The sequence below is a fragment of the Streptomyces sp. NPDC015346 genome (assembly GCF_043078785.1).
Classification (GTDB): domain Bacteria; phylum Actinomycetota; class Actinomycetes; order Streptomycetales; family Streptomycetaceae; genus Streptomyces.
On the sequence record NZ_JBIBTW010000012.1, the window covers coordinates 56,336 to 113,889 of the forward strand.

General features: G+C 71.2%; 49 protein-coding genes (1 of these 49 cut by a window edge). 29 read left to right on the plus strand and 20 right to left on the minus strand.

Annotated features, from left to right (window positions below):
- Positions 1–125 carry the end of an APC family permease gene (locus ACF06X_RS32195; protein ID WP_392290942.1) on the plus strand. 1,348 nt of this gene lie to the left of the window's left edge, so 125 of the gene's 1,473 nt are visible here — the last part of the coding sequence; its start codon lies beyond the left edge, outside the window; it ends in the stop codon at positions 123–125.
- Positions 126–179: 54 nt separating this feature from the next.
- Complete coding sequence (locus ACF06X_RS32200) at positions 180–1,169, plus strand: hypothetical protein (protein ID WP_392290846.1); 990 nt, start codon at positions 180–182, stop codon at positions 1,167–1,169.
- Between the two features lie 73 nt (positions 1,170–1,242).
- On the opposite strand, the gene ACF06X_RS32205 is transcribed toward ACF06X_RS32200, so the two are convergent.
- The gene (locus ACF06X_RS32205) at positions 1,243–3,306 is read right to left on the minus strand and encodes a PhoX family protein (protein ID WP_392290847.1); all 2,064 of its coding nucleotides are present in this window, start codon (positions 3,304–3,306) and stop codon (positions 1,243–1,245) included.
- Between the two features lie 419 nt (positions 3,307–3,725).
- Here ACF06X_RS32205 and ACF06X_RS32210 point away from each other — a divergent pair, with 419 nt between their 5' ends.
- Positions 3,726–5,111, plus strand: coding sequence for a VWA domain-containing protein (locus ACF06X_RS32210; RefSeq protein ID WP_392290848.1), 1,386 nt, complete (start codon positions 3,726–3,728; stop codon positions 5,109–5,111).
- Here the strand turns inward: ACF06X_RS32210 and ACF06X_RS32215 are convergent.
- Both ACF06X_RS32215 and ACF06X_RS32220 read right to left on the minus strand, forming a co-directional pair.
- Positions 5,108–6,223, minus strand: coding sequence for a sensor histidine kinase (locus tag ACF06X_RS32215; protein ID WP_392290849.1), 1,116 nt, complete (start codon positions 6,221–6,223; stop codon positions 5,108–5,110). The two genes, ACF06X_RS32210 and ACF06X_RS32215, sit on opposite strands and share 4 nt — an antisense overlap.
- Positions 6,220–6,873 (minus strand): response regulator transcription factor, encoded by a 654-nt coding sequence (locus ACF06X_RS32220; RefSeq protein WP_392290850.1) that lies wholly within the window; start codon positions 6,871–6,873, stop codon positions 6,220–6,222. The genes ACF06X_RS32215 and ACF06X_RS32220 overlap by 4 nt, the downstream gene beginning before the upstream one ends.
- A gap of 146 nt (positions 6,874–7,019) precedes the next feature.
- Here ACF06X_RS32220 and metG point away from each other — a divergent pair, with 146 nt between their 5' ends.
- The 6 genes from metG (at position 7,020) to ACF06X_RS32250 (ending at position 15,922) form a co-directional block, all read left to right on the plus strand.
- Complete coding sequence (gene metG, locus ACF06X_RS32225) at positions 7,020–8,627, plus strand: methionine--tRNA ligase (RefSeq protein WP_392290851.1); 1,608 nt, start codon at positions 7,020–7,022, stop codon at positions 8,625–8,627.
- A 169-nt stretch (positions 8,628–8,796) separates the two neighbouring features.
- A complete protein-coding gene (locus ACF06X_RS32230) occupies positions 8,797–9,678 on the plus strand; it encodes a hypothetical protein (RefSeq protein WP_392290852.1) in 882 nt (293 codons plus the stop codon).
- A 187-nt stretch (positions 9,679–9,865) separates the two neighbouring features.
- Positions 9,866–10,270, plus strand: a complete 405-nt coding sequence (locus ACF06X_RS32235; RefSeq protein WP_392290853.1) for an SseB family protein — start codon at positions 9,866–9,868, stop codon at positions 10,268–10,270.
- Entirely contained in the window at positions 10,267–10,911 is a 645-nt protein-coding gene (locus ACF06X_RS32240; protein ID WP_392290854.1) for a hypothetical protein, read from the plus strand. The genes ACF06X_RS32235 and ACF06X_RS32240 overlap by 4 nt, the downstream gene beginning before the upstream one ends.
- 2 nt (positions 10,912–10,913) lie before the next feature.
- Complete coding sequence (locus ACF06X_RS32245) at positions 10,914–15,485, plus strand: putative T7SS-secreted protein (RefSeq protein ID WP_392290855.1); 4,572 nt, start codon at positions 10,914–10,916, stop codon at positions 15,483–15,485.
- Positions 15,482–15,922, plus strand: a complete 441-nt coding sequence (locus ACF06X_RS32250; RefSeq protein ID WP_392290856.1) for a hypothetical protein — start codon at positions 15,482–15,484, stop codon at positions 15,920–15,922. The genes ACF06X_RS32245 and ACF06X_RS32250 overlap by 4 nt, the downstream gene beginning before the upstream one ends.
- A 71-nt stretch (positions 15,923–15,993) precedes the next feature.
- Here the strand turns inward: ACF06X_RS32250 and aspS are convergent, their stop codons facing one another.
- Positions 15,994–17,814 carry an aspartate--tRNA ligase gene (aspS, locus tag ACF06X_RS32255; protein ID WP_392290857.1) on the minus strand — a complete coding sequence of 607 codons (1,821 nt, stop codon included), beginning with the start codon at positions 17,812–17,814 and terminating at the stop codon, positions 15,994–15,996.
- 136 nt (positions 17,815–17,950) lie between these two features.
- On the opposite strand from aspS, the gene ACF06X_RS32260 reads away from it, so the two are divergent.
- Together ACF06X_RS32260 and ACF06X_RS32265 are read left to right on the plus strand one after the other, a co-directional pair.
- Complete coding sequence (locus ACF06X_RS32260) at positions 17,951–20,179, plus strand: SpoIIE family protein phosphatase (RefSeq protein WP_392290858.1); 2,229 nt, start codon at positions 17,951–17,953, stop codon at positions 20,177–20,179.
- A gap of 199 nt (positions 20,180–20,378) precedes the next feature.
- Positions 20,379–21,197, plus strand: coding sequence for an MBL fold metallo-hydrolase (locus tag ACF06X_RS32265; protein ID WP_392290859.1), 819 nt, complete (start codon positions 20,379–20,381; stop codon positions 21,195–21,197).
- Between the two features lie 37 nt (positions 21,198–21,234).
- Here the strand turns inward: ACF06X_RS32265 and ACF06X_RS32270 are convergent, their stop codons facing one another.
- From ACF06X_RS32270 to ACF06X_RS32280, 3 genes are all read right to left on the minus strand, one after another.
- A complete protein-coding gene (locus tag ACF06X_RS32270; protein WP_392290860.1) occupies positions 21,235–22,317 on the minus strand; it encodes an AI-2E family transporter in 1,083 nt (360 codons plus the stop codon).
- A gap of 175 nt (positions 22,318–22,492) precedes the next feature.
- On the minus strand, positions 22,493–23,455 hold the full coding sequence (locus tag ACF06X_RS32275) for a pirin family protein (RefSeq protein ID WP_392290861.1): 963 nt from the start codon (positions 23,453–23,455) through the stop codon (positions 22,493–22,495).
- 114 nt (positions 23,456–23,569) lie between these two features.
- The gene (locus ACF06X_RS32280) at positions 23,570–24,085 is read right to left on the minus strand and encodes an SseB family protein (protein ID WP_392290862.1); all 516 of its coding nucleotides are present in this window, start codon (positions 24,083–24,085) and stop codon (positions 23,570–23,572) included.
- Between the two features lie 162 nt (positions 24,086–24,247).
- Here ACF06X_RS32280 and ACF06X_RS32285 point away from each other — a divergent pair, with 162 nt between their 5' ends.
- The 7 genes from ACF06X_RS32285 to ACF06X_RS32315 all read left to right on the plus strand — a co-directional run bounded on the left by ACF06X_RS32285 (position 24,248) and on the right by ACF06X_RS32315 (position 31,387).
- Positions 24,248–24,715, plus strand: coding sequence for a hypothetical protein (locus ACF06X_RS32285; RefSeq protein WP_392290863.1), 468 nt, complete (start codon positions 24,248–24,250; stop codon positions 24,713–24,715).
- Between the two features lie 7 nt (positions 24,716–24,722).
- Complete coding sequence (locus ACF06X_RS32290; protein ID WP_392290864.1) at positions 24,723–26,627, plus strand: alpha/beta hydrolase; 1,905 nt, start codon at positions 24,723–24,725, stop codon at positions 26,625–26,627.
- The gene (locus ACF06X_RS32295; RefSeq protein ID WP_392290865.1) at positions 26,624–27,217 is read left to right on the plus strand and encodes a hypothetical protein; all 594 of its coding nucleotides are present in this window, start codon (positions 26,624–26,626) and stop codon (positions 27,215–27,217) included. Before ACF06X_RS32290 ends, ACF06X_RS32295 begins: the two co-directional genes overlap by 4 nt.
- A 193-nt stretch (positions 27,218–27,410) precedes the next feature.
- Complete coding sequence (locus ACF06X_RS32300) at positions 27,411–29,237, plus strand: acyl-CoA dehydrogenase (RefSeq protein WP_392290943.1); 1,827 nt, start codon at positions 27,411–27,413, stop codon at positions 29,235–29,237.
- Between the two features lie 127 nt (positions 29,238–29,364).
- The gene (locus ACF06X_RS32305; protein ID WP_392290866.1) at positions 29,365–30,669 is read left to right on the plus strand and encodes a M18 family aminopeptidase; all 1,305 of its coding nucleotides are present in this window, start codon (positions 29,365–29,367) and stop codon (positions 30,667–30,669) included.
- Positions 30,670–30,752: 83 nt separating this feature from the next.
- Positions 30,753–30,980: a DUF6458 family protein gene (locus ACF06X_RS32310; protein WP_392290867.1), complete on the plus strand. Its 228-nt coding sequence runs from the start codon at positions 30,753–30,755 to the stop codon at positions 30,978–30,980.
- A gap of 62 nt (positions 30,981–31,042) precedes the next feature.
- Complete coding sequence (locus ACF06X_RS32315) at positions 31,043–31,387, plus strand: hypothetical protein (RefSeq protein ID WP_392290868.1); 345 nt, start codon at positions 31,043–31,045, stop codon at positions 31,385–31,387.
- A gap of 46 nt (positions 31,388–31,433) precedes the next feature.
- Here the strand turns inward: ACF06X_RS32315 and ACF06X_RS32320 are convergent, their stop codons facing one another.
- A complete protein-coding gene (locus ACF06X_RS32320; protein ID WP_392290869.1) occupies positions 31,434–33,227 on the minus strand; it encodes an NHL domain-containing thioredoxin family protein in 1,794 nt (597 codons plus the stop codon).
- Positions 33,228–33,368: 141 nt separating this feature from the next.
- On the opposite strand from ACF06X_RS32320, the gene ACF06X_RS32325 reads away from it, so the two are divergent.
- Genes ACF06X_RS32325 through ACF06X_RS32335 form a run of 3 tightly spaced genes read left to right on the plus strand, consistent with a single transcriptional unit; the run spans position 33,369 to position 35,942 of the window.
- Positions 33,369–34,604: a hypothetical protein gene (locus ACF06X_RS32325; RefSeq protein ID WP_392290870.1), complete on the plus strand. Its 1,236-nt coding sequence runs from the start codon at positions 33,369–33,371 to the stop codon at positions 34,602–34,604.
- 22 nt (positions 34,605–34,626) lie between these two features.
- Positions 34,627–35,394: a hypothetical protein gene (locus ACF06X_RS32330; RefSeq protein ID WP_392290871.1), complete on the plus strand. Its 768-nt coding sequence runs from the start codon at positions 34,627–34,629 to the stop codon at positions 35,392–35,394.
- Between the two features lie 56 nt (positions 35,395–35,450).
- Positions 35,451–35,942 carry an LURP-one-related/scramblase family protein gene (locus tag ACF06X_RS32335; protein WP_392290872.1) on the plus strand — a complete coding sequence of 164 codons (492 nt, stop codon included), beginning with the start codon at positions 35,451–35,453 and terminating at the stop codon, positions 35,940–35,942.
- Between the two features lie 96 nt (positions 35,943–36,038).
- Here ACF06X_RS32335 and ACF06X_RS32340 read toward each other — a convergent pair whose 3' ends face one another.
- The gene (locus ACF06X_RS32340) at positions 36,039–37,283 is read right to left on the minus strand and encodes a trans-sulfuration enzyme family protein (RefSeq protein ID WP_392290873.1); all 1,245 of its coding nucleotides are present in this window, start codon (positions 37,281–37,283) and stop codon (positions 36,039–36,041) included.
- A gap of 64 nt (positions 37,284–37,347) precedes the next feature.
- On the opposite strand from ACF06X_RS32340, the gene ACF06X_RS32345 reads away from it, so the two are divergent.
- A complete protein-coding gene (locus ACF06X_RS32345; RefSeq protein WP_392290874.1) occupies positions 37,348–38,892 on the plus strand; it encodes a PLP-dependent aminotransferase family protein in 1,545 nt (514 codons plus the stop codon).
- A 110-nt stretch (positions 38,893–39,002) separates the two neighbouring features.
- On the opposite strand, the gene ACF06X_RS32350 is transcribed toward ACF06X_RS32345, so the two are convergent.
- Complete coding sequence (locus ACF06X_RS32350) at positions 39,003–39,800, minus strand: carbon-nitrogen family hydrolase (protein ID WP_392290875.1); 798 nt, start codon at positions 39,798–39,800, stop codon at positions 39,003–39,005.
- Between the two features lie 158 nt (positions 39,801–39,958).
- Here ACF06X_RS32350 and ACF06X_RS32355 point away from each other — a divergent pair, with 158 nt between their 5' ends.
- Positions 39,959–40,786 (plus strand): maleylpyruvate isomerase family mycothiol-dependent enzyme, encoded by an 828-nt coding sequence (locus ACF06X_RS32355; protein WP_392290876.1) that lies wholly within the window; start codon positions 39,959–39,961, stop codon positions 40,784–40,786.
- A gap of 13 nt (positions 40,787–40,799) precedes the next feature.
- Here ACF06X_RS32355 and ACF06X_RS32360 read toward each other — a convergent pair whose 3' ends face one another.
- From ACF06X_RS32360 to ACF06X_RS32380, 5 genes are all read right to left on the minus strand, one after another.
- Positions 40,800–42,113, minus strand: a complete 1,314-nt coding sequence (locus tag ACF06X_RS32360; protein ID WP_392290877.1) for a nitrate/nitrite transporter — start codon at positions 42,111–42,113, stop codon at positions 40,800–40,802.
- On the minus strand, positions 42,110–42,751 hold the full coding sequence (locus ACF06X_RS32365; RefSeq protein WP_392290878.1) for a GntR family transcriptional regulator: 642 nt from the start codon (positions 42,749–42,751) through the stop codon (positions 42,110–42,112). Before ACF06X_RS32365 ends, ACF06X_RS32360 begins: the two co-directional genes overlap by 4 nt.
- Before the next feature lie 356 nt (positions 42,752–43,107).
- Positions 43,108–43,419 (minus strand): hypothetical protein, encoded by a 312-nt coding sequence (locus ACF06X_RS32370; protein WP_392290879.1) that lies wholly within the window; start codon positions 43,417–43,419, stop codon positions 43,108–43,110.
- 1,079 nt (positions 43,420–44,498) lie between these two features.
- A complete protein-coding gene (locus tag ACF06X_RS32375) occupies positions 44,499–44,696 on the minus strand; it encodes a DUF397 domain-containing protein (RefSeq protein ID WP_392290880.1) in 198 nt (65 codons plus the stop codon).
- Between the two features lie 5 nt (positions 44,697–44,701).
- Entirely contained in the window at positions 44,702–45,583 is an 882-nt protein-coding gene (locus ACF06X_RS32380; protein WP_392290881.1) for a helix-turn-helix domain-containing protein, read from the minus strand.
- Positions 45,584–45,815: 232 nt separating this feature from the next.
- Here ACF06X_RS32380 and ACF06X_RS32385 point away from each other — a divergent pair, with 232 nt between their 5' ends.
- Complete coding sequence (locus ACF06X_RS32385) at positions 45,816–46,295, plus strand: ATP-binding protein (protein ID WP_392290882.1); 480 nt, start codon at positions 45,816–45,818, stop codon at positions 46,293–46,295.
- A gap of 126 nt (positions 46,296–46,421) precedes the next feature.
- Here the strand turns inward: ACF06X_RS32385 and ACF06X_RS32390 are convergent, their stop codons facing one another.
- From ACF06X_RS32390 to pdhA, 3 genes are read right to left on the minus strand one after another with little or no spacing between them, the layout of a single operon-like run.
- Positions 46,422–47,837: a dihydrolipoamide acetyltransferase family protein gene (locus ACF06X_RS32390; RefSeq protein ID WP_392290944.1), complete on the minus strand. Its 1,416-nt coding sequence runs from the start codon at positions 47,835–47,837 to the stop codon at positions 46,422–46,424.
- Between the two features lie 31 nt (positions 47,838–47,868).
- Positions 47,869–48,849 carry an alpha-ketoacid dehydrogenase subunit beta gene (locus tag ACF06X_RS32395; RefSeq protein WP_392290883.1) on the minus strand — a complete coding sequence of 327 codons (981 nt, stop codon included), beginning with the start codon at positions 48,847–48,849 and terminating at the stop codon, positions 47,869–47,871.
- 2 nt (positions 48,850–48,851) lie between these two features.
- Positions 48,852–50,027, minus strand: coding sequence for a pyruvate dehydrogenase (acetyl-transferring) E1 component subunit alpha (gene pdhA, locus ACF06X_RS32400; protein ID WP_392290884.1), 1,176 nt, complete (start codon positions 50,025–50,027; stop codon positions 48,852–48,854).
- A gap of 360 nt (positions 50,028–50,387) precedes the next feature.
- Between pdhA and ACF06X_RS32405 the strand changes: the two genes are divergently transcribed.
- The 3 genes from ACF06X_RS32405 to ACF06X_RS32415 all read left to right on the plus strand — a co-directional run bounded on the left by ACF06X_RS32405 (position 50,388) and on the right by ACF06X_RS32415 (position 52,715).
- Positions 50,388–51,047 carry a response regulator gene (locus ACF06X_RS32405; protein ID WP_392290885.1) on the plus strand — a complete coding sequence of 220 codons (660 nt, stop codon included), beginning with the start codon at positions 50,388–50,390 and terminating at the stop codon, positions 51,045–51,047.
- Positions 51,048–51,210: 163 nt separating this feature from the next.
- Positions 51,211–51,678 carry a pyridoxamine 5'-phosphate oxidase family protein gene (locus tag ACF06X_RS32410; protein ID WP_392290886.1) on the plus strand — a complete coding sequence of 156 codons (468 nt, stop codon included), beginning with the start codon at positions 51,211–51,213 and terminating at the stop codon, positions 51,676–51,678.
- A 20-nt stretch (positions 51,679–51,698) separates the two neighbouring features.
- Positions 51,699–52,715: a phosphotransferase gene (locus ACF06X_RS32415; RefSeq protein ID WP_392290887.1), complete on the plus strand. Its 1,017-nt coding sequence runs from the start codon at positions 51,699–51,701 to the stop codon at positions 52,713–52,715.
- Positions 52,716–52,784: 69 nt separating this feature from the next.
- Here ACF06X_RS32415 and ACF06X_RS32420 read toward each other — a convergent pair whose 3' ends face one another.
- The gene (locus tag ACF06X_RS32420; protein WP_392290888.1) at positions 52,785–54,449 is read right to left on the minus strand and encodes a protein kinase; all 1,665 of its coding nucleotides are present in this window, start codon (positions 54,447–54,449) and stop codon (positions 52,785–52,787) included.
- Between the two features lie 352 nt (positions 54,450–54,801).
- Here ACF06X_RS32420 and ACF06X_RS32425 point away from each other — a divergent pair, with 352 nt between their 5' ends.
- Positions 54,802–56,427 (plus strand): protein kinase, encoded by a 1,626-nt coding sequence (locus ACF06X_RS32425; RefSeq protein ID WP_392290889.1) that lies wholly within the window; start codon positions 54,802–54,804, stop codon positions 56,425–56,427.
- Positions 56,428–56,706: 279 nt separating this feature from the next.
- On the opposite strand, the gene ACF06X_RS32430 is transcribed toward ACF06X_RS32425, so the two are convergent.
- Positions 56,707–56,931 carry a hypothetical protein gene (locus ACF06X_RS32430; RefSeq protein ID WP_392290890.1) on the minus strand — a complete coding sequence of 75 codons (225 nt, stop codon included), beginning with the start codon at positions 56,929–56,931 and terminating at the stop codon, positions 56,707–56,709.
- Between the two features lie 346 nt (positions 56,932–57,277).
- Between ACF06X_RS32430 and ACF06X_RS32435 the strand changes: the two genes are divergently transcribed.
- The gene (locus tag ACF06X_RS32435; protein ID WP_392290891.1) at positions 57,278–57,490 is read left to right on the plus strand and encodes a hypothetical protein; all 213 of its coding nucleotides are present in this window, start codon (positions 57,278–57,280) and stop codon (positions 57,488–57,490) included.
- Positions 57,491–57,554 lie beyond the last annotated feature (64 nt).

A 57,554-nucleotide genomic window follows, 5' to 3' on the forward strand; every position in this document is an offset into this window, starting at 1 on the left:
AGGGCACCGCCTACTACCGTCCCGCCCGGCTCGACGCGGTCCGGGCCCTCGCCGCGGCCGAACCGTTCGGGCCGACCACGCCCCGCGCCCGCCGCGCGGACGAATCACTCGCCACCGACTTCTGACTTCTGACGTCTCACTTCTCGCTTCTCGCTTCTCGCTCCTGAGGGAGGACCCGGATGGCCGCTCTTCGCCGACCGTCCCGCTCGGCGCGCTCGGCACGCTTCACACCCGACCTCGACCCGGACTTCGGCGACCGCGCGCTCACCGAGGCCCGGCACGACATCGTCATCGGCCGCTGGCAGGGCGTACGGGACCTCCTTCGGGCCACCGGCGAGAACTGGCCACGCCGCACGCACCGGCTGCGGCTCCTCGCCCACGCCGCCGCCGGCAGCTCCACCGTCGAGGCATGGCGGGCGGCCGAACCCGACAACCCCGACGCGGCGGTCCTGCGCGCCGCCACCGAGGTCGTCCGCGTCTTCGACACGGCCATCGCGGCCGGCCGGGGCAGCACCGTGGACCGGGGGCGGCTCGACGCCACCGTCGACGCCTGCCTCGGCGCGGCCCAGGCGGCCCCCGCCGACCCGATGCCCTGGGTCGCGCTGCTCTCCGTGGCCCGCCTCTACGAAGGCGGGGTCCCGCGCCGCCAACTGCGCCAGTGGTTCGACGAGCTGCGCCACCGCGACCCGTACCACACCGAGGGCCACGCCCAGGTGATGCGCTACTGGTCGGCCCGATGGCACGGCACCCACGGGACGATGTACGACTTCGCCCGCGACGCGGCGGGCGTGGCGCCGCCCGGGTCGCCGCTGCCGGTCCTGGTGCAGGTCGCCCGGGTGGAGGAGTACCGCTACATCGCGGACGGGGCTCTCGGCCGCGGACCGGTGCGCGGCTTCGACCAGCACTGGAAGCACGAGCTGGCCGTCACCGAGCTGCGCCGGACGTACGCGCGGTGGATCGGCGGCCGGGACCCGGACCGCCCGGTGGCCCCCGAGGAGGTCGGCGACCTCAACTACCTCGCCCACGCCGCCTGTTACGCGGGTCAGGTGGAGCTGGCCCGGGAGCTGCTCGGGATGCTCGGCACCCGCGCGTCCTGGGTGCCCTGGTCGTACACCGGGGATCCGGAGGAGCAGTTCGTCCGCTTCAGGGAGACCCTGGGGGTGGAGTGAGGAGCGCCCCCCGCGCCCCTCACTCCCGGTTTCTCACCGGATCACCGGATCATCGGCTCACCGGCTCACCGGCTCAGACGCCGATGGCGCGGCCGTCCTTGCGCCAGACGGCGACCACGGACGGGCGGACGAGCTTGCCGGGCCCGTCCGGCCAGACCGAGGCGGGCTTCTCGACGGACGCGCCGTCGATCTCGCCCGGGTGCTGGACGGCGACGACGACCCGGCGGTCCTGGATGATCGGGCCGCAGGTCTCGGCGCCCTTCGGAACGGTCAGGAACTGCTTGAGCTCACCGCGCCGCTCGCCCTGCGTGGCGACACCGAACAGACCGTCGTGCGAACCGAGCTGGTTGCCGTCGGTGGAGATCCACAGATTGCCGTACGGGTCGAAGGCGACGTTGTCCGGGCAGGAGATCGGGGAGACCTTCTCCTTGGGGAAGCCGGCGTAGTACGTCGCCGGGTCGTTCGGGTCGCCGGCGACCAGGAAGAGGCGCCAGGCGAAACCGTCCGAGGCCGGGTCGTCCCAGTGCTCGGCGAGCTCCAGGATCTGCCCGTGCTTGTTGAGGTTGCGCGGGTTGGCCTCGTCGGCCCCCGGGTTGGTGCCCTTGCCGCGGTTGGAGTTGTTGGTGAGCGCGACGTAGACGCGGCCGGAGCGCGGGGAGGGCTCGACGTCCTCGGGACGGTCCATCTTGGTGGCGCCGACCTTGTCACCGGCGAGGCGGGTGAAGACGTACACCTCCTCGGCGGTCATGCCGGGGACGTGCGAGACGTCGCCGGTGGCGAGCGGGATCCACTGGCCGGAGCCGTCGAACTCGCCGTCGTTCGGAAGCTTGCCGCTGCCGTCGATGTCCTGCGGGCTGTCGCCGGTCAGCTTGGCGACGTACAGCGTGCCCTCGTCGAGCAGGGTGAGGTTGTGCTCGCGGGCGGCCCGGGAGTTCCCCTTCTTCATCCGCTTCGAGGAGACGAACTTGTAGAAGTAGTCGAACCGCTCGTCGTCGCCCATGTAGACGACCGGACGGCCGTCCTCGGTCAGGCGCGGCTGCGCGGCCTCGTGCTTGAACCGGCCGAGCGCGGTGCGCTTCTTGGGCGTGGAGTCCGGGTCGTACGGGTCGAGCTCGACGACCCAGCCCTGGCGGTGGGCCTCGTTCGGCTCCTGCTTGAGGTCGAAGCGCTTGTCGAACCGCTCCCACTTGCGCTCGGTGGCGCCGGAGCCGATGCCGTACCGCTTGTCGGTGGGGCTCGACCCGTTGGCGAAGTACTGGTTGAAGTTCTCCTCGCCGTGCAGGGTGGTGCCCCACGGGGTGGTACCGCCGGCGCAGTTGTTGAGCGTGCCGAGGACCTTGCGGCCGGACGGGTCGGCGGACGTCTTGAGCAGGTCGCCGCCGGCGGCGGGCCCGGTCAGTTCGAACTCGGACGTCGTGTGCAGACGGCGGTTGAGCGGGTGGCGGGTGACCGGGGTCAGCCTGCCGGAGCGGTGCTCCTCCTGGACCACGACGACGGAGAGACCATGGGCGGCCCAGGCGATCTCGACCTGCTCGCGGGTCGGGTTCTCGGAGTCGTACCCCTTGAACATCAGGATCTCGTCGGTGTACTCGTGGTTGGCGACGAGGAGCTGACGGCCGTGCTCGCCCCGGAGGGGGAGAAGGCTCAGGAAGTCGTTGTTGTAGCCGAACTGTCCGGCCTGCGCGGCGGGCGTCTGCCGGTCGGCGTCGAAGGCCGGGGCGCCGCGGAGGATCGGCTCGCCCCAGCGGATGACGACGCTCTGCTCGTAACCGGCGGGCACGGTCACCTGGTCGGCGGTGTTGGGCGCGACGGGGGAGAAGCGCAGGCCACGGGCGCCGTCGGTACGGCCGGGGGTGTGCGGACGGCCCTGCGAAGCGCCCTGCGAAGCGGCCTGCGCCGCCGGGGCGTTGCCGACGGCGACGGCCGTACCGGCGGTGGCGGCCACGGTCACGACGGCGGCGGCTCGCATCATGGAGCGGCGCGAGAGCGCACCGGCTATGACGTCCCCGACGTACTCGTTGTCGCTGGTGTTGGGCACCTCGTGGAAGCAGGCGTCACCACAGCGGAACCGGCAGGTGAGAGCGGAACGGCCGCCTCCGTGCGGGTTAGTGCTCAGCAGCGGCAGCAGTTTGCGCACTTCGTCCTCCTACGGCGCTCACTGCGCCGACAGTGTGTCGGGAATCCGTTCGGCGGCGACGCTATGTGCGCACATCTGCACGGGGGCGGCGCCGGAGTGAACGGCGGATGAATGCGCGGCGACCGGGGACGATGAGCGCCTACGGGCGGTCGACGGGGCAGCCGATACACAAAGGGAATCAAGGCGACCGGGGGCGACACACCCGGGGCCGCTAACCTTACGTGTCCGCCCTGGCCAGGGATGATCCTCCCAGTACGGACATTCACCGCACCCAACTCATGCGAAAGGCCTCGCCCATGGGTATTCGGAGCTTGCTGCGCAAGGTGTTCGGACGTGACCGTGCGGAACTGCACGAGGAGTCTCCGGCGACCTCCGTCCCTCCCCAGACGGAACGGGTCGCGCCTGAGGAGCCCGTGTCGGTGACGGTCCCGTCCCCGGCCTCGGCCGAACGGACCTCGTCCGAGGGCACGACGGAGCGGACGGCCGAGCGGTCGCCCGAGAAGGCGCCGGACCGTCCGGCGGAGAGGTCGACGGAGCGTTCGACGGAGCGGTCGACGGACGGCGCGGCGGACAGGGACGCGGAGACGGCGGCCAAGCTCGCCGCCGACGACCTGGTGGCGGCTGCCTTCGACAACCCGAAGGTCCCGCAGGCCCGCTCGGCGGAGACTTCCAAGCCGGAGCCGGTCGAGACGGTCGAGGCGGAACCGGTGGTGGCCGAGACCGAGGCTGAGGCTGAGGCCGACGTACCGGCGGTCGAGCCGGAGCCGGTCGTCGAAGCCGAGCCGGTCCAGGCCGAGGCCGAGGAACCGGCGGTAGAGACTGAGCCCGAGCCGGTCGCCGCCGAGGTCGAAGCGGAGGTCGAAGCGGAGCCGGTCGCCGCCGAGGTCGAAGCGGAGGTCGAAGCGGAGCCGGTCGCAGCCGAGGCTGAGCCCACCGCCACCCCGGAGCCCACCGCCACCGAGGCCCCGGAGGCCATCGAGGTCACCGAGGCTCCGGAGGTCATCGAGGCCACCGAGCCCACCCCCGTCGCCGAGGTCACCGAGCCCACCCCCGTCGCCGAGGTCACCGAGCCCACCCCCGTCGCCGCCCCCGTCCTCGAGGTCGCCGACGACACCGAGGCCTTCCCCACCACCCCCGCCACCACCCTCGCCCGGATCAAGGCCGACGCGCCCCACCTCGTCGACGCCTTCAAGGCCGCCGGGGCCGTGCTCAAGAAGCAGGGGCTCACCGGCGCGCGGGCCGCCGTGTATCTCGTCGTCGACCGCTCCGGCTCGATGCGCGGGTACTTCAAGGACGGCTCCGTCCAGCGCCTCGCCGAGCAGACCGTCGCCCTCGCCGCTCACCTCGACGAGGACGCCACCGTCACCGCGGTCTTCTTCTCCACCGACATCGACGGCACCGCCGAGCTGACGCCGGCCACGCTCGACGAGAACCGCATCGAGACGATCAACGCGGGCCTCGGCCGCCTGGGCCGCACCAACTACCACCGTGCCGTCGAAGAGGTCCTCGCCCACCACGAGAAGGCCGACCCGACCCGGCCGGCGTTCGTCGTCTTCCAGACCGACGGCGCTCCGGAGTCGAAGACCGCCGCCACCGAGGCGCTGGCCCAGGCCGCCGACCGCCCGATCCACTGGCAGTTCGTGGCCTGGGGCGACGAGGACAACAAGGCCTTCGACTACCTTCGTAAGCTCACCGCTCCCCGTACCGGCCACTTCCTGGCCGGCCCGACCCCCGCCGAGACCGCGCACCCCGCCTTCTTCCGGGGCCTGCTCGCCGGCTGGGAGCCCCGGCAGGACGAGCTCTAGGCGACGGCAACGGCCTGGTCGGGCAGCGTCACCGTCACGACCAGGCCGCCCCCGTCCGCCGCCCCGCGGGCCACCGCCCGTACCGTCCCCCCGTGCGCGTCGACGATCGACCGTACGATCGAAAGCCCGAGCCCCGCGCCCGGGCCCATCCGGTCGCGGCCCTCCCCCCGGCGGAACGGCTCGAAGAGCCCCGGCACCTCCTCGGCGGGGACCACCGGCCCGGTGTTGACGACGATCACCTGACCGCCCGCGACGGTCACCTCCACGCGGCCCTCCGGCACGTTGTAGGCGAGGGCGTTGGCGACGAGGTTCCGTACGAGCTGCCCGAGCAGTACCCGACTACCGCTGACGACGACGTCGGGGCCCGCGTCGCACTCGACCGCCGGGACCACCCCGTACCTCTCGCATTCCTCCGCCACCACCTCCCCCAGCCGCACGTCCTCCCGCTCCTCGAGCCCCCGCTCGCTCCGGGCGAGGACCAGCAGCCCCTCGATGAGCCGCTCGCTGCGCCGGTTGCTGTCGAGGAGGACCTGCTTGACGTCCGAGGAGTCGTCGATCCCGATCTGGATCGCGGCCCGCTGGGTGGCGAGCGGGGTCCGCAGCTCGTGGGAGGCGTTCGCGATGAACCGCCGCTGGCTGTCGAAGGCCTTCTCCAGGCGGCCGAGCAGCGCGTCGATCGTGTCGCCGAGCTCCTTCAGCTCGTCGTCGGGGCCGCTCGCCGCGATCCTCTCGTGCAGGTTCCGCTCGGACAGCTTCCGCGCCCGCGCCGTCATCTCGTGGACGGGCCGCAGCACCCGCCCCGCCGTCCACCAGCCGACCGCGACGGCGACGAAGGCCATGACGACGAGGGCGAGGCACGACCACATGAGCATCTGCTCGCCGGCGGCCCGGCTGACGTCGTCGCTCAGCCGGTAGGCGGTGACGGTCTCGAAGGGCGCCACCACCCGGACCCGCGCCGCTATGGCCTCGGCCTCCCCTTCCGTACCGGCGCGGGAGAGCAGGTTCACGACCGTCAGCAGGCAGCCGCCGAGGACGACGAAGACCCCGCCGTACACGAGCGCGATACGCGTCCGGATCGTGGACCCCGCGCCGATCGACCCCGCGCCCCTCACAGCGCGTACCCCACACCCTGGACCGTGCGGATCAGCACCGGCTCCCCCAGCTTTCCGCGGAGTTTGCTCATGCAGACCCGTACGGCTCCGGTGAACGGATCGGTGTGCGCGTCCCAGGCGCGCTCCAACAGCTCCTCCGCCGACACCGTCGCGCCGTCCGCCTCCAGGAGGATCTGCAGCACGGAGAACTCCTTCGGCGACAGTTCGAGATCCCGCCCGTCGCGCGCGGCGGTCCGCCGCACCGTGTCGAGGCGCACCCCCTCGCGTTCGAGGAGCGGCGGTACGGGACGGGCGCTGCGCCGGCGAAGGGCCCGGACCCGGGAGACCAGCTCGGGGAACTCGAAGGGCTTGCCGAGGTAGTCGTCCGCCCCGAGGTCGAGCCCCTCGACGCGGTCCTCGGTGCTCGCGGAGGCGGTGAGCATCAGGATCCGGGTCCTGGCCGCGGCGGCGACGAGCCGGCGGGCCACCTCGTCGCCGTGGACGCGGGGCAGGTCGCGGTCGAGGACGACGACGTCGTAGTCGTGCAGCCCCAGGTAGGCGAGGGCGGCGTCGCCGCTGTAGACGGTGTCGACGGCGAAGCCGGCCCGGCGCAGTCCCGTGGCGACGAGCTCGGCGAGGACCTGCTCGTCCTCGGCGACCAGTACGCGCATGCTGTCTTCCTCGCTGTTGTGCTCGCTGTTGTGCACAGTGCTTTCTACGCCGGGGAACGTTTCGCGGACCTCTCCGTCTCCCGGCCCGCTCCTCCCCGCCCTTATCGATGTGAGTGGATCTTGAACTGCCCGTTAGGATTTCGACCATGGCGGCCACTGGATCCGAGAAGCAGGGGGCGAAGGCGTACTACGTCTCGACCCCCATCTACTACGTCAACGACGCTCCTCACCTGGGCCACGCCTACACGACCGTCGCAGGCGACGTGCTCACGCGCTGGCACCGTCAGCGCGGCGAGAAGGTGTGGTACCTCACCGGCACGGACGAGCACGGTCAGAAGATCATGCGCACCGCGGAGGCGAACGGCGTCAGCCCGCAGGAGTGGTGCGACAAGCTCGTCGAGGAGGCGTGGAAGCCCCTCTGGGAGCACCTGAACATCGCGAACGACGATTTCATCCGGACGACGGAGAAGCGTCACACGGACCGCGTCCAGGAATTCGTGCAGGACCTGTACGACAAGGGCGAGATCTACAAGGGCGGGTACGAAGGCCCGTACTGCGTGGGCTGTGAGGAGTACAAACTCCCGGGCGATCTCATCGAGGCCGAGGACGGCACGAAGCTGTGCGCCGTCCACAAGAGGCCGGTGGAGATCCTCAAGGAGGAGAACTACTTCTTCAAGCTGAGCGAGTACGGCCCGAAGCTGCTGGAGTTCTACGAGGCGAACCCGGACTTCGTCCAGCCCGAGTCGGCCCGTAACGAGGTCCTGAACTTCGTACGGCAGGGCCTTCAGGACCTCTCCATCTCGCGCTCCACCTTCGACTGGGGCATCCCGATCCCGTGGGACGACAAGCACGTCATCTACGTGTGGATCGACGCGCTCCTGAACTACGCGACGGCCGTGGGCTACGGCTCGAACCAGGCGAAGTTCGACGAGACGTTCCCGGCCGACGTGCACCTGGTCGGCAAGGACATCCTGCGCTTCCACGCGATCATCTGGCCGGCGATGCTGATGGCCCAGGGCCTGCCGGTGCCCGGCAAGGTCGCGGCCAACGGCTGGCTGATGGTCGGCGGCGAGAAGATGTCGAAGTCGAACCTGACCGGCATCAAGCCGCAGGACCTGACCTCGCACTTCGGCGTGGACGCGTACCGCTGGTACTTCCTGCGGGCGATCGCGTTCGGCCAGGACGGCTCGTTCTCCTGGGAGGACTTCACCGCCCGCTACACCTCCGAGCTCGCCAACGACTACGGCAACCTCGCCTCGCGGGTGGCTGCCATGGTCGGCAAGTACTTCGGCGGCGCCCTCCCGGCCGCGACGGCCGACGGCGACGCGGAGAAGGCGGTCCACGAGGGCCTGGTGAAGGCGGTCGCGGAGGCGGACCGGAAGATCGGCGAGGAGCTGGACTTCCAGGGCGGCATCCTGGCGATCTTCGACTTCGTGAAGCAGGTCAACGGCTACATCACGGAGCAGGAGCCGTGGAAGGTCGCCAAGGACGAATCCGAGGCGGGCCGCGCCCGGCTGGCGACGATCCTCTACACGGCCGCCGAGTCGCTCCGCGCGGTCGCGGTCCTGCTCAACCCGATCATGCCGGAGACCTCCCAGAAGCTCTGGGACTCCCTGGGCGCCGAACCGGGCCTGGGCGCCCTGTCCGGCCAGCCGGTCCAGTCGGCCGGCGAGTGGGGCCGCCTCCCGGTCGGCTCGACGGTGACGAAGGGCGCGGTCCTCTTCCCGCGCCTGGAGGACCCGAAGAAGGACTGACCTCGATCGAGGGGGAGACCGACCCTCTTCCCCGCTCGCACAGGCCGTGGCCGCCGCTCCCTCCGGGGGGCGGCGGCCATCGTCGTACGCGGACGGACGCGGCGGAACCGAGGCGTCCGCGTGGCTGAACGGGACCGGTCACCATGGCGGTTGACATACGTTCTAGAGCATGTCCATGCCGCCGCCCTCAGGGCCACCCGCGCACCAGAGCCCGCCACCCCCGCCGTACCCGCAGCCGAACACGTACGGACCGCCGTACCCGCAGCCGAACGCGTACGGGCCAGGCCCCGCGCAATCGCCGTACCCGCAGCCGAACACGTACGGGCCGGGCCCCGCGCAATCGCCGTACTACCCGCCGCAGGGCGGCTGGGGCGGGCCCCCGCCCCCACCCATGCCGCCGCCGCCGAAGAAGAACCGGACCGGTCTGACTCTCGGGATCGTCGCCGCGTCCATCGCCGGCGTTCTGGCGCTTTCGTGGATCGGTAACGGGGGCCTTCGCGGCAGCTCGGGCTCCGGGGCCTACCCCGCCGCGACGCACCGGCTCGCCCTCCCGAAGACGCTTCTGGACGGCCGGTACACACTCGCCGACGACCGCTCGGGCCAGGCCGACGCGGGGCTCGACAACGCGAGCGAGGCCGTCATCCGCGACCCGAAGGGCGTGATGGGCCAGTACACGACCGCCGGGGAGGCCGGGGCCGGGGTCCTGGTCGTCTCCGGCCTGTACGGGCGGATCAAGGATCCGGACCTGGCCAGGGAGAAGATCCTCAAAGGCGCCCGCGAGGCGGCGGGCACCAGCGTGCTCGTCCCGCCGAAGGACGTCACCCCGTCCGGGGCGAACACGACGGTGACATGCCAGGTCCTGGCCACGGAGCAGTCGGGCGGAGGCCGGGTGACGTACCCCATGTGCGCATGGGCGGACGAGAACACCAACGCGGCCGTCGCGGAGATGACGACGGAGTCCGCGGGCCTGAGCCCAGAGTCCGTCGACCTGACGAAGGCGGCCCAGACCACGCTCAAGGTCCGCGAGGAGACACGCCGCCCGCTCGGCTGACCTCGGGAGGTTGGCGGGGCTGAGCGGACGGGCGCGGCCCGGCACATACGTGCCGGGCCGCCCTCACAGACCACGGGTCGTTCTCGGCCAACGTGATTGCAGTCGGAAAGGAGAGCGTGCGACGATCGCACGCGTGTGCGTGACGGGGGAGGGGCTCATGCGACTGTCCGATCTGGCAGTTACATCGATGGCGACACTGGCATCAACACCGGCACCGGCACCGGCAGAGCCATCTGTTGACGCACGACGCGAGTTCGCCACCCTGCTAGGTACGTTCCGGCGCACGGCGGTGCTGGTGCCGATCGATCCGTACGGGAGTCTCTGGTCCGCGGACCAGGGTGGGGTGCGGTGGATCTGCGCGTTCTCGAACGAGGAGACGCTGGCCGGCTTCGCACGGGCACAGGGCAACGCCCACCGGACGTGGGAGTACCGGACGGTCCTGGGGGCCCGGCTGCTGGACGTACTCGTACCGAAGCTCGGCGTGCCCGCCGGAGTGGCGCTGGACGCGGGCAGCGAGGACGGTGTGCTGTTCCCGCCGGTCGAGGGTGTCGTACCGGCGTCGGCGGCGGTGGATCTCGGGGGTAGGGCATGAGCGGGCGTGATCCGGACCTGGCGGCGCCGGAGGGCGCGCTCGAACAGATCGCGAGCGGCATCGACAAGGCGCACGGAGAGCTGAAGGACCTGTCGATCGGCCAGCAGGCCATCACGGGCCGAGGGTTCTCCGAACTCTCACTGTCGGGTGTGCAGTTGGGGCATCAGGGGCTGGCGGAGCAGTTCGGGACGTTCTGCGACCGCTGGGGCTGGGGTGTGCGCGATCTGATGCAGAAGGCGAACCTGTTCACGGCCGCACTGGGGGTGTCGGCGGGCGCGTTCGGCGAGCAGGAGCGCTACGTCAAGGACACGATCAAGATCGCGACGAACGCCGTCAACGGCAATCCGCACCTGTCCGAGGACGAGGTCAAGCAGAAGAGCTGGGACGAGATCAGCTCCCAGCGCCCCACCGACGGCGCCGACTGGCGCCCGGAGTCGTTCCGCGAGGCGAACGCTGAGGTCGAGCAGATCTGGCGGGACACGGCGTACGACGTCGAGGACGGGCTGCTCGACTCGATGGGCAACGCCGGTGTCATCGACCCGGTGCAGCGTGCGGCGATGGACGAACAGCTGCGTGAGGGCCTCGATCCGACGGAAGAAGCCGTGCGGCGAGCGCAGGAACCGAACTGGGGAGAGCGCTGACGATGCCGGAATGGGGGGAATTGTTCGAGGGCGGCAAGAGGCTGGTCGGCGAGAGCATCGACGGCGTCACGAACATCGTCGGTGACGGCCTGGAGTACGTGGGCGCGGAAGGCGCCGCCGACAAGGTCGAGGACTGGGGCGACCGCACCGCCTCCTCGCTGGGCGCGGAGGTGGGCGAGGCGCGGCTCGGCCAGTCCGAGGAGCCCGACGAGCTCGTCCACGGCAAGGCCTCAGACATCACGGCCACCGTGAAGAACCTGCGTGACTTCCAGTCGGCGTTCGAAAGCGTCGGCCGAGGGCTGAAAGCGCTGGACTCCGGCCGGTGGAAGGGCGCGGCGGCCGATGCCTTCCGGGAGAAGTTCCAGGCAGTGCCGACGGACTGGCTGCACGCGGCCGACGCGTTCGAGGCGGCCGCCAATGCCCTGGCGGCGTACGGCACGACCGTCACCTGGGCGCAGGGCAAGGCCCGTGAGGCGATCACCCTGTACAAGCAGGGAAACGATTCCTCGACGGCGGCGCTGGCCGCGTACGAGAAGCAGGTCGCCGCCTACGAGGCTTCGCTCGGCGGCGCGAAGCCGCTGCCCTGCCCCGCTCCGGGGACGGACCCCGGCGAGGCCCAGCGGGCCCGTGCCGAGGAGATCCTCGCCGACGCCCGGCGGCAGCGGAACGAGGCGGCCCAGACGGCGAAGACGGCGATCGCGGCCGCCCTGGCCCACGCCCCGGCCGAGCCTTCGGCCGGCGACCGGCTCAAGGCCGACTTCGTCGACTACGCCCTCGGTCAGGGAGCCGAGCGGCTGCACCTCGCGGGCGGTGTCGTGAAGGGCGTCGTCGGCATCACCAACTTCGTCCGCTCGGTCCACCCCCTCGACGCGTACAACCTGACGCACCCGGCCGAGTACTACAAGAACGTCAACATGACCCTGGCGGGCCTCGCCTCCACGGCCGCCCACCCGGACCGTGCGCTGAAGGGCGCCTGGGAGTCGGCGAAGGGCGACCCGAGCGAATTCCTGGGCCGCCTGATCCCGGAGCTCTTCGGGACGAAGGGCCTGGGCGGCGCGAAGACGCTCACGCGGGTGTCGGACCTGGCGGACAACCCTCAAGGCACAGGCCGGGCGGGGCAGGCGGAGGACCCGCACGGCACGAGCCGCTGCCTGACGGACAGGACGTGCAAGGGAGACCCCGTCGACATGGCGACGGGCCGCATGGTGCTCCCGCAGACCGACATCACGCTGCCCGGCCTGCTGCCCGTGGTCCTCACCCGCACCTTCGAGTCGTCCTACCGCGCCGGCCGCTGGTTCGGCCCGACGTGGGCGAGCACGCTCGATCAGCGCCTGGAGATCGACGCCGAGGGCGTGGTCCTCCTCTGCGAGGACAGCAGTCTGCTGGCATACCCGCACCCGGCGCCCGGGGTCCCGACCCTGCCCACGCACGGCAGCCGGCGGTGGACGCTGGACCGCGACGGCGACACGTACACGGTCACGGACCCGGGCACGGGCCGCGTCCTGCACTTCGTGGTGCACTCCGCCGACCTGGCTCTCCTCGCCCAGATCGACGACCGCAACGGCAACTGGATCACCTTCGAGTACGACGAGACGGGCGCCCCGACCTCTGTCGTCCACCACGGCGGCTACCACCTGAAACTCACGACGAACGACGGCCGGGTGACGGCGCTCCACCTCGCGGGAGCAGCGCCGGACGGCTCCGACCAGGAGATCCTGCGCTACGGCTACACGGACGGCCACCTGACCGAGGTCACCAACTCATCCGGAGTCCCCGTCCGTTTCGGGTGCGATGTTTCGGGTCGCATCACCTCGTGGACGGACACCAACGGAAGCCGCTTCGACTACGTCTACGACGACCAGGACCGCTGCACCTACCAGTCGGGCATGAACGGCCACCTCGAAACCACCTTCACCTGGGACGGCGTCGACCCGGCGACGGGCCTGCGCCTGACCACCCTGACCGATGGCATGGGGCACACCGAGCGCCACCTGGTCAACGACCGGGCGCAGGTCGTGGCGGAGATCGACGCCGTGGGCGCGGTCACGCGCTATGAGTACGACAGCCGCAACAGGATGCTGTCGCACACCGATCCGCTGGGGCACTGCAACCGTGTCACCTACGACGAACACGGCCGGCCGACCACGGTGGAGCGCTGGGACGGACGCCGGGCGCGAGCCGAGTACGACGATGCCGGACTCCCGGTGCGCGTCATCGGTACGGACGGCAACGCCGTGCGTCAGACGTTCGACTCGCGGGGCAACCGCACGACGGTCACCGAACCCACCGGAGCGACGACGCGCTACACGTACGACGCGTCGGGGCACGTGCGATCCATCACCGACGCCCTGGGCAACACCTCGACCGTGGAGTGCGACGCGGCGGGACTGGTCGTCTCCTTCACCGACCCGCTCGGCGGGACCACACGCTATGTGCGCGACGCGTTCGGCCGTCCTATGACCGTGGTGGACGAGCTGGGAGCGACCACCAGCTTCGAGTGGACAGTCGAGGGGAAGCTCGCGCGTCGCGTGGACGCCGACCGAAGCGAACAGCGGTGGACCTACGACGGCGAGGGCAACCGCACCAGCCACACCGACGCCCTGGGCGGAGTCACCGTGTACGAGTACACGGACTTCGACCTGCTGGTGGGCCGGACCGGCCCGGACGGAGCACGGTACGCCTTCGCCTACGACTCGAACCTGCGCCTGACCCAGGTCACCGATCCGCGGGGCTTGAACTGGACCTACGCGTACGATCCCGTCGGCCGGGTCATAGGCGAGACGGACTTCGACGGTCGCACGCTCACGTACACGTACGACCCGGGCGGCCGGCTCACCTCCCGGACGAACGGTCTGGGGCAGCGGATCCGGTACGAACACAATGGGCTGGGCCAGGTCGTGCTCAAGGACGTCGTCGGCGCGGTCACGACGTTCGAGTACGACATCTTCGACGAGCTGGCACAGGCGGTCGGCGCCGACGCCACCCTCACGCGGCTGCGCGACCGCTTCGGACGCCTCGAGTCGGAGACCGTGAACGGCCGCACCGTCACCTTCGAGTACGACGCGCTGGGCCGACGAACCGGTAGGACGACCCCCGGCGGCGCTGTCAGTGCGTGGACGTACGACCCGGCCGGGCGCAGAACCTCGCTTACGACTTCGGGGCGCACCCTCACGTTCGCATACGACGCAGCAGGACAGGAGCTGGCCCGCCACATCGGGGAGAGCATCACCTTCCAGCATTCCTTCGATGTCATGGGGCGCCTCAAGAGCCAACAGGTCGTCGGCGGCGGCAGCACCCTCCAGCGGCGCGGATACGAGTATCGGGAGGACGGCAGCCTCTCCGGCGTCGACGACCTGCTGACCGGTGGCCGCCGTTTCGAGCTGGACCCGATCGGACGGGTGACGACGGTCCGTGCGGAGAACTGGACCGAGGAGTACGTCTACGACTCGGCAGGCAACCTGAGCGCGGCCTCCTGGCCGGAGTCCCACCCCGGCCAGGAGGTCACCGGTGCTCGTAGCTACTCCGGCACACGCATCTCCCGGGCCGGCAGCGTCCGTTACGAGTACGACGCCCAGGGGCGGACCGTCCTCCGCCAGAAGACGCGGCTCTCACGCAAGGCCGATACGTGGCACTACGAATGGGACGCGGAGGACCGGCTCGTATCGGTGACCACTCCCGAGGGAGGTCTCTGGCGGTACCGGTACGACGCGCTCGGCCGCCGTATCGCGAAGGAGCGCCGTTCGGCCGACGGGTGCACGGTTCTGGAGGAGATCACGTTCACCTGGGACGGCGTCACGTTGTGCGAGGAGAGGACGCTGGGTGCCGACGCTCCCCACGCGGTCACCCTCACGTGGGATCACGACGAGTTCCGGCCGCTGGCCCAGACGGAACGCATCTCGGGGCGGGACGCCGCGCAAGAGACCTTCGACGAGCGGTTCTTCGCCATCGTCACCGACCTGGTGGGCAGCCCGACCGAACTCGTCGAAGAGTCCGGATCTCTCGCATGGCGCAGTCGCCGCACGCTGTGGGGCGCCACGACGTGGGCGTCGGACAGTACGGCCTACACCCCGCTGCGCTTTCCCGGGCAGTATTTCGACTCTGAAAGCCTGCTGCATTACAACTACTTCCGGTATTACGACCCCGAAATCTCGCACTACGTCAGTCCGGATCCGATCGGGTTGGAGGGCGGTCCCAATCCGCGCTGGTACGGACCCAACCCGTACACGTGGATGGACCCCCTCGGACTGGCGCTGTGCCGGGCGAAACCCAGAATGGAGGACGGCAACGCGAAGCAGGGGTGGCGACACATCGACGAAAGGCACATCAGCGGTACGGCCAAGGGGGGCCATGGCGATCTCATGCCTCCCACCACGACACGCGCGCAGGTGGAGGCAGCGGCGGAGAAAATGGTGGAGAAGGGAAACCGCGTTTCCGATCCGAACAATCAGTACCAGACGTTCGAAAAGCGGATGACGGTCAACGGAATGCGGGCCAACTACCGTCTGGTCGTGGACTCCACCGACGGAAATCGCATCGTCACCTTCTTCCCCATAGGAAAGAGCTACAGACCGTGATCAAGATGACGTTCACAGTCCGCCCCGACCAGGGCGAACCCAGTGACTTCGACCTCGGGGACATCACTTGCGAGGGGGAGAACGGGTCTGTGGGGTCGGCGGGCCATGTCCCGGACCAAGGGATGATGATCTACCTGTCGATCCCCCTCCTTCTCGACTCGCTTCGGCCCCTCTTCAGCGGCGAGAAGAAGGCGGTTTCCTTCGTGGGCACCGACACGTCGTTCCGGCTCGACTTCAAGCGCGACCGCAAGGGGATCGTCGCGGTTTCCGCGAAGGGGACGGCGCTGGGGAGGTGCACTCCCGCAGAGCTCGCGGACGCGGTTCTCCGGGCTGTCCAAGAACTCGAGGAGCAATCCCTTTCGACTCTTCCCGCGGGGAGCGGTGCGAGAAGCGATCTCGTCTCCTCCATGGAGAGGTTCCGCGCGTCGGTCGCGTGATGCTCCGTGGAACGCTGAAGGGCCCGGGATCCGAAGATCCCGGGCCCTTCAGCTGCTCAAAAGGTGAGTGACTACCGCGCCGCGTCCGGGTGGACCGCTTCCGTGATCGGGCGGGTGTCGGCGGGCTTCTCCTTCGCCACCGGCTTGCGGAGCTGGAGGTTCAGCTCGCGCAGGCGGGCCTCGTCCAGTTCCGTCGGGGCGCCCATCAGGAGGTCCTGGGCGTTGCCGTTGAGCGGGAAGGCGATCGTTTCGCGGATGTTCGGCTCGTCGGCCAGGAGCATCACGATGCGGTCCACGCCCGGGGCGATGCCGCCGTGCGGCGGGGCGCCGTACTCGAAGGCGCGGAGCATGCCCGCGAACTCGTGCTCGACCGTCTCGCGGGAGTAACCCGCGATCTCGAAGGCCTTGAACATGATCTCGGGCTCGTGGTTCCGGATCGCGCCCGAGGACAGCTCGATGCCGTTGCAGACGATGTCGTACTGCCAGCCGAGGACGTCCAGCGGGTCCTGGGTCTCCAGGGCCTCCAGGCCGCCCTGCGGCATCGAGAACGGGTTGTGCGAGAAGTCGATCTTGCCGGTCTCCTCGTCCTTCTCGTACATCGGGAAGTCGACGATCCACGCGAACCGGAAGACGTTCTCCTCGAACCGGCCGGCGCGCTTCGCGGCCTCGACCCGGACCGGGCCCATGATCTTGGAGACCTCGTCGAACTCGCCCGCGCCGAAGAAGACCGCGTGGCCGGGGGCCAGGCCGAGGCGCTCGGTGAGGACCTTGACGTTCTCCTCGGTGAGGAACTTGGCGATCGGGCCGGTGAGGGCGTTCCCCTCGCCGACGCGGACCCACGCCAGGCCCTTCGCGCCGAGGGAGACCGCGAAGTCGCCCAGCGAGTCGAAGAACTTGCGCGGCTGGTCACCCGTGTCCGGCACCGCAAGGGCACGCACGTGCTTGCCCGCGAAGGCCTTGAACTCGGAGTTCTCGAAGACGTCGGAGATGTCGACGAGCTCCAGGTCGGTGCGCAGGTCCGGCTTGTCGTTGCCGTACTTGAGCATCGACTCGCGGAACGGGATCCGCGGGAACGGGGACGTGACGTGCCGCCCGCCGCCGAACTCCTCGAAGATCTCCGTCATGAGCTTCTCGATCGGCTGGAAGACGTCCTCCTGCTCGACGAAGCTCATCTCGACGTCGAGCTGGTAGAACTCGCCCGGCGAACGGTCGGCGCGGGCGTCCTCGTCGCGGAAGCAGGGCGCGATCTGGAAGTAGCGGTCGAAGCCGGAGATCATCAGCAGCTGCTTGAACTGCTGCGGCGCCTGCGGCAGGGCGTAGAACTTGCCCGGGTTCAGCCGGGACGGGACGACGAAGTCGCGGGCGCCCTCGGGGGAGGTCGCGGCGAGGATCGGGGTCGCCATCTCGTTGAAGCCGAGGGCCACCATCTTGGAGCGGATCGCGGCGATGACCGCGGAACGCAGCATGATGTTGCGGTGCATGCGCTCACGGCGCAGGTCGAGGAAGCGGTACTCCAGGCGCCGCTCCTCGTTCACGCCGTCGTCGTGGTTGACGGCGAACGGGATCTGCTTGGCCGCGCCCAGGACCTCGACCGCGCCGACCTCGATCTCGATCTCACCGGTCGCGAGGTCCGGGTTGACGTTCTCGGCGCCACGCGAGACGACCTTGCCGTCCACGCGGATGACGGTTTCCTTCGTCAGCTTGTCGAGCACCTCGGCGGCGGCGGTGCCGGGCCGGGCGACGAGCTGCGTGATGCCGTAGTGGTCGCGCAGATCGATGAAGAGGATGCCGCCCAGGTCGCGCCGATTGTGCAGCCAGCCGCTCAGCCGGACGTCGGTACCGACGTCAGAGGCGCGGAGCTCGCCGCAGGTGTGGGACCTGTACCGATGCATCGTCGTTCATCCAGTCTTCGGAAATCGGTGGGGAGCCTGAATACATCCAGGCCCGTCAAGGGTACCGGGCGACCCGAGATCGCTTTTCGAATACGCTCGGTGGCGACCTGCTGTCCGATATTCATAAAGTAGGGCAATGCGCACCGAGGACGTCCTGGCCGCGATCGCGACCGGCCTGTGGCGCTGGGACAACTCGTCCGGCATCGTCACGCTCGACGCGGAGGCGGCCCGGCTCCTCGGGCTGCCCGCCGAGCCCGTCCAGCTCACCGAGGCGGCCGTACGCTCCCGGTTTCATCCCGTCGACTGGAACGAGATCGACGGGGTGGTGAGCCTCGCCGTGGCGGAGGGGACCCTCGCCGAGGCCCGGCTGCGGATCATGGACGGCGACGGCCGGGTGATCCGTACCGTACGGAGCAGGTCCAAGCCGCTCATCGAGGGCGACGACTACCAGCTCGTCGGCACGCTCCAGGAGGTCGCCGAACCCCAGCCGGGCACCGCCGCCCGTACCCCCATCACCGGCGACTGGCGCCGCTCGCGCGAGGCGTTCCTGCTCGACGCGGGCCGGGCGCTCGCCGAGGCCCGGTCGACCGCCGAGGTGCTCCGGGTCGCCGCCTCCCTCTCCATGCCGGGCTTCTCGCCCGACGGGCTCGCCGTCTTCGGGGCGGCCGGCGACCGGTTGACGATCATCGGCCACCACGGGCACAACGTCGGCGACGAGGGCCCCTTCAGCTCGATGTCGCTCGACACCGACTATCCCGCGGCCGAGGTCGTACGGACCGGGCGGGCGATCTACCTGCCGACGCCCGACGAGTACCTGCGGCGCTTCCCGGTGACCTGGCCGCTGGCGCGGCGGTTCGGCCGGCAGTCCTGGGCCTACCTCCCGCTCACCGTCGCCGGCCGCACCATGGGTGCCTGGATGGCCGCCTTCAAGCACCCCGTCGCCTTCACCCCCGACGAGCGCTCGGTCCTCACCACCGTCGCCCGGATGCTCGCCCAGGCCCTCGCCCGCGCCGGTGTCGCCGAGTCCGAGCGCGAGCTCTCGATCGGGCTGCAGCGCACGATGATGCCGGTCCTCGGCCCCGGCATCCCGGGCCTCCAGGTCGCCGCGCGGTACGTCCCCACCGGCGGCGGACTGCAGGTCGGCGGCGACTGGTACGACATGATCCAGCTCCCCGGCGGGCGGATCTCCCTCGTCATCGGCGACGTCCAGGGCCATGACGTGCGGGCCGCCGGACTCATGGGACAGCTCCGGATCGCCCTGCGCGCGTACGCCTCCGAGGGCCATCGGCCCGACGCGGTGCTCTCCCGCGCCTCCCGCTTCCTGTACGGGATCACCGACGGGGACGGGGGCGGGGCCGGTGACGGGGGCGGGGCCACCGGCGCGCGGGGCGCAGTGGTCAACGGGCAGCCGGGCGGGATCGCGGTCGGCGTCCCGGGCGCGGGCGCGGACGGGGGCGGGGACGGACACGGGGACAGGTACGGCGGCCACCGCTTCGCCACCTGCCTCTATCTGGAGATCGACCCGGCCACCGGCGTCGTCGACCTCGCCCGGGCCGGGCACCCCGACCCGGCGGTCCGGATGACCGACGGAACGGTTCTCCTCAGGCCCACCGCCGGTGGACTGCCCCTCGGCATCGTCCCGGACACCGACTATCCGACGACCCGGTTCACCCTGGAGCCCGGCGAGACCCTGATGATGTGCACCGACGGGCTCCTGGAGACCGGCGGCCACGACCTCGACAGCGGCTGGGAACGCATCCGTACGCTCCTCGAAGGACACCAGGGGGGCCATGACGGGGAGGCTCTGGAGGCGCTCGCCGACCGTCTCGTCGAGGCCGTCCACGGCCCCGGTTCCCACCACACCACCGGGCCGCTCGCCGACCGCCGCGAGGACGACATCGCCCTCCTGCTGCTCTCCCGGCAGGGCCAGGCCGGCCGCCAGGGCCGCCAGGGCCCGCGCCGCACGATGATGACCGTCGCCCAGGCCGAACCGGAGCGGGTCGCGGCGGCCCGCCAGCACCTGCGCCAGCTGCTGCACGACTGGGCGGACGACGACCAGGTCGACTCGGCGGTGCTGATGGTCTCCGAGATGCTCACCAACGTCCTCATCCACACGGACGGCGACGCGCTCCTGGTCGCCTCCGTGACCTGCGACGACGACGCCCGGCGGCTGCGGGTGGAGGTCTCCGACGGCAGCGACGAGCTGCCGCACAAACGGCACCCGGGCGAGATGGCGTCCTCGGGCCGGGGCCTGGTGCTGATGGAGATGCTGGCCCACAAGTGGGGCGTGGACCCGCGCGGCGAGGGCAAGTCCATCTGGTTCGAGCTGAACGAGCCCGCGTCGGGGGAGGGCTGCTGCGCCTGACCGGCGGCCCGGGGGCGGGCCGGGGGCGGGCCGGGGGCGAGCCGGGCGGCCGGGACAGCGCCTGACGGGACGCGCCTGACGGGACGGCCCCTGAGGCCCGGGACGCCCCGGACGCCCCGGACTTCCGGCGCGCGGGGTGCAAGGGAGCGGAGGAGACTGGTCTCGTACGGCCGCCTCAGGGGGGACCACGGAGCTCGCCATGGATACCCACAAGGTCGGCAGCGACACCACCGTCCTGGCCGACAGTCTCGAGGCACCGGGGATCGGCCACGTCCCCGTCAACGCCTACGTCCTCACCGCCAAGGAGCCGGTCGTCGTCGACACCGGCCTCTCCCTCTCCGACCGTGACTTCGTCGCGGCGGTCGGCGCGGTCATGGACCTCGCCGATCTCCGCTGGATCTGGCTCACGCACCCCGACCGCGACCACACCGGCGGCATCTTCGACCTGCTCGTCGCCGCTCCCCGCGCCCGGGTCGTGACCACCTTCATCGGCGCCGGAATCATGACCACCGAGCGGCCCCTGCCGATGGACCGCGTCTACTTCCTCAACCCCGGCCAGTCCCTCGACGTCGGCGACCGCACGCTGCGCGCCTTCCGACCGCCGCTCTTCGACAACCCGGCCACCGTCGGCTTCTACGACGAGAAGACCCACATCTGCTTCAGCTCGGACTGCTTCGGCGGCCCCATGCCGACCATGGAGATGGCGGAGAGCGGGCACGCGAGCGACCTGAAGCCGGAGGAGCTGCGGCAGACGCAGCTGCTGTGGGCGACGCTCGACAGCCCGTGGGTGCACGTCGTGGACGCGGAGAAGTACCGGGCGACCGTCCAGCCGCTGCGGGAGATGAACCCGGACATCGTGCTGTCCACGCATCTGCCGCCGGCGGTACGGATGACCGACCGGATGCTGGAGACGATCACGATGGCCCCGGACGCGGACCCGTTCGTCGGCCCGGACCAGGCGGCACTGGAACAGATGCTGGCGTCGTTCGAGCCGGGCGGCATCCCGGCGGCCACCTGAACGAATCGCCCTCGGACGCGGACGCGGACGCCCAAGATCACGGCTCGGCGCCGTGATCCGCGTACCGCGCGCGCATCTCCCCGATCACGCCGAACGCCGCAGCCGTCAGCGGTACGGCGAGCAGCATGCCCAGGATCCCCGCGACGGACGCCCCGGCCGTGATCGCCAGCATCACCACGGCCGGGTGCATCTGTACGGTCCGGCTCTGGATCACCGGCTGCAGCAGGTGGCCTTCGATGACCTGGACGGCGAGGACGACGCCGAGCGCCCACAGCGCGATGACGAACCCCCGGTCGGCGAGGGCGACGAGGATGGCGACCACGCCGGAGATGAAGGCGCCGAGGTACGGGATGTAGGCGCCGACGAAGACGAGCGCGCCGAGCCCCACGGCGCCCGGGACGCGCAGGATCAGCAGCCCGACGGTGATGAGGAGGGCGTCGATCAGGGCGATGAAGGTGGTGCCGCGCATGAAGCCCTCGACCGCCTTGAAGGCGCGGCGGCCCATCGCCTCGACGGTGTCGCCGGTGGAGCGCGGGGCGAGGGAGCGCAGGGCGCCGACGGCCTTGTCGGAGTCCCGGAGGAAGAAGAAGATCAGGAACATCGCGAGGACGGCGGTGGCGAGCATCTGACCGACGACGCTGAGGCCGCTGATCACGCCCGAGGCGGCGGTGCCGCCGAACTTCTGCAGGAGTTCCTTGGCGTTGCTCGCCAGGTCGTCGAGGGAGGTGCCGGCGGCGCCGAGGTACTGGGCGAGGTCATCGGCGGCCTGCCGCAGCGAGGCGATGATCTGGTCGCCGGTCTCGATCAGGGCGCTGACCACGATGTAAGTGGCGCCACCGACGACGGCGACCACCGCGACAACGGTGATCGCGGCGGCGAGCGACCGCCGCACCTTCATGCGCAGCAGCCGCCGGTGGAGGGGCCCGAGAAGCGCGGTGCCCAGGATGGCGAGCAGCACGGGGGTGACGGCCGTCTTCAGTACCCCGCACAGCCACACGCCGACGGCGGCGACCCCGGTCACCAGCAGCACGACGACACACCAGGCGGCGACCCGCCGGACCGCCTCGGGCAGGAGCGGCCCCGGGGGCGGTCCCGCGGGTTCCTGCCTCGATGTCTGCACGCTGCCAGGCGACCACGCGGGACGGCGTGCCGTCCTCCGCTACGGGTCCGCCCGAGTGACGCGATGTCAGACGTACGGCTCCGGTGCCGCGCCCGGGGCCGTAACCCCTCAGCGCGCCCGGGGCCCGCGCCCCCGCCCGCGCCCCGGAGCCGTAACCCCTCAGCGCAGCCGCGGGCTATTCGCCGATGCCGTGGACCGCCGGGATCGTGCCGAGGCGGCCGGCCTGGAAGTCCTCGAAGGCCTGGCGCAGCTCGGCCTGGCTGTTCATCACGAACGGGCCGTAGTGTGCCATCGGCTCGCGGATCGGCTGCCCGCCGAGCACGACGACCTCCAGGTCGGGCGTGTGCCCGTCCTGCTTCTCGTCCGCGCGGACCGTCAGCGATCCACCCTTGCCGAAGACGGCGGTCTGGCCCATGTGGACGGGCCGCCGCTCCGCGCCGACCGCGCCGCGGCCGGCCAGGACGTAGACGAGCCCGTTGAAGTCCTCGCGCCAGGGCAGGGTCACCTCGGCGCCCGGCCGGACGGTCGCGTGGATCATCGTGATCGGGGTGTGCGTGATGCCGGGGCCCGCGTGGCCGCCGAGCTCGCCCGCGATCACGCGCAGCAGCGCGCCGCCGTCGGGCGAGGCCAGGAGCTGGACCTGACCGCCTCGGATGTCCTGGTAGCGCGGGGGCATCATCTTGTCGGCGGCCGGCAGGTTCACCCACAGCTGGAGCCCGTGAAAGAGGCCACCGCTGACGACGAGGTGCTCCGGCGGTGCCTCGATGTGGAGCAGTCCGGCACCGGCGGTCATCCACTGGGTGTCGCCGTTGGTGATGGTGCCGCCGCCACCGTTGGAGTCCTGGTGGTCGAAGATCCCGTCGATGATGTACGTGACGGTCTCGAAGCCGCGGTGGGGGTGCCAGGGCGTGCCCTTCGGCTCACCGGGCGCGTACTCCACCTCCCCCATCTGGTCCATCATGATGAACGGGTCGAGGTACTGGTAGTTGATCCCGGCGAACGCGCGACGCACCGGGAAGCCCTCGCCCTCGAAGCCGGAAGGCGCCGTGGTCACGGCGAGCACGGGGCGGGAGACGGCGTCGGCCGGGGCGGCGACGCGCGGCAGGGTGAGCGGGTTCTCGACAGTCACGGCGGGCATGGCGGGACCTCCTTGTGCGACCAGTTTAGTTGAACAATGAACTTCCTGCCACCCGGAACGCGGAACGCCCGGGAGGAATTCCTCCCGGGCGCTCTCCCGTCTCTCCAGCCTGCGTCAGCCGTACATCCGCCGCATCGCGAAGTCGACCATCTGCTCCACGGCCTTGGCGTCGAAGACCATCCGGTGGTCGCCCTCCATGTCGAGGACGAAGCCGTAGCCGGTCGGGAGCAGGTCGATCACCTCGGCACCGGTGATCACGAAGTACTTCGACTCCTTGCCCGCGTACCGCCGCAACTCCTTCAGCGAGGTGAACATCGGGATCACCGGCTGCTGCGTGTTGTGCAGGGCCAGGAAGCCGGGGTTGTCCCCCCGCGGGCAGTAGACCTTCGAGGTCGCGAAGATCTGCTGGAAGTCCTCGGCGGCCATGGAGCCGGTCGTGAAGGCCCGCACGGCGTCGGCGAGCGAGGGCGGCGACGGCTCGGGGTACAGCGGCGGCTGCTGCTGCCCGTACCCGCCCTGCATGCCACCCTGCATGCCGCCCTGCATGCCGCCCTGCATCGGCTGCTGCGGCGGCGGAGCGTACTGCTGCTGGGCGGCGCTACCGTCCGCGTGCTGGCCGTATCCGTACATGGCCCCCAGCCTATCGAGCGGGCGCCGCCCCCGGCGCGGGTACGTCGACGCCCCGAACCGAGGAAGGCGCTCTTCGCACTGCTCTTCGCACTGTTCTTCGCATCGCCCGCGATCTCTTGCTAGGTTCGCGGCAGCAATTTCCGGTCGCCACGGGGGTGGAACATGGCACTGAACGCCAAATGGGACGAGCTGTTCGGCGGTACGGGAGCGCCCGGTACGGGAGCGTCCGGTACCGGACCGTCCCAGCCGCCCGCGTCGATGACCCTCGCCGGCCTCCCCGCCCCCGAAGGCGGCGGCAGCGGCGACCCGAACCTCAAGGCCGACGAGGGCCCCTGGCACAAGGCCGGCAACACGGCGGGCGAGCTGCGCACCAGCACCAGCACCTCGCTCACCGACCTCGACACGGCGAACGAGGGCTACGCCGCCGGGACCGCCGGCTTCGACTCCTCCGCCGCCCTCACCGAGATCCTCGGCACCTGGAAGAACCGCCTGACGGCCGTACGGGACGAGTGCGGGCGCCTCGAGTCCGCCCTGAAGAGCGCGGGCCGCGACTTCGGCGAGCGCGAGGTCGCGACGCAGCGGAAGATCGCCGCCGAAGCGCCGGTCCCGCCGCAGAAGAAGGGGAACTGAACCCCTCATGCCGACCTGGCAGCAGCTGCGCGACGTCAAGCTGAACGAATACACGGACGCGGCGGACGGCTGGGGCAAGGTCTCCTCCCGCTCCAACGCCGACAAGGACCGTGTCGACAACGGCATGTTCTCGAGGATCTACGAGTCCCAGAAGGGCAAGACGGCCGACACCGCCACCGAGGACGTCCGGCAGCTCAGCCGCAACTACCAGTACCTGCACACCGAGTGCGGACTGATCCGCACCGCGCTCAACGGCCTCGCCGCCGAACTCGCCGCGCCGCAGAAGAAGCTCAAGCAGGCGCTGGAGGACGCGGAGAACCTCAAGTTCACGGTCAAGCCCGACGGTTCGGTGGAGTACCCCACCCAGTCGTCCGTCCTCGCGCCGGGCACGGGCGCCGCCCAGCCCGGCGCCCCGATCCCGTACAAGCCCGGCGCGGCCGAGGGCATCGGGAGCGGCGACGCCAACAAGGGCAAGGCCGAGGACATCGCCGAACGCATCGGCGACGCCGTCCGCGAGGCGAACGAGATAGACGGCCGCTACGCCGCCGTCCTGCGCAAGCTCAAGGCGCCGCCGGGCCTCACCGTCGACGAGGCGACGCTGGTCGACGCCGCCGCCGACACCAAGGCCATGCAGCAGGCCGCCGGCACGTACGCCGACGACGGCAGGATCCCACAGGGGAAGTCCCCCAAGGAGAACGCCGACTGGTGGAACGGCCTCACCCAGGAGCAGCGTGACGAGTACGCCACGCTCTACCCGGCCTCCGTCGGCGCCCTCGACGGCCTCCCCGCCACCGTCCGCGACGACGCCAACCGCATGGTCCTGGCGGAGACCCGCGCCCAGGCGCAGATGGACCTGAACGCGATACCGAAGCAGCCGCAGGAGTACATCCAGAACCCCAGCGGCCAGTACCCGGCGGTGATCAAGAACCCGGCGTGGCGGGAGTGGGACGACAAGTACGGCGACCGCAAGGCGCAGCTGGACAGGGACCTGAAGGGCATGAACGCCATCCAGGAGCGCTTCGACCGCTCCGGCCGGGTCGAGCGCCCCGGCGAGCGCCCGCTGCCCGAGGCGTACCTCCTCGGCTTCGACACCAAGGGCAACGGTCACGCGATCGTCGCCAACGGCAACCCGGACACCGCGACGCACACCGCGATGTACGTGCCCGGCACCACGTCGAACCTGGAGGGCATCGGCGGCGACATCAAGCGGATGGAGACCCTCTGGCGCGCCAGCGACAACCTGGCGGACGGGCAGAGCGTCTCGACGATCACCTGGCTCGGCTACGACGCGCCGCAGTCCATCGTCAAGGACGCGCCGTTCAGCCACTACGCCGACGACGGCGCTCCCAAGCTGAACGCCTTCGTCGAGGGGCTGCGCACCTCGCACGAGGGCGAGCGCGACCACCTGACGGTGACCGGCCACAGCTACGGCAGTACGGTCATCGGCTCCGCCGCCCGCCAGGGCCACCTGGACGCCGACGACATCTTCGTGGCCGGCAGCCCCGGCATGCAGGTCGGCAGCGCGACGGACCTCGACGTCCCCAAGGGGCACGTCTACGCGGCGGAGGCCGACAGCGACCCGTACCTCAAGGGTGTGCACATCCCGTACGTCGGCGACGACAAGTACGGGGGCGTGAACATCCCGTTCGTGACCAGCGACCCCGTCCCCGACCTCGGCGGCTGGGGCCACGCCCCCAAGAAGGTCGACATCGACATCATCCCGTCCTTCCTGGACGGCGACGGCGGCAGCGTCGTGAAGCCGCTGACGCCGACGAACCCGGACTTCGGGGCGCACATCGTGGCCACCGACGGCTCGCGCGGCCACAGCGGCTACTGGGACAACGGCACCGAGAGCCTGAACAACCAGGCGCGGGTCGTCACCGGCAGGTACAAGGAAGTGACATCGCAATGAGCCGCCGTACCACCGCACGGACCGCACGGACCGTACGCACCGCACGTACCGCACGTACCGGCGGAGCCCTGGGAGCCGCCGCCCTCCTCCTCGCGACGGGATGCACCACCATGAGCAACGACGACAGCGGCCGGTCCTACGATCCGCAGCCGATGAAGGTCGCCGCGGCCAAGGACCTGGTCCGGGCCCGGTCCAGCACGATCTTCGATACGGCCGGCCTGCGCGAGGCCAACAACGGCGCCCCCGACGCGGCGCCCTGCGACGGCGTGGACGACGGCTTCCGGGTGCGTCACTTCTGGTCGATGTACGCCCCGACCGCCGACGCCCTGAAGCAGGCCATGGAGAAGCTTCACAAGGAGCTGCCGGCCAAGGGGTGGAAGGTCGTCCGCTTCGAGCCCGCGAAGTCGGAGGCGAAGCAGCTCCAGCTGGACGTCGAGCACGAGAAGGACCACCACACGGCGACGGTCGAGCTGCTGCTGCCCTCCACCTACAAGGACGCGTCGAAGTGGGAGAAGGAGGCCCGCGACAGCCTCTCGGTCTCGGTCACCTCCCCCTGCTACACCGACCCGGAGTATCAGGTCGGTGACTGAGAGACCCCGCAATCGGCACACGAAGGGCCCCGGAGCGCCGCTCCGGGGCCCTTCCCCGTGCGGATCGCGTCACAGATGACCGGATAGGGGTTGCTTCTTATTACCGACGGGTAGCATCATCGTGAGAGCATTAGCTACTCGCTGGTACGTGTACGAGGAACCCTGCCTCCCCGATCCTTACGGAGCCGTCGCCATGGGGCACTACAAGTCGAATCTCCGCGACATCGAGTTCAACCTCTTCGAGGTCCTCGGGCGCGACAAGGTGTACGGCACCGGTCCGTTCGAGGAGATGGACGTCGAGACCGCCAAGAGCGTCCTGGAGGAGATCCAGCGCCTGGCCGAGAACGAACTCGCCGAGTCCTTCGCCGACGCCGACCGCAACCCCCCGGTCTTCGACCCCGAGACCAACACCGCCCCGGTCCCCGCGAGCTTCAAGAAGTCCTACCAGGCCTTCATGGACTCCGAGTACTGGCGCCTCGGCCTGCCCGAGGAGATCGGCGGCACCACCTCCCCGCGCTCCCTGATCTGGGCGTACGCGGAGCTGCTGCTCGGCTCGAACCCGGCCGTGTGGATGTACTCCTCCGGCCCGGCGTTCGCCGGCGTCCTCTTCGAGGAGGGCAACGAGGCGCAGAAGAAGATCGCGCAGATCGCCGTCGAGAAGCAGTGGGGCTCCACCATGGTCCTCACCGAGCCCGACGCGGGCTCGGACGTCGGCGCCGGCCGCACGAAGGCGATCCAGCAGGAGGACGGCTCCTGGCACATCGAGGGCGTGAAGCGCTTCATCACGTCCGGTGAGCACGACATGTCGGAGAACATCCTCCACTACGTCCTCGCCCGCCCCGAGGGCGCGGGCCCCGGCACCAAGGGCCTCTCCCTCTTCCTCGTGCCGAAGTACCACTTCGACTGGGAGACCGGCGAGCTGGGCGAGCGCAACGGCGTCTACGCCACCAACGTCGAGCACAAGATGGGCCTCAAGGCCTCCAACACCTGCGAGATGACCTTCGGCGACCAGCACCCCGCCAAGGGCTGGCTGATCGGCGACAAGCACGACGGCATCCGCCAGATGTTCCTCATCATCGAGTTCGCCCGCATGATGGTCGGCACGAAGGCGATCTCCACCCTCTCGACGGGCTACCTCAACGCCCTCGAGTACGCCAAGGAGCGCGTCCAGGGCACCGACCTGGCGAACTTCATGGACAAGGCCGCCCCCAAGGTCACCATCACGCACCACCCGGACGTCCGCCGCTCGCTGATGACGCAGAAGGCGTACGCGGAGGGCATGCGCTCCCTCGTCCTCTACACGGCCTCCGTGCAGGACGCGATCCAGCTCAAGGAAGCGGCCGGCGAGGACGCGAAGGCCCTCCACGGCCTGAACGACCTGCTGCTCCCGATCGTGAAGGGCTACGGCTCCGAGAAGGGCTACGAGCAGCTCGCGCAGTCGCTCCAGACCTTCGGCGGCTCCGGCTTCCTGCAGGAGTACCCGATCGAGCAGTACATCCGGGACGCCAAGATCGACACCCTCTACGAGGGCACCACGGCCATCCAGGGCCAGGACTTCTTCTTCCGCAAGATCGTCCGCGACCAGGGCGCGTCCCTGAACACGCTCGCCGAGGAGATCAAGAAGTTCCTCGCGGTCGGCACCGGCGGCGAGGAGCTGGCCGGCGCCCGCGACGCGCTCGCCAAGGCGGCCGTGGACCTGGAGGGCATCGTCGGCGCGATGCTCACCGACCTCACCGCCACCGGCGAGGACGTCAAGAACATCTACAAGGTCGGCCTCAACACCACCCGCCTGCTGATGGCCTCCGGCGACGTCGTCGTCGGCTACCTGCTGCTGAAGGGTGCGGCCGTCGCCGCCGAGAAGCTGCCGACCGCCTCCGCCAAGGACAAGGCGTTCTACGCCGGCAAGATCGCGGCCGCGAAGTTCTTCGCCGCCAACGTCCTGCCCGGCGTCTCCACCGAGCGCGCGCTGGCCGAGGCCGTCGACGGCTCGCTGATGGACCTGGACGAGGCCGCGTTCTAGGACGCGCCTCCTCCACGAAGGAACGGCTCGTCCCCGGGGAGGGGGGCGGGCCGTTCCGGTTTCCGGGGAGCCGTTCCGGTTTCCGGGGACTCCTCAACGGCATTCGGACCCTGCGTAAGGTGAACGCATGAGCAGCGCACCCTCCCGCCCGGCGCAGACGTTCGACCGCGGCCACACCGATGACCTCATGACCTTCCTGGCGGCCTCACCGTCGCCGTACCACGCCGTGGCGAACGCCGCCGAGCGCCTGGAGAAGGCCGGTTTCCACCAGGTCGAGGAGACCGCGGCCTGGGACGGAACGTCCGGCGGGAAGTACGTGCTCCGCGGCGGGGCGATCATCGCCTGGTACGTGCCGGAGGGCGCCGCCCCCCACACCCCGTACCGCATCGTCGGCGCCCACACCGACTCCCCCAACCTGCGCGTCAAGCCCCGGCCCGACATGGGCGCGCAGGGCTGGCGCCAGGTGGCCGTCGAGATCTACGGCGGGACGCTGCTCAACACCTGGCTCGACCGCGACCTCGGCCTCGCCGGCCGGATCACCCTGCGGGACGGCACCGACCACCTGGTCAACATCGACCGGGCCGTCCTGCGCGTCCCGCAGCTCGCCGTCCACCTCGACCGCCAGGTCAACGAGGGCCTCAAGCTCGACCGGCAGCGCCACATGCAGCCGATCTGGGGCCTCGGCGACGTCCACGAGGGCGACCTGATCTCCTTCGTGGCCGAGGAAGCCGGCGTGGACGCCGAGGACGTGGCCGGCTGGGACCTGATGGTCCACGCCATCGAGCCCCCCGCCTACCTCGGGCGCGACCGCGAACTCGTCGCGGGGCCGCGCATGGACAACCTGATCTCCGTGCACGCCGGCGTCGCCGCGCTCGCCGCCGTATCGACCCGGCCGGACCTCGCGTACATCCCGGTCCTCGCCGCCTTCGACCACGAGGAGAACGGCTCGGAGTCCGACACCGGCGCCCAGGGCCCGCTGCTCGGCACGGTCCTGGAGCGCTCGGTCTTCGCCCGCGGCGGCGCGTACGAGGACCGGGCCCGCGCCTTCGCCGGCACGGTCTGCCTCTCCTCCGACACCGGCCACGCCGTCCATCCCAACTACGCCGAGCGCCACGACCCGACCCACCACCCGCGCGCCAACGGCGGCCCCATCCTCAAGGTGAACGTCAACCAGCGGTACGCCACCGACGGCAGCGGCCGGGCCCTGTTCGCCGCCGCCTGCGACAAGGCCGGCGTGCCGTGGCAGACGTTCGTCTCCAGCAACGACATGCCCTGCGGCACGACGATCGGCCCCATCACCGCCGCCCGGCACGGCATCACGACCGTCGACATCGGCGTCGCGATCCTCTCCATGCACAGCGCACGCGAACTGTGCGGCGCGGACGACCCGTTCCTCCTCGCGAACGCGATCGTCGCCTTCCTGGAGGGCTAGTCGGGGGCGGTCGAGGGATGACCGAGGGGTAGAAGCGCCCGGCCCGGGTACCCGATCCCGACTACCACTAGGAGGCGGGATCCATGGGCCTGGGAGGCTGCATCATCCTCATCGCCGTGGGCGCGATCCTCACGTTCGCCACGGACTGGGAGCTCGACGGCGTCAACCTCGACCTGGTGGGACTGATCATGATGGCGGTCGGTCTCATCGGTACGGCGACCTTCACCAGCATCGCGCGTCGTCGGCGGGCGGTCGTCCCACCGGTCGCCCCCACGGTCGTCGAGGACGACCGCCGCGACCGCGGCTACTGACACGCCCGGCCCACACGGCGGGCGAAACATCCGCGAAAGGCCCCTCCTGACACCGTGACGTCATGGTTGGTCAAGAGGGCCCTTCGCGGGGGAAGTTCGCGATCTGCCTCGTCGCCGCCGTGCTCTGCGGCACGGCGGTGGCGGGGGGCGTCATCACCACGTACCACGAACGCCCGCCCTGGGGCACGGACATCGCGTACGAGGGCGGCTATCTCCAGGCGGTCCGCATCAGGAAGTACGACATGAGCGGCGAACGGACCCGCGCCCTGCTGGCCGGGGAGTGCGCCGCCATGGAACGCCGGGGAATGGGCGGCGACCGTTCCGCGCACGACCCCGAGGCGTGGGTGTCCGGCTGCCTGGACGGGGCGGCGGGCCGCCCGTCCAGGAACCAGGGAATCGTGCGCTGACGCCCCGCGCTGAAGCCCTGCGCGAAGCCCCCGCGCTGAAGCCCTGTCAGCCGTCCATGCCGGCGAGGATCAGCGGAAGCCGGGTGGCGCCGCCCTCGGTCACCTTCACCGGAACGCCCCAGTCCTGCTGGTGGACATGGCAGGCCGGATACTCGTTGGCCGGGTCGTCGTCGCAGGACGCCGCCATCGCCGACACGTGCAGGACGCCCTCGGGGACCGCCGGGTCCAGCTCCAACTCACGGAAGAGGTCCGTGCCCGTGCCCTCGCCGGAGCTCAGCAGCTCGGGTGGGGTGGAGGAGACGAGCAGCCGGGTCGAGGGACCGTACCGCTCGTCCAGCTTCTGCCCCGTCGGCGCCTGGAAGACGACGTCGAGACGGAGCCGGCCGGGCGCCACCTCGGTGGCCTCGCGCCGCGTGCGGTGCGCGACCGACTCGACCTGAACGGCCTCCTCGGGCAGCCGCAGCCGGGTCAGCCGGTGCCGGGCGGACTCGACGACGACGATGTCGTCCCCGACGAGCACGGCGTCGCTCGGCTCGCGCAGATCGGTCGCGAGGGTGGTGACCTCGCCGGTGGCCGGGTCGAAGCGGCGCAGCGCGTGGTTGTACGTGTCCGAGATCGCGACCGACCCGTCGGGCAGCGCGGTCACGCCCAGCGGGTGCTGGAGCAGCGCCTGGCCGGCGGGCCCGTCGCGGTGGCCGAAGTCGAAGAGACCGGTGCCGACGGCCGTGTGGACGGTGCCCTCGGGGTCGATCCAGCGCAGGGCGCTCGTCTCGGAGTCGGCGATCCAGAGCCGGTCCTCGGTGGCGGCGAGCCCGGACGGCTGCGCGAACCAGGCCTCGGCGGCGGCCCCGTCGAGCAGGCCCTCGTTGGTCGTGCCGGCCGCGGCCTCGACGGTCCGCGTCTCGGGGTCGTACGTCCACAGCTGGTGGACACCGGCCATCGCGATCCAGACCTTGCCCCGCCACCAGGCGACGTCCCACGGCGAGGAGAGGTCGACGTCGAGCGCGGGCCCGGAGGTGGGTGAGCCCTGCCACCACTGCTTCCCGGTGCCGGCGATCAGCTCGATCGCGCCGGTGGCGGGGTCGAAGGTGCGCAGCGCGTGGTGGACGGTGTCGGCGACGACGACCTTCCCGTCGGGAAGCAGGGCGAGACCCTGCGGCTCCCGGAACTCCTTCTCGCCGATACGGCGGACCACGCTCTCGCCGTCCGGGGCCAGCTCGACGAGCTGGTGCCGGGTGGTGTCGGAGACCAGGTAGTTCCCCGAGGGCAGGACGACCGCCTTGCCGGGAAACCGCAGATCGGTCGCGACCGGCTCCGGCGCCACATAGGGCCCGTCCCCACGCCGCAGCGTCCCCTTGGCCTCGTGCTCGGCCTCCAGCTCCTCGACGAGGGTACGGATCGCGTTGGCGTGCCCCTCACCCGCGTGCTGGGCGACGACATACCCCTCGGGATCGACGACGACGAGCGTCGGCCACGCCCGCACGGCGTACTGCTTCCAGGTCGCGAGCTCCGGATCGTCGAGCACCGGATGGTGCACCTCGTACCGCTCGACGGCATCGACGACGGCCTGATGATCGGCCTCGTGCACGAACTTGGGCGAGTGCACCCCGACGATCACGAGGGTGTCGCGGTGCTTCTCCTCGAGCTCACGCAGCTCGTCGAGGACGTGCAGACAGTTGATGCAGCAGAAGGTCCAGAAATCGAGCAGAACGATCTTCCCCCGCAGGTCGGCGAGGGTCAGTTCGTCTCCACCGGTATTGAGCCAGCCGCCCTTGCCGATCAGCTCGGGGGCACGGACACGGGCACGACGGCGGGGGTGGGCGGGCGCGGAGTCGTTCATGCCTCAAGGGTGCCGTACGGGTGAAACCGGTGGGCGGGTGGGGAAGGGGCGCGTGTCTTGCCGGGGGCATGTGCCTAGCGACTGGCCAGATGGACGGGACGATCATCCGATTTTCATTCCGTCTCCTGGCGGTGAGGTGTCATGCGGCGTCGGTCTGCGGGGCTCGTGCTGCTTCTGGTGCTCCTGGGGCTATGGGTGACCGTGCTCACTCCCGTGCCGGCGGCGCGGGCCGGTGGGGCCGGGGACAGGGCGCTGGGGCTCACGGTGACCGTCAACACGCGGGAAGAGAGCGACTCCTCGCCGCCGCTCGTGCGGGTCGGGGACACGGTGGTGAAGCGGTACCACGTGGTGAACAAGGGAGAGGCGGATCTGCACGGGGTCCGGGTGAGCGAGCCCGGGGTGAGCGTGGACTGCCCGGACGAACCGCTCGCCGCGCTCGGCTCCTTCATGTGCACCGCCCAGTTCCCCGCCCGTGCGGGCTATCAGAGGGCCACGGCACAGGTCGTCGGGGACATCCCCTCGCTACAGAGACAGCTCACGGCCACCGCCCGCTCCGGTTTCACCGGTGTGGGCGGGGCGCTCACCCTGACCGAGACCGTCACGCCAGGGGCCTCCGAAACCGTCGTGCGGTACACCCTCACCAACCCGGGCGACCAGCCCCTCCACGGCGTCCAGCTCACCGATCCGGCTCTCGGCCCCGTCTCGGGCGGTATCGACTGCGGCGGCGGCGGGAACACGGTGCCGCTCCTGGGGCCCGGCGCCTCGGCGTCGTGCACCGCGGTCGTGCGCGGGCCGCTCGGGCAGCCCGGCGCCACCGGGGTGGCGAGCGGCAGCGACCGCGTCACGACCGTCGGCCCCGGCGGCGAACCGGTGGCCCCACCGCCCCTCACGGCCCGCGCGTCCACCGCGGTGACGCTCCCTGAACCGGAACCGGAGCCGGAGCCGGAGGCAGCGACCGAGGGCGGTGCGCCGGGGGCACCGGGAAGCGCTGCCGGGGCCGCGGCCGCCGCGCCGGAGGCTCCCGCCGCCCCGGGCGGAGCCGCCGCGGCCGGAGCCGCCGCGGCGCTCCCGGTTCCGTACCGCATGCCCGTCGGCCCGCCCACCGGTCCCGCCATGGTGCCGGGGACGGCGGTCCCAGAGGCCGGCACCGGTACACGGACGGCACCGCCCCCGCCCCCGCCCCTCGCGAACCGGCCCGACTCCACCGCCGTCGCGCCCCTCACGCCCGTCGCCCCCGTCGGCGAGGAGGGGCTCCTGCCCCGACTGCGACGCCGCTCCCGCGAGCTCCCCGAGCTCGGGGTCGTCGTGGTCCTCCTGCTCTTGCTGATCCCCGCGGCGATCGCCGCCGCCCTGCTCGGTTCCCGCCCGCGACGCTGACCACGGAAGGCATGACGGCACCATGGCCCTGCTCGAAACCTTCCTCGTCGTCGTCGGCGTCGCCCTGTTCGCCGCGCTCGCCGTCGTCGTCAAGACCAAGCTGTTCCCGGAGGGGGAGGACGACGAGCCCCGCGAGGACGTCGCCGAGTACATCGCGATGATGGTGTCGGTGCTGTACGCCGTCGTGCTCGGCCTCTGCCTCGTCTCCGTCTGGGACAACCGCTCGTCCGCCGCCGACCACGTCCAGGCCGAGGCGAGCGCCCTGCACCAGACGTACCTCCTGGCCGCCTCCCTCCCCGACGACCGGCGCGCGCCCGTCCGCGACGCCGCCCACGCGTACGCCGCCCATGTCGTCGGCGTCGAGTGGCCCCGGATGGCCGACCGCGAGCCGCTCGGGGCGACGGGCTGGATCCTGCTCGACCGGCTCCGCGCCGCCGGCGAGGTGCGCGGGAAGAGTTCGGTCTCCGAGCAGATCGCCGCCCAGGAGATCCTCGCCCAGCTCGGCTACGTCGACGACGCCCGGCGCGGCCGGGAGGCCGCCGCCCAGGAGCAGCTCTCACCCGTCCTGTGGACGGGCCTGATCATCGGCGGTGTGCTGACCCTGGCCTTCATGTTCCTCTTCGGCATCAGGCGGAGCTTCACCCACCTGGTGATGGTCATGGGCCTCGCCGGCTTCATCGCCTTCACCGTGCTGCTGATCCATCAGCTCGACGCGCCCTTCGGCGAGATGCTCGGCGCCGGCTCCGATCCCTTCACCCGCTACTTCGTGGTGCCCGACTCGCCCGCGTGACTCGCCCGCGTGACCCGCCCGCGTGAACCCCCGTCACCCGGGGAACACATCTCACCATGAAATATCTCGTACGGGACAAAATCTTCGCCATCGGCGACGACTACTGGATCGAGGACGAGCACGGCCGCCACGCCTTCCTCGTCGACGGCAAGGCCCTGCGGCTGCGCGACACCCTGGAGCTGAAGGACCCCGCCGGGCAGGTCCTGGTCACCCTGCGCCAGAAGATGTTCAGCCTGCGGGACGCGATGACGATCGAGCGCGACGACCGCCCGCTCGCCACGATCCGCAGGAAGCGGCTCTCCCTGCTCCGCAACCACTTCCGGATCACGCTGGCCGAGGGCACCGAGCTGGACGTCAGCGGCCGGATCCTGGACCGGGAGTTCACCGTCGAGTACGACGGCGAACTCCTCGCCCACATCTCCCGCCAGTGGTTCCACGTCCGGGACACCTACGCCGTGAACGTGGTCCGCGAGGACGCCGACGCGGCGCTGCTGATCGCCGTCGCGGTGTGCGTGATCCGGATGGCGGAGCGGGAACGGGAGGACTGACCCGGGCGCCCCTCCACCGGCCGCCCCTCCGCCAGCCGCCCCTCCACCGTCCACCGGCCTGTACTCAGGACGGCCTGTGCTCGGGACAGCCTGTGCTCAGGAGACCTTCGCCGCCTGCTCCAGCGCCTGCTCCAGGTCCGCCCAGAGGTCCTCGACGTGCTCGATGCCGGTGGACATCCGTACCGTCCCCGGGCCGATGCCCGCCACGTCGAGGGCCGCGGCGTCCAACTGGCGGTGCGAGGTGGAGGCCGGGTGCATCACCAGGGTCTTCACATCGCCGAGGGAGGCCGTCAGCGCGGCCACGCGTACCGCCTCGATGAAGGTACGGCCCGCCTCCCGCCCGCCCGCGAGGTCGAAGGAGACGACCCCGCCGCCGCCCCGCGGCAGCAGCCGCTCCGCGACGGCCCGGTCCGGGTGCCCGGCCAGCGCGGGGTGACGGACGGCCGCCACCGCGGGGTGCCCGGCGAGCCGGCCGGCCAGGTCGAGGGCGCTCGCGCTCTGCCGCTCGATGCGCAGCGGCAGGGTCTGCAGGCCGCGCAGGGTCAGCCAGGCGGCGAACGGGTCGGTGATCGCGCCCTGTTCGACGGCGTAGTGGCGGATACGGCCGTACAGCTCGGCGTCCTTGAAGACGGCGATCCCGCCGAGGACGTCCGCGTGCCCGGCGAGGTACTTGGTCGCGGAGTGGATGACGACGTCCGCGCCGAACTCGATCGGCCGGCACAGCAGCGGCGAGGCGAAGGTGTTGTCCACGACGCTCGGGACGTCCGCCTCGGCGGCGACGGCGATCATGGCCGGCAGGTCGGCGACCCGGGTCGTCGGGTTGGCGATGGTCTCCAGGTAGAGCAGCCGCGTCTCGGGCCGCAGGGCCCGGCGAAGCTCCTCCGGGTCCGTGCCCGAGACGTGCGTGACCTCGACGCCCCAGCGCTCGGCGAGGTCGGTCAGGACGGCGTACGTCCCGCCGTAGAGGCAGTTCTGGGCGACGACGTGGCTCCCCGAGGAGAGCAGGCCGAGCAGGACGCCGTTGATGGCGCCCATGCCGGAGGCGAAGGAGAGCGCCGCCGTTCCGCCCTCCAGGCGGGTGACGGCGTCCTCCAGGGCGCGGACGGTGGGGTTGCCGAGGCGGCTGTAGAGGAAGGTGTCGGGCGAGTGGAAGGCGTCCGCCATCGCGTCCGCGGTGTCGAAGGCGAAGACGTGGCCCTGGTGGAGGGGGACGCCGAGGGGCGTACTGCCGGTGATCCGCACCTGGGGAGGGTGGACGGCGAGGGTCTCGGGCCGGAGTGCCGTGGTCGGCGCTGCGGGCCGGGGTGCCGTGGAGCTGAGTGCTGTGGTGTCGTCGCTCATGGGACCCAGTGAAGTGGCAACCCGCTTGCGGTCACAGGACCAATCGCGGGAGATTGGTCCGGCGATGGAGCCAATCTCTTCTCCCCCGAACCAGGACAACCAGGGCAACCTGGACGGCCTGGACGGCCTCGTGGCCCGTCTCGGCCGCTGGTCGGCCGGCCGCGGCCCGCTGTATCTCCTTCTGGCCGCCCGTTTCCGGCAGTTGATCGACGAGGGGCTGCTGCCTCCGGGCGCCGCCCTGCCGCCCGACCGGCGGCTCGCCGCCGCGCTCGCGGTCGGGCGGACGACGGTCGTGGCGGCGTACGACACCCTGCGCCAGGAGGGGCGGCTGGTACGGCGACAGGGCAGCGGGACGCGGGTGGCGCCCGCCGCACTCCCGCCGGGGCCCCGGGTGCGGGAGACCTCCAACCCGCTCTTCCTGCACCTCCTGGAGGCGCCGGACGACGTGATCCTGCTGAGCTGCGCCGCGCCCATGGGGCCGCCGCCCCAACTGGCCGAGGCGTACCGGACGATGACCCTGCCCGACGCCGATCTGGGCTACCACCCGGCGGGACTCCCCGCGCTGCGGACGGCGATCGCGGCGCGTTACGGCGTACGGGGCGTCCCGACCGGTCCGGAGCAGACCCTGGTCACCACGGGTGCCCAGCAGGCCCTGGCGCTGCTGACCCGGCTCCTGGTCGCGCCCGGCGACGGGGTGCTCGTCGAGTCGCCGACGTACCCGGGGGCGCTCGATCTGTTCCGGGAGGCGGCGGCGGTGCCGTACCCCGTGGCGGTGGGTCCCGACGGGATCGACGTGACGGAGGCGATCGGGATGATGGAACGTCACCGGCCCGCGCTCGCCTATGTGGTCGCCCGCTTCCAGAACCCGACCGGTGCCGTGCTGCCGTCGCTGCCCGGACGGCGTCTGGTCGAGGCGGCGAACGCCCTCGGGGTGCCGCTCGTCGACGACGAGGTGCTCACCGATCTCGCCTTCGGTACGGATGCGGCCGATGGGATTGTGGGGGCGGAAGGGAATCCGGAGCCGCCGCCGCTCTCGGCCTTCGGCGAGGTGATCGGCGTCGGCTCGCTCAGCAAGATGGTGTGGGGCGGGCTGCGCATCGGCTGGGTACGGGGGCCCGCGGCGCTGATCGGCCGGCTGGCCCGGCTCAAGGCCATCCACGACCTGGGGTCCGACGTTCCGGCGCAGCTGGCGGCCGCCCGCCTGCTCGGGCCCGGGGAGTTCGGGACGATCGTGGCGGGGCGGGTGGAGACGCTGCGCTCCGGCCATGACCATCTGCGGGCGGAACTGGCGCGGCTGCTGCCGTCCTGGAGCTGCCCGGCGGCCTCGGGCGGCCAGACGCTGTGGGTCCGCCTTCCGTACGGCGACGGTGTCGCCTTCGCCCAGGTCGCGCTCCGTCATCGGGTGGCGGTGCTGCCGGGCGCCACGATGGACGCGCTCGGCGGCAGCACGCGGTGCCTGCGGCTGCACTTCCTGCTGCCTCCCGACGTGCTGTCGGAGGCGGTACGGCGGCTGGCGGCGGCCTGGCGGGAGTACGCGCCGGGAGCGGACTCGGCCTCTGCCCCGGCCTCGACCCCCGCCCCGGCGGCGCTGAACGCGATCACGGTCTGACCGGTCGCCCCCGAAAGCGCCCCCGCCGGCGCCCGCCGTCCGCCCCTCAGCCGTCAGCACCTCAGCCGTCAAGCCCTCAGCCGTCAGCCCTCAGCCTTCAGCCCTCAGCGTCAGCCGCGCTCCGGCCTCGCCACCCCCAGCACCCGGTCCTTCAGCGCCGGGAACTGCTCCCTCGTCGTCGCCACCTTCGCCGGGTCGAGGGTGACCCGCAGGACCTCCTCGTCCGGCCCCGCCTCCGCGAGGACCTCACCCCACGGGTCCACCACGATCGAGTGGCCGGCCTGCTCCACGCCCGCGTGCGTCCCGGCGGTGCCGCAGGCCAGCATGTACGCCTGGTTCTCCACGGCCCTCGCCCGCGCGAGGAGCGTCCAGTGCTCCCGGCGGCGGGCGGGCCAGCCCGCCGGGACGACGAAGGCCTGCGCGCCCGCGTCGACCAGGCCCCGGAACAGCTCCGGGAAGCGGAGGTCGTAGCAGGTGCCGACGCCGACCGTGAGACCCGGCAGCCCGACCGTCACCAGCTCGTCCCCCGCCGCCATCATGACGGCCTCGCCCTTGTCGAAGCCGAAGCGGTGGATCTTCCGGTACGTGGCGGTGAGCGTGCCGTCCGGCGCGAAGACGAGGGAGGTGTTGTAGAGCGCTCCGCCGGCCGCCTCGACGATCGACCCGGCGTGCAGCCAGACCTCCGCGTCCCGGGCGGCCGCGGCCATCGCCTCGTACGTCGGCCCCCGCAGCGGCTCGGACTCCGCGGCGAAGGACTCGTACGCGAACGCCCCCATCGGCCACAGCTCCGGCAGGACGACGAGGTCGGCGGCGGCGCGCTCCTCCCGTACGAGACCGGCCACCCGGGCCCGGCGAGATTCGACCGGTTCGTCCGGGTCTACTGCGATCTGGATCAGCGAGGCGCGCACACTACCACCGTCCTGGCATTCGAGCCGTCAACACGGGCCTACGATCGTCACACGAAAGCACTGCCGGGGTGCCTTCGGGCAGCGTAACTTAGCGTCCGAGCCTCCCACGCAGTCTTGTTTTCAGCCCGCGCACCGCAGAAGAACCGCCGAGGGGTCCCGTGACCGTCCATCCCAGCCTTCAGACCTACGCCGACGCCTGGACCCACTCCATCGAAGCGATAGCCGAGCTGGTGCAGCCGCTCGTGGAAGGCGAATGGAACCGCGCCACACCGTGCCCGGGCTGGTCGGTCCGCGACATCGTGTCCCATGTGATCGGCATGGAGTGCGAGATGCTCGGCGACCCGCGCCCCATCCACTCCCTGCCCCGGGACCTCTACCACGTACGCAGTGACTTCGCTCGCTACATGGAGATGCAGGTCGATGTGCGGCGGCACCACACCGGCCCCGAGATGACCTCGGAGCTGGAGTACGTCCTGATCCGCCGGGCCCGCCAGCTGCGCAACGAGAACCGCAAGCCCGACCACCTGATCCGCGCCCCCCTGGGCGCCGAGCAGACCCTCGAACTGGGCTACCGGATGCGCGCCTTCGACGTCTGGGTCCACGAGCAGGACCTGCGCACCACGCTCGGGCAGCCGGGCAACCTGGACTCCCCGGGCGCGCTGGTCGCGCGGGACGTGCTGCTCGAAGCGCTGCCGAAGGTGGTCGCCAAGGACGCGGGCGCGCCGAACGGTTCGGCGGTCGTCTTCGACGTGCACGGTCCGGTCGAGTTCCTGCGGACGGTGCGGGTGGACGCGGAGGGCCGGGGCACGGTCGACGGGGCGCCCTCGCTCGGTCCCGCGGCGACGCTGGCGATGGACTGGGAGACGTACGTCCGGCTGGCCTGCGGCCGGGTCCGGCCGGCCGACGTCTCCGACCGGGTCAAGGCCGAGGGCGACCTGGAGCTGGCGCAGGCGATCCTGGACAACTTCGCGGTGACGCCCCGCTAGTGCCCGGCCCGGCTCACACCGGTACGTGCACGGCCTCGACGCGGCTGGCGACGAGGCGTTCCTTCTCCCTGCGGGCCGTACGGGCCTTCAGGCGCAGGATCTGCACGACGCCCAGCGCCTCCAGGACGAAGACGGAGGAGAAGGCGATCCGGTAGTCGTCGCCGGTCGCGTCGAGGAGGACGCCGACCGCGAGCAGCGTCGTCATCGAGGCCACGAAACCGCCCATGTTGACGATTCCCGAGGCGGTTCCCTGACGCTCCGGCGGATTGGCCGGGCGGGCGAAGTCGAAACCGATCATGGAGGCCGGGCCGCAGGCGCCGAGGACCGCGCAGAGTGTGATCAGCAGCCACATCGGGGCCCGGTCGCCGGGGTGGGCGAGGGTGGCTCCCCACAGGAGCGCGGTCGCCGCGACCGTGCCGAGGGCCAGCGGGGCGCGCGCCCCGTGGTGCCGGGCGATGATCTGCCCGTACGCGAGCCCCACCACCATGTTGGAGAGCACCACGAGCGTCAGCAGCTCACCGGCGACACCCCGGGAGAGGCCCTGCGCCTCGACCAGGAACGGCATCCCCCACAGGAGCAGGAACACCATCGCGGGGAACTGGGTGGTGAAGTGGACCCACATGCCGAGCCGGGTGCCGGGCTCCCGCCACGACTCGGCGATCTGCCGGCGTACGAACGCGGCACCGGCGTGCGCGGCGGGCGCGGGCTCGTGTCCCTCCGGGTGGTCCTTCAGGAAGAGCAGCAGCAGGGCGAGCACCACGACGCCGGCGACCGAGCTGCCGACGAAGGTCGCCGTCCAGCCCAGGCCGTGCAGCGCACGGGCGATGAAGATGGTCGAGACGAGGTTGCCGGCCATGCCGAAGAGCGCGGCGACCTGGCCGATGAGGGGCCCGCGCCGGGCGGGGAACCAGCGGCTGCCCAGCCGCAGCACGCTGATGAAGGTCAGTGCGTCACCGCAGCCGAGCAGCGCGCGGGAGGCGAGCGCCATGGCGTACGAGGGGGAGAGCGCGAAGCCCAGCTGCCCGACGGTGAAGAGCACGACGCCGAGGGTCAGCACCTTCTTCGTGCCGAGCCGGTCGACCATCAGACCGACGGGTATCTGCATGCCGGCGTAGACCAGCAGCTGGAGGATGGAGAAGGTGGAGAGCGCGGAGGCGTTGACGTCGAAGCGGTCGGCGGCGTCGAGGCCGGCGACGCCCAGCGACGTACGGAAGATGACGGCGACGAAGTAGACCGCGACGCCGACGCCCCAGACGAGGGCGGCCCGCCGGCCTCCGGGCGGGTCGCCGGGCAGACCGACGGCGGATCCTGACCCGCTTCCGCTCACCGCTGATCACCCCTGACCAGGTCCTTGACCCAGCTGAGGTGGAGCCGGACGCACGTCGCCGCGCCCTCGACGTCACCCTCCCGGATCCGCTCCAGGATCTCGGCGTGCTCGGTGATGTTCTTGGCGATGCGGTCGGGCTGGGACTGCATGACGGCGACGCCCATCCGCAGCTGACGGTCGCGCAGCTGGTCGTAGAGGCGGGCGAGGATCTGGTTCCCGGCGTGCTTGACGATCTCGGCGTGGAAGCAGCGGTCGGTGACGGCGACCTCGGCGAGGTCCCCGGCCTCGGCCCGCCGCTTCTGCTCCTCCAGGAGCTCTTCGAGCCGCGCGATCAGCGCGGGCGGCGCGGGTACGGCCCGGCGGACGGCGAACTCCTCGACGAGCAGCCGGGTCTCGACCACATCGGCGATCTCCTGCGCGGAGACGGCGAGAACGAGGGCGCCCTTCTTCGGGTAGAGCTTGAGCAGCCCTTCCATCTCCAGCTTGAGCAGCGCCTCCCGCACGGGCGTCCGGGACACACCGACGGCCAGGGCGAGTTCGCCCTCGGTGAGCAACGTCCCACCCTCGTACCGGCGGTCCAGGACCGCCTGCTTGACGTGCATGTAGACGCGGTCGGCGGCTGGGGGCGCGGGTGTCATGCGCACAGCTTAGATACAACAGGGGTGCAACAGGGAGGGGCGTCCACGATACGGACGTGGCAGTTCCCTGCGGATCAGAGGGCCTTCCGTCGCTGACGGGCCGCAGCACGGCGCAGTAGACACCGCACTCTTGGTTCACGTAGACCTCGCGGTCGAGGGCTGCCGGGCGGCAGGCTACGCGCTGAACATTTCCACGAGACCAAAGAGCATCGTCAGGATGAAGACGGCCGCGGCTCCGAGTCAGATCACCCCTGTCCAGCAGACCACGGCCACCGCGACCGTGATCCAGGTCCGTCTCACGGCGGAGTGGTAGTCGGTCTCGTCGTCCCAGTCGCGGGGATCAGGCATCGCACCCTTCACCGGCCTGCCTCGCTCGGTCGGTTAGCGGGGAAGAGCGGCGCAGGGATCATCGCGGCGAAGGCGACCTGTGCCATGAGCTGGAAGACCAGCGGTTCGGCCGTACTGCCGGCGAGCAGAGGCCACGCACACAGGGCCAGCGGGGCGGCGAGCAGTATGCGGAACCGAACCCCGTCCATGCGGGTGTGCATCCCGGCCGCGAGAGTGGCGATGAGCAGGGTGGGCAGGCCGATGAGCAGCAGCAACCCCATCCCCGTCGCCATGATCTCCGCGAACGCCGCTTCCCACTCGACCGTCTGAGAGATGGCCACCCAGGCTGCCAGGTGAAGGAGCGTATACGTCAGTACGCATCGCCCGATCCTCCCGAGCACGTACCCCGGTCGGGGAGCGCCTGCCCGACTCATCGCCATCTCTGTCCCCCGGGCGTATGCACGCAATAATTGAATGCGTTCAACATACTCCAGGGTTGCCCCTGGGGCACGAGGGTCGATTGCCGCCCTAGTCGTCGTCCTCATCGCGGACGAGGACTTGAACGGAGTGCGGCTGCGGCCACGCCGGAGACTCCAGATGGCTGAGCAGTCCGCGCCGGTGGGCCCTGCGCGGAACGCCCCCGTTGGCTTCTGGCGCCGGCCGCCCTTCCTTCCGAGAGTCGCGCCCTCCGGCGACGCGTCAAGGGCGCTCCTTCGTCGCGTCGCTGCGCGATGGCCTGCGGCCACCCTTGACCCGCCCCCTCCGGGCGCGTGAAAACTCTCGGAGGGCGGCCCGGGGGAGGGGTCCCCACGCACCCCGCATTCTTGTGCCTGGGCTGGGCGGGCGCCTGCGGCCGCGTGGGTGGATTGCGCGGCAGTTCGATGGGGCGGCCCGGCACGGCTTGGCGAGTCGCGCCCGGCGGGTGGCGGGGCTTCATGCCCCGCTGGTGACTGTCCGGTGGGTGGGGGCCGTGCCTAAGTGCGGCCTACTCCCGGTAAGACATGACCCGATGCCCCATTTGTGCGGGTTCGGAGCCTTCGGAGGGCGAGTTGGTCGCGGTGATGGCTCTCCCGGGCCCCCATCCCCCACCGGACAGTGCCCAGCGGGGCCTGAAGCCCGGCCCACAGACGGCCGTCACCCGCTCAGAGCACCCGGGCCGCCCCATCGCACTGCCGCGCAATCCCACCCCCGACCCGCAGGCGCCGAACCCAGCGGCGGAACGATTCTGCGTGGGGCGTGGGGACCCCACCCCGGGCCGCCCTCCGAGTGTGAAAAGGCGCCCGGAGCCGGGCGGTCAAGGGTGGAGCGCAGCGGAATCGGCGGAGCCGACGCGACGAAGGAGCGCCCTTGAGGGGCCGGCGGAGGGCGCCACACTCGGAGAGAGGGCGGCCACCACCAGAAGCTCACAAGGACCCGAGCGTCAGACGCCCGGACCTTCGTCTTCCAAGGCCGTCAGGAACGAGGCCCACGCGGCGGAGGACAGGACGAGGGTCGCCCGATGGGCGTCCTTGGAGTCCCGGACGGCGGCGGTGCCGGGGATGTTGAGGGCGACCTCGACGCACTCGCCGTGCGCGTCTCCGCTGCTGTAGCTGGACTTCTTGAACATGAACGAGGGCACGGGGCCTACATCTCCTTGCGGATGCCGTCGATCAGCCTGGCCGAGTTCTGTTGCGCCAGGCCCAGCCGAGTGATCCGGTCGAACACGACGTTGTGGTGGGCCGCATCAGTCTCGCTCTCCAACCAGAGCTTCGTCGAGGTCGTATCCGCCTGGACCACGTCCAGAGCCCCGGGCTCCGCGAAGGACACGATGGTGAACGCACTGGTCATGCCAGGGTGCGCACCGGCGATGTACGGCAGGACCTGGACCCTGACGTTCGGCAGCCGGGACATGTCCAGCAGGTGCTCCAGTTGCTCCCGCATGACGTGCGTCCCGCCGACGGTCTGGCGCAACGCGCCCTCGTGGAGCACGGCCCACAGCCGCAGCGGCCGCTCCCCGGCCAGCCGGACCTGCCGAGCCATCCTCGCCTCGACGAACAGTTCGACCTCGTCGAGGTCTTCCCATGACCCATTGCCGACGGCCAACGCACGCGCGTAGTCGGGTGTTTGCAGCAGCCCGGGCACGAAGGCGAGCTGCCAGGTCCGGATCTCCGTCGCGATCTCCTCGAGCGCGAAGTACTCCGTCTGCCCCTTCAGTTGCGGGTACTGATTCCACCAACCCTTGGCCTTGCGCCGGTCGCGGTCCGCCTTGGCCAGTTCCAGCAGCCTGTCGACGACGGCCGGATCGGCCTCGCCGTACAGGTGGCACAGGGCGCGGATGTCCGGGTCTCGCATCGGGACGAGGCCCCGCTCCATCTTCGCCACCTTGGCCACGGATGCCGTGAGGGCTTCGGCGGCGTGCGCCTGCTTCAGGTTCAACGCTTCGCGCATGCGCAGCAGCTCGCTGCCCAGTCGCCGACCGAGGACGGTCGACACCGATACGCCACGGTCCGGATTCCTGCTCGGCATCCTTGCTCCCTCCCTGCGCGTGCGCCCAGTCTGCTCCGTCCGACGAAGGACCCCCAAATCATCTCAGTAGAAATTTCTGGCCCGTTCGATTGCTGGCCGACTGACTCTCTGGCTACCGTCGGTGCACAGGCCATCACGACACGAAGTCGACTGACGGAAGAGCACCCTGCTGCCCGCACGCAGCCCGCGGCGACGCCACCGACAGGCGCATTCACACCGGAGGTACACGCTCATGTCCGATGCGTGCGAGGTCACCAAAACCCGCTACGACTCCGTCAGTTACACGCCCTACCCCCAGAGCGTCCGGCTCGCCCGGCGGCGGGTCGCCGAGCGGGTGGTCACCTGGGGTCACCCCGAGCTCGCTGGCGACGCGGCTCTCGTCACAAGCGAGTTGGGGACGAACGCCCTGCTGCACGGGTGCCTGGGTGACCGGCTCTTCCGGGTGGAGGTCAGGCTCGACGGACGCGTGTTGCGGATCGCCGTGACGGATCCCAGGGGGGAGCGACTGCCACAGACCAGGGCGCCCGGGGTGGACGAGAGGTACGGGCGGGGGCTCGTCATCGTCCGTACCGTCGCCGCGCGGTGGGACGTCGTACCGCTCACCGTCGGCAAGACGGTCTGGGCCGAACTGGACGTGACGCAGGGCCCGGTCGGGAGAAGCCTCCCGACCGGGCCCTGGGAAAGTCCGGGTCAGCCGCCGATCGGCACGTAGCCGGACCAGCTCATCGCGGCCACGGTGAACCCACCGCCCCCGCGGCAACCGTCCCCCCGCGCGCGGGCAGAGGCAAGGGCCCGGACACCCACAGGCATCCGGGCCCCTCGCTTCGGTCTGCGGGCGTCAGGCCCAGGTGATCAACCGCTTCGGCTGCTCCAGGATCGCGGCGACGTCCGCCAGGAACTTCGAGCCCAGCTCGCCGTCGACCAGTCGGTGGTCGAACGACAGCGCCAGCGTCGTCACCTGACGCGGCTTCACCTTGCCCTTGTGCACCCACGGCTGGAGCTTGATCGCACCGACCGCGAGGATCGCGGACTCGCCCGGGTTGATGATGGGCGTACCGGTGTCGACGCCGAAGACGCCGACGTTGGTGATGGTGAAGGTGCCGCCCTGCATCGCCGCCGGCGTCGTCTTCCCCTCGCGGGCGGTGGCGACCAGCTCGCTCAGGGAGCGCGACAGCTCCGGCAGCGTCTGGGCGTGCGCGTCCTTGATGTTCGGCACGATCAGACCGCGCGGGGTGGCCGCGGCGATGCCCAGGTTGACGTAGTGCTTGACCACGATCTCCTGGTTCGCCTCGTCCCAGGCCGCGTTGATCTCCGGGTTGCGCCGGACGGCGACCAGGACGGCCTTGGCGATGAGGAGGAGCGGGTTGACGCGCAGGCCCGCCATGTCCTTGTCGGACTTGAGCTCCTCGACCAGCTTCATCGTGCGCGTGATGTCGAAGGTGACGAACTCGGTGACGTGCGGCGCGGTGAAGGCCGAACCGACCATCGCCGCGGCCGTGGCCTTGCGTACGCCCTTGATGGGGACGCGGGTCTCCCGAGCCCCGTCCGTCACCCCGGCCGCGGCCGTGGCCGCCGCGGGGGCGGGCGCGGGCGCCGGTACGGACACGGGCCGGGGAGCCTCGACCGAGGGCGCCTGGGCGGGCGCCGGGGCAGGGGCCGGGGCGGCCGCCGCGTGGACGTCCTCGCGGGTGATGATCCCGTCCGGACCGGTCGGGGTGACCGTCGTCAGGTCGACCCCGAGGTCCTTGGCGAGCTTGCGCACCGGCGGCTTGGCCAGCGGGCGGCCCGTCGCGGTGGCGTGCTGGCCGTGACCGTTGAGCTGCTCCGGTACGGAGACGGGCGCGACGGCGGCAGCGGCCGGGGCCTCGACCGTGGTCTTGCGGGCCCGGCGCTTGGTGGAGGTCGCGGCCACGCCGTAGCCGACCAGGACCGGCTGCCGGCCCTGCGGCTCGGCCTCGGCGGCGGCCTCGGCCGGCTCCTCGGCGGCGGCCTCGACCGGAGCCTGCGCGGGTGCCTCGGCCTGGTCCGTACCCCCGCCGACGTTCACGGAGATGATGACCTCGCCGACGTCGACCGTCGTGCCCTCGGGGAAGCGCAGCTCGTGCACCACACCGTCGAAGGGGCACGGCAGCTCGACGGCGGCCTTGGCCGTCTCGACCTCGCAGACGACCTGCCCGTCGGTGACCGTGTCACCGGGCTGGACGTACCACTTGAGGATCTCGGCCTCGGTGAGGCCCTCGCCCACATCGGGCATCTTGAATTCGCGGATCGTCACGATGCTCTCCTCAGTACGCCAGCGAGCGGTCGACGGCGTCGAGCACGCGGTCAAGACCCGGCAGGTACTCCTCCTCCAGGCGCGCCGGCGGATACGGCGCGTGGTAGCCGCCGACCCGCAGGACGGGGGCCTCCAGGTGGTAGAAGCAGCGCTCGGTGATCCGGGCGGCGATCTCCGCGCCCGAGCCGTAGAAGACCGGGGCCTCGTGGACCACGACAAGGCGGCGGGTCTTCTCGACCGAGGTCTGGATCGCGTCGAAGTCGATCGGGGACATCGAGCGCAGGTCCAGGACCTCCACCGACTTGCCCTCCTCCTGGGCGGCCGCGGCGGCCTCCAGGCAGACCTTCACCATCGGGCCGTACGCGGCGAGCGTGAGGTCCGTGCCCTGCCGGGCCACCCGCGCCTTGTGCAGCTCGCCGGGGATGGCCTCGGTGTCGACCTCGCTCTTGTCCCAGTAGCGGCGCTTGGGCTCGAAGAAGATGACCGGGTCGTCGCTCTGGATGGCCTGCTGGAGCATCCAGTACGCGTCGGAGGAGTTGGAGGGCGAGACGACCTTGAGGCCCGCGACGTGCGCGAAGAGCGCCTCGGGGGACTCGGAGTGGTGCTCGACCGCGCCGATGCCGCCGCCGTACGGGATACGGACGACGACCGGCAGCTTGATCTTGCCGAGCGCACGGGCGTGCATCTTGGCGAGCTGCGTGACGATCTGGTCGTACGCGGGGAAGACGAAGCCGTCGAACTGGATCTCCACGACGGGCCGGTAGCCGCGCAGGGCCAGGCCGATCGCGGTGCCGACGATGCCGGACTCGGCGAGCGGGGTGTCGATGACCCGCTCCTCGCCGAAGTCCTTCTGCAGCCCGTCGGTGACCCGGAAGACACCGCCGAGCTTTCCGACGTCCTCGCCCATGATGAGGACCTTGGGGTCGGTCTCCAGGGCCTTGCGGAGCGACTCGTTGAGCGCCTTGGCCAGGGGAAGCTTCTGTACGGCCATGGTTACTTGCCCTCCTCGGCGCCGGCGTCGGCGAAGGACGCCTGGTAGGCGGCGAACTCCACCCGCTCCTCGTCGACGAGCGCGTGCCCGTCGGCGTAGACATTCTCGAAGATCGCCATGTGGTCCGGGTCGGGCATGGCGCGGACGGCCTCGCGGACGCGCTTGCCGAGCGCCTCGCTCTCCGCCTCCAGCTCCTCGAAGAAGGCCGCGTCGGCGTGGCCGGCCTTCTCCAGGTACGCCTTGAGCCGCAGGATCGGGTCCTTCGCCTCCCAGGCCTCGCGCTCCTCGTCGGCGCGGTACTTGGTCGGGTCGTCCGAGGTGGTGTGGGCGCCCATGCGGTAGGTGAAGGCCTCGACCAGGGTCGGGCCCTCGCCGCGGCGGGCCCGCTCCAGCGCCGACCGGGTCACGGCCAGGCAGGCGAGGACGTCGTTGCCGTCGACGCGGACGCCGGGGAAGCCGTAGCCCTGCGCGCGCTGGTAGAGCGGGACGCGGGTCTGCCGCTCGGTGGGCTCGGAGATCGCCCACTGGTTGTTCTGGCAGAAGAACACGACCGGGGCGTTGTAGACCGCGGAGAAGGTGAACGACTCGGCGACATCGCCCTGGCTGGACGCGCCGTCGCCGAAGTACGCGATCACGGCCGAGTCCGCGCCGTCCTTGGCGACGCCCATGGCGTAGCCGGTGGCGTGCAGGGTCTGCGAGCCGATGACGATCGTGTACAGATGGAAATTGTTGGTGTTCGGGTCCCAGCCACCGTGGTTCACACCGCGGAACATGCCCAGCAGGTTGGTCGGGTCGACCCCGCGGCACCAGGCCACACCGTGCTCCCGATAGGTCGGGAAGACGTAGTCGTCGTCACGCAGCGCGCGGCCGGAGCCGATCTGCGCGGCCTCCTGGCCGAGCAGCGACGCCCACAGGCCCAGCTCGCCCTGACGCTGCAGGGAGGTGGCCTCGGAGTCGAAGCGGCGGGTGAGGACCATGTCCCGGTACAGGCCGCGCAGCTCGTCGGCGCTCAGGTCGATGTCGTAATCGGGGTGCTGGACGCGCTCCCCTTCGGGCGTCAGCAACTGAACGAGCTCGGGCTCGGCGCCCTGCCCCTTCTTGACGCTCGCGCTGGCGGTGCGCTTGGCGCCGCTGCTGCGTCGCGTCGTCTTGCGCGCGGCAGTGCTCTCCACGGTCACGTGCGTGCTCCTCCGTCGGTCCGGCCCCCGGGTTCGCCGGAGTGGCCTGGGGTCCCCCCTACCGGAGGTAAGGGGAGGCTCCGCCTGTATCCGTACCCGCGCACGGGGTGGGTGCGACGCAGCCGGGGACAGGCGTGACAGGTGCCCCGGCGAACGCCCTGTCATAGGCACGTTACCCAGTGCGCCGCATTCCTGCGAAACCCCATTTGACCTGCGATTTTGCTTGGATTTCCAAGTAAATCGAGAAATGCGGGAACACAGCTGGTCAGCGCGGTGCAACGGCCGTGGGGCCGCCGGAACACGGGCACGTTATCCCGCCACCCCCGGGCACGGGAAGAGCCAATATGTGAGACTGACCCCGTGCGCGAAGAGGGAAAAATCCGGGTATTTCTGCTGGACGACCACGAAGTCGTACGGCGCGGCGTCCACGAGCTGCTCTCCGTGGAGGACGACATCGAGGTGGTCGGAGAGGCCGGCACAGCGGCGGATGCCCTGGTCAGGATCCCGGCGGCCCGTCCGGACGTGGCCGTGCTCGACGTCCGGCTGCCCGACGGCAGCGGAGTCGAGGTCTGCCGCGAGGTGCGCTCGCGGAACGCCGACATCAAATGCCTGATGCTCACGTCGTACGCCGACGACGAGGCCCTTTTCGACGCGATCATGGCCGGGGCCTCCGGATATGTCCTCAAGGCCATCCGGGGCAACGAACTCCTGGCGGCGGTACGCGACGTCGCGGCCGGCAAGTCCCTGCTCGACCCGGTCGCCACCGAGCGCGTCCTGGAGCGGCTGCGCGACGGAAACAGCCCGAAGGGGGACGACCGGCTCGCCCACCTGACGGAACAGGAGCGCAAGATCCTGGATCTGATCGGCGAGGGCCTGACCAACCGGGTCATCGGCGAGCGGCTCCACCTCGCGGAGAAGACCATCAAGAACTACGTCTCCAGCCTGCTGTCGAAACTGGGCATGGAACGCCGCTCGCAGGCGGCGGCGTACGTGGCCCGGCTGCAGGCGGAGCGCCACTGAGGCGAGGGATGGGGGCGGAGGCCGGGGCCGGGGGGCGGGACTGACCAGGCCCAGGACCGAGGCCTGTTCGGGCGGGCGCGGGCGCGATTCGGGACCTAGGTCCCGGCTGGGCGGGGCCGGAGGCCCTTCTGCGGCACGGGGCCGGTGGCCGAGAGTGGACGCCATGTCCACCGAGGAGACCGGGACCGAGGCTGTCGCGGCCGACGCGATCCAGCTGCTGAGCCGCGTGCCGTACGGCCGGGTGGCGACGATCATGCGGGCGATGCCCTTCGTCGCACCCGCCCGGCACATCGTGGACGACGGCCGCGTCCTGCTCCGGATGCACCAGGGGTTCGGCTACCACCGCGCCTGCGCCGGCGGCGTCGTCGCCTACGGGGCGGACAACCTCAACTCCGGCGCCGCGCACCTCTGGTCCGTGCAGTTCACCGGTACCGCCGAGGCCGTCGAGCCGACCGACGCGCAGCTGGCCGCCTTCGGCCCCGCGCCCCGCCTCGTGGACGGCGAACCCTTCGCCCCGGTGTACCTGCGCGTCGAACCGCGGTTCACGACCGTGCACGCACTCGACTCGGCCACGCCACCGAGCACCCCCCAGCCCCACCCCTACCCAGAGAGCGACATCTCCACCACGTAGCGTGATCTAACATATGGGGAGTGCCGCGCTCATCTGAAACGCTCGCTCCTCCCGTCGGCGCTCTCCTGCGCCGCTACCGGGACGCCGGGGAGCCGCTCTCCTGCGAACCCGTCACCCAGGGCCTCCTCAACCGCGGCTACCGCCTCGCCACCACCCGCGGCGCCTACTTCCTCAAGCAGCACCTCGACGCCCCGACCGCCGACCGGGACACCATCAGCCGCCAGCACCGCGCCACCCACCGCCTGCACGCCCTCGGCCTGCCCGTCGCCCCGCCGCTCGCCGACGCCGGCGGCCGTACGGTCGCCGTCATCGGCGGCCGCTGCTACGCCCTGCACCCCTGGGTCGACGGCCGCCACCGCGACGGCGCCCAGCTCTCCACCGGCGGCTCCCGGCGCCTGGGCACCCTTCTCGGACACGTCCACACCTGCCTGGAGCAGGTCATGGAGCGCACGCCGCCCGGCGAGGAGTACGAGAGCGCACGCCCCGAGGACACCTTCCGGGTCATCGACGAGCTGCTCCGCCTCGCCCGCGCCCGCCGCCCCCGCACCTGCTTCGACGAGCTCGCCGAGCACCGGCTGCTCGAACGCCGGGTCCTCCTCGCCGAGCACGCCCACCGCCGTCCCCCGCCCGCCGCCGCGGCCGGCTGGGTGCACGGCGACTTCCACCCGCTGAACCTGCTCTACCGGGGCGCGGAACCGGCCGCGATCCTCGACTGGGACCGCCTGGGCGTCCAGCCCCGGGCGGAGGAGGCCGTCAGGGCCGCCGCCATCTTCTTCGTACGGCCGGCGGGCGAGCTGGCGCTGGGGAAGGTACGGGCCTACGCGCGGGCCTACCGGCGCGCGGCGGGCGCGGACGCGGACGAACTCGCGGCGGCCGTGCACCGGGTGTGGTGGGAGCGTCTCAACGACTTCTGGATACTGCGCTGGCGCTACCAGCTCCACGACCGAAGGGCCGACCCGCAGTTTCCCGCGGCGTCGGCCCTGGCGGTGTGGTGGACCCGCGAGTACGAAGCGGTGCGCGACGCGTTCGCGGGGTGAGCGGTCCGGCTCGGGCTCGGGCTCCGGCTCCGGCTTCGGCTTCGGTCCTGCTCCGGCTCCGGCTCCAGGTCAGGGAGTGGTACCGCCGTCGCCGACCCCCGTCGTCGTCCCCGTGTTGGTGTTGCCGGTCGTCGTGCCGGTGTTCGTGTTGCCCGCCGACGTACCCGTGTTGGTGCTGCCCTCCGTGGTCCCCTCGGTGGTGCCTTCCGTGGTCCCCTCGGTGGTGTTGCCCTCCGTGGTGCCCTCGGTCGTGCCCTCCGTGGTCCCTTCGGTGTCCGTCCCACCGTCGGTCGGGTCGGTCGACGGCGACGCGGTGTCCGACGGCGTGCTCGACGCCGTCGGCTCGTACGTCGGCGTGTACTTCGGCGGCCAGGGCTGCTGGTTGCCGCCGGTGGACGTGTCCGACTCACTCGTCTGCTGCGAGGGCGTCGGGGTCGGCGTCGGGGTGGGCGAATCCTCCGTCTTCGACGGCGAGTTGGAGACCGACGGCGGCGTCGTCGTACCGCCGCCCTTCTCCCCGGCCTTGTCCAGCGCGTACACCACGCCCGCCATGATCGCGATCAGCGCGAGCGCCACGAACAGCAGCATCTTGCCGCGGCCGTCCTTGCGCCCCTGGGAGCCGTAGCCGCCGTCCTGCCCGTAACCGCCGTGCCCGCCGCCGGTGTAGCCGCCGTCGTCCGGGTTCACCGGCGGCAGGATCGGGCGCTGCGCGGTCTCGTGGTGCATCGGGTGGCCGAGCGGGCTCGTCGCGGCGACGCCGCCGACCGGGGTGTGGCCGCCCTCGTGGAGCTCCACCGGGCCGGTGTTCCACGTGCCGGTGTGGCCGCCCTGCTGCTGGAGCATCTGCAGGCCGTACTGGATCAGCCCGCGCATCTCCTCCGCGCTCTGGAACCGGTCGTCCGGGTCCTTCGCGAGCGACCGCATCACCAGGCCGTCGAGCTCCGGCGGCGCCCCCTCGGCCACGTCCGACGGCGGGATCGGCGCGTCCTGGACGTGCTGATAGACCACCGAGAGCGGAGTCTCGCCCGTGAACGGCGGCCGCGACGCGAGCAGTTCGTAGAGCAGGCAGCCCGTGGCGTACAGGTCGGAGCGGTGGTCCACGGCCTTGCCGAGGGCCTGCTCGGGGGAGAGGTACTGCGGCGTGCCCATGACCATGCCGGTCTGAGTCATCGTCGACTGCGCGCCGTGCAGGGCGCGGGCGATGCCGAAGTCCATGACCTTCACCGCGCCGCCGTCCGTGATGATGACGTTCGCGGGCTTGATGTCACGGTGCACGATGCCGTGCTGATGGGAGTACGCGAGCGCTTCGAGGACGCCCGAGACGATGATCAGGGCCTGCTCCGGGCCCGGCGCCTCGGCGCTGATCAGCAGGTCGCGGATGGTGCGCCCCTCGACCAGCTCCATCACGATGTACGGGACGGACTGGCTGCCCACGACGTCCTCGCCGGAGTCGTACACCGCCACGATCGCATGGTGGTTGAGCCCGGCGACCGACTGCGCCTCGCGCGTGAAGCGGGCCTTGGACACCGGGTCCTCGGCGAGGTCGGAGCGGAGCAGCTTGACGGCCACCGTGCGGCCGAGACGCACGTCCTCGGCGGCGAACACCTCGGCCATGCCGCCGCGTCCCAGACGGTGGGTCAGGCGGTAGCGGCCGTCACCGACCACTCCGCCAACGCCCCAGGACTCCGCAGCAGCGCCCGACACACCGCCGCCTGCCTCGGATTCGGGTGCCATCAGTCCTCGCCGTCATCTGTCTTACGTATCGTCTGTCTTACGTGCGGTCCGTCTTACGCGCCGTACGCGCCGTACGCGTCCTACAAGTCTTACGAGTCTTCTTCACGCGTCTTCCCGTACCGCCGTCACGCTACAGGCTCCGTCCGACAACACGGTCCGAGATGGACCGGCCATCCAACCCCTTCCGCGTACGCCTGTGCAAATTCAGGCCCGTTCCTGTAACGCTTGCGAGACGCTTCTTGTGCGGAGGGTCACGGAACGGGCACCCGGCTTGACGTGTCGGTGCCCTGGGGCAGACTTGGCCAGGAAATTTCGGATCAGCGCCGCCACGCGCGCGTAGGGGGAAGCACGAATGAGCCAGGACGGCGCACAGGGCCGCTATGCGGGCGGTTCGGTCGCGGGCGGCCGGTACCAGCTTCGCGACCTGCTCGGCGAGGGCGGTATGGCCTCCGTCTACCTGGCCTACGACAGCGCGCTCGACCGACAGGTCGCCATCAAGACGCTGCACACGGAGCTCGGCCGGGAACAGTCGTTCCGCGAGCGGTTCCGGCGTGAGGCGCAGGCGGTCGCGAAGCTGTCGCACACCAACATCGTCTCGGTCTTCGACACCGGCGAGGACACCCTCGACGGCGCCGTCATGCCGTACATCGTCATGGAGTACGTCGAGGGCCAGCCGCTCGGCTCGGTGCTCGCCTCCGACGTACGGCAGTACGGCGCGATGCCGGCGGACAAGGCGCTCAAGGTGACGGCCGACGTGCTGGCCGCGCTCGAGACCAGCCACGAAATGGGCCTGGTCCACCGGGACATCAAGCCGGGCAACGTGATGATGACCAAGCGCGGCGTGGTCAAGGTCATGGACTTCGGCATCGCGCGCGCCATGCAGTCCGGTGTGACGTCCATGACGCAGACCGGCATGGTCGTCGGCACCCCGCAGTACCTCTCCCCCGAGCAGGCCCTCGGCCGCGCGGTGGACGCCCGCTCCGACCTGTACTCGGTCGGCATCATGCTCTTCCAGCTCCTCACCGGCCGGCTGCCCTTCGACGCGGACTCGCCGCTCGCCATCGCGTACGCCCACGTCCAGGAGGAGCCGGTCGCGCCGTCCTCCGTCAACCGCTCGGTGACCCCGGCGATGGACGCGCTCGTCGCCCGCGCGCTGAGGAAGAACCCGAACGAGCGTTTCCCGAGCGCGGCGGCCATGCGGGACGAGTGTCTGCGCGTGCTGTCGGCCGGCCAGACGAGCGCGCCGGTGATCGTGGCCGGCGGACCGGTCAGCAGCGGTGCCGGAGTCGGCTCGGCGGTCTTCCCGCCGGTCGGCCAGACCCCGCCGCCCCAGACGCACGGCGTCCAGCAGCCGTACCAGCCGCACACGCCCCAGCCGGGTCCGTACGGGCCCGCGACGCCTGCCCCCGCGCCGTCCTACGGCTATCCGCAGCAGGCGCCGACGCCCGCTCCGATGTACCAGACGCCCACTCCGGGGCCGTACACGATGTCGCCGCAGCCCTCGTCGTCGCCCGCGAGCGGGGGCACCGGCGGCTCACGCCGGAACATGCCCGTGATCGTGGGCGCGATCGTCGTGGCGCTGGTCGCCATCGGCGGCGTCATCACGGCGCTCTCCCTGCAGGACGACCCGAACCCGAACGCGGGCGGCGACGACCCGAGCCAGAGCCAGAGCGCGGCGCCGGGTCACAAGGGTCCCGATCTGACCAAGACCATCGACCCGAAGAAGTGCACGGAGCCGAAGGAGTCGAGCGACGACCCGGCGAAGTTCGAGATCCCGAACTTCACGTACAAGAACATCCAGTCGGTGAAGGCCTGCGTCCAGGCCGCCGGCTGGAAGATCATGACGCAGACGCCGGTGGACGAGGCCACGTACGGCGAGGGCACGGTCCTCGAGCAGTACCCGCCGGCCGGCGAGGACGCCACCGACGAGGGCGCCGAGTTCACGCTCAAGGTCTCGACGGGCAACCCGCCGCAGTAACCGACCGGGCCGCCGCGGGCCGCCGCGGCTCAGGAAGCTGGTGGGGCCGGGGGTCCGGGAGTCTGTGGGAGGCGTCATCCGTGCGCGGGTGCCGGGATGCCGGACATGCCCCGACATGTGACGCTGAGGCGCAGACCTCGGCGGCTCGGTACGGGAGGCGGTCCCGGTGGTTCCAGGACTCCGCCGCACGCGGACGCGGGCCCTCGGCCCGGTGCTCGTGTGCTGGCTGGTGATGGGTGTCGTACCGGTGGCGTACGGGACGGAGAGGGGGCCGACGCCTCACTCCTCGGTCTCGGGCTCAGCCTCGGGCTCGGGCTCGGGCTCGGTGAGGGTGCCTGCGAAGGCGTCGGCGCCCGTGAAGGGCTCACCGCACGCCTCCGGGAAGGCTCCGGGGAAGGCCTCGTCGTCGCATGGGCCGGGAGCGGCGCCGGGAGCGGCGGCCGTAACGCCGTCCGGTCCGTCGCCGCACGGCTCGGACGGACCGCGCCCGCCGGGTGCGAGCAACCGCCCCCCCGGTCCTCTTGGCCCTCCCGGCCCTTCCGGTCCTCTTGGCCCCCCTGGCCCTCCCGGTCCTCCCGGTCCTTCCCGGACGGTCGGGCCCTCGGCGTCGTCCGGGCCGGTCGCGGCGCCGGACCCCGTACCGGCCTCCGTGACCGCGAGCGAGTCCCCCGGTCCCGGTCCTGCCGGATCGCTGGCCGGGCGTCCGGCCGGGGAGGGGCGCGATCGGCCCGGCCGCCCGCCCGCGTCCTCCGGCCCGATCGACCCGAGCGACCTGGGCGACCCTGAGGAGTCGCCGACCCCCTCACGTACCAAAACTGCAACAGCCGACCCGCCCCCGGAGGAGTGGGAAGTGCCGGACGAGGTCCTCGAAGCGGTACCGGAGGGGGAGGTTCCGCCGTCCGAGTCCGTCGACGGGAGCCCGCCCGCCGCCGCCCCCGGGACCACCACCAGGGCCACCGGCACCCTCACTGACCGGCAGGTTCCCGTCCTGACGTTCGGAGTGGGGCTCGCGATGGTGGGGCTCGGCATCGGTTTCCTCGGCGTCCGGATGCGCCGCCGCTGAGGGGCCGCGTCCCCCTGACGACCCTCTCCCGTCCCCCTTGAGACGGACCCCCGAGTTCCCTCGG

Bases quoted from the DNA above. Each gene is read 5' to 3' on its own strand.
- ACF06X_RS32200 (WP_392290846.1), top strand. From the start codon at position 180: ATGGCCGCTCTTCGCCGACCGTCCCGCTCGGCGCGCTCGGCACGCTTC.
- ACF06X_RS32220 (WP_392290850.1), bottom strand. From the start codon at position 6,873: ATGCGCGTACTGGTCGCCGAGGACGAGCAGGTCCTCGCCGAGCTCGTC.
- metG (WP_392290851.1), top strand. From the start codon at position 7,020: ATGGCGGCCACTGGATCCGAGAAGCAGGGGGCGAAGGCGTACTACGTC.
- ACF06X_RS32230 (WP_392290852.1), top strand. From the start codon at position 8,797: ATGTCCATGCCGCCGCCCTCAGGGCCACCCGCGCACCAGAGCCCGCCA.
- ACF06X_RS32235 (WP_392290853.1), top strand. From the start codon at position 9,866: ATGGCGACACTGGCATCAACACCGGCACCGGCACCGGCAGAGCCATCT.
- ACF06X_RS32240 (WP_392290854.1), top strand. From the start codon at position 10,267: ATGAGCGGGCGTGATCCGGACCTGGCGGCGCCGGAGGGCGCGCTCGAA.
- ACF06X_RS32245 (WP_392290855.1), top strand. From the start codon at position 10,914: ATGCCGGAATGGGGGGAATTGTTCGAGGGCGGCAAGAGGCTGGTCGGC.
- aspS (WP_392290857.1), bottom strand. From the start codon at position 17,814: ATGCATCGGTACAGGTCCCACACCTGCGGCGAGCTCCGCGCCTCTGAC.
- ACF06X_RS32260 (WP_392290858.1), top strand. From the start codon at position 17,951: ATGCGCACCGAGGACGTCCTGGCCGCGATCGCGACCGGCCTGTGGCGC.
- ACF06X_RS32265 (WP_392290859.1), top strand. From the start codon at position 20,379: ATGGATACCCACAAGGTCGGCAGCGACACCACCGTCCTGGCCGACAGT.
- ACF06X_RS32275 (WP_392290861.1), bottom strand. From the start codon at position 23,455: ATGCCCGCCGTGACTGTCGAGAACCCGCTCACCCTGCCGCGCGTCGCC.
- ACF06X_RS32280 (WP_392290862.1), bottom strand. From the start codon at position 24,085: ATGTACGGATACGGCCAGCACGCGGACGGTAGCGCCGCCCAGCAGCAG.
- ACF06X_RS32285 (WP_392290863.1), top strand. From the start codon at position 24,248: ATGGCACTGAACGCCAAATGGGACGAGCTGTTCGGCGGTACGGGAGCG.
- ACF06X_RS32290 (WP_392290864.1), top strand. From the start codon at position 24,723: ATGCCGACCTGGCAGCAGCTGCGCGACGTCAAGCTGAACGAATACACG.
- ACF06X_RS32295 (WP_392290865.1), top strand. From the start codon at position 26,624: ATGAGCCGCCGTACCACCGCACGGACCGCACGGACCGTACGCACCGCA.
- ACF06X_RS32300 (WP_392290943.1), top strand. From the start codon at position 27,411: ATGGGGCACTACAAGTCGAATCTCCGCGACATCGAGTTCAACCTCTTC.
- ACF06X_RS32305 (WP_392290866.1), top strand. From the start codon at position 29,365: ATGAGCAGCGCACCCTCCCGCCCGGCGCAGACGTTCGACCGCGGCCAC.
- ACF06X_RS32310 (WP_392290867.1), top strand. From the start codon at position 30,753: ATGGGCCTGGGAGGCTGCATCATCCTCATCGCCGTGGGCGCGATCCTC.
- ACF06X_RS32315 (WP_392290868.1), top strand. From the start codon at position 31,043: ATGGTTGGTCAAGAGGGCCCTTCGCGGGGGAAGTTCGCGATCTGCCTC.
- ACF06X_RS32320 (WP_392290869.1), bottom strand. From the start codon at position 33,227: ATGAACGACTCCGCGCCCGCCCACCCCCGCCGTCGTGCCCGTGTCCGT.
- ACF06X_RS32325 (WP_392290870.1), top strand. From the start codon at position 33,369: ATGCGGCGTCGGTCTGCGGGGCTCGTGCTGCTTCTGGTGCTCCTGGGG.
- ACF06X_RS32330 (WP_392290871.1), top strand. From the start codon at position 34,627: ATGGCCCTGCTCGAAACCTTCCTCGTCGTCGTCGGCGTCGCCCTGTTC.
- ACF06X_RS32335 (WP_392290872.1), top strand. From the start codon at position 35,451: ATGAAATATCTCGTACGGGACAAAATCTTCGCCATCGGCGACGACTAC.
- ACF06X_RS32340 (WP_392290873.1), bottom strand. From the start codon at position 37,283: ATGAGCGACGACACCACAGCACTCAGCTCCACGGCACCCCGGCCCGCA.
- ACF06X_RS32345 (WP_392290874.1), top strand. From the start codon at position 37,348: ATGGAGCCAATCTCTTCTCCCCCGAACCAGGACAACCAGGGCAACCTG.
- ACF06X_RS32365 (WP_392290878.1), bottom strand. From the start codon at position 42,751: ATGACACCCGCGCCCCCAGCCGCCGACCGCGTCTACATGCACGTCAAG.
- ACF06X_RS32380 (WP_392290881.1), bottom strand. From the start codon at position 45,583: ATGCCGAGCAGGAATCCGGACCGTGGCGTATCGGTGTCGACCGTCCTC.
- ACF06X_RS32385 (WP_392290882.1), top strand. From the start codon at position 45,816: ATGTCCGATGCGTGCGAGGTCACCAAAACCCGCTACGACTCCGTCAGT.
- ACF06X_RS32390 (WP_392290944.1), bottom strand. From the start codon at position 47,837: ATGCCCGATGTGGGCGAGGGCCTCACCGAGGCCGAGATCCTCAAGTGG.
- ACF06X_RS32395 (WP_392290883.1), bottom strand. From the start codon at position 48,849: ATGGCCGTACAGAAGCTTCCCCTGGCCAAGGCGCTCAACGAGTCGCTC.
- ACF06X_RS32410 (WP_392290886.1), top strand. From the start codon at position 51,211: ATGTCCACCGAGGAGACCGGGACCGAGGCTGTCGCGGCCGACGCGATC.
- ACF06X_RS32420 (WP_392290888.1), bottom strand. From the start codon at position 54,449: ATGGCACCCGAATCCGAGGCAGGCGGCGGTGTGTCGGGCGCTGCTGCG.
- ACF06X_RS32425 (WP_392290889.1), top strand. From the start codon at position 54,802: ATGAGCCAGGACGGCGCACAGGGCCGCTATGCGGGCGGTTCGGTCGCG.